Genomic DNA, 57,671 nt, shown 5'->3' with positions numbered 1-57,671 from the left:
AATTGTTTTACAATGGGGGCTTCAAGGCCGGGGAATTGTTATGCGTTCATTTTGGGATGTAAAGCATTTATTAGAAGAAGGTAAATTAGTACAAATTTTGCCAGCCTATACTCAAACAGCAAACATATGGGCTGTATACCCTACCCGATTATCACACTCTGCCAAATTACGTGTTTGTGTCGAGTTTTTAGAAAAACATCTCAAAGGAATTTAAATAATACTAAAGCCGTCATAACAGATGGGTCATGAAAATAGTCTCACAATAATTGTTTTAGCTTGTCATTAGAAAAACCACTTACAACTGAGTATGACCTGAAGAGGTCATTGTTTAGATAATTAGGTAGCTGAAAGCTTTTTTCCGTTCACCTAGAACGGAATAAGTAAAACGAAAGTCTACGTAAAAAAGTAAAATTAAAGCCGACTTGTTTGTATTGAGTTATTTTACGACCCTACCCTGCTATACAGCGACCTTGGTTATGTATCTCCCAATGAAAAAAATATACATCCGAAGACAAACTGAATGTCTACAAAGTTGGGGAGTACTATTATCCGTCAACAGAAAAGCCTTAACATTATTTATAACGAAGGTGAGAAATCAGTTTTGTGCATAAACACCACGTCAATTTTCTTAACTAAATCGCCATTCTTTTTGGATGCATTAAAGGCTTCGACCCAAGCAGGATCAGCAATAAATGTTTTCCATTTATTTTTTGCGTCTTGCTCACTGTTATGTTCAATAATATAAATTAGCGTATTCTCCGAGTCTGGGCTTTGAGTAGGTGTCCAACAGGCTACAACCTTCATACCTAAGCGACCAAATATCTGGTGTGTATGATCTCTGAATCTAGCGTGAAGAGCGTCTAGCTTTCCATCATGGGTATGGTAAGTTCTCATCTCGTAAACTTTGGATACTGTATCTTGGTGTGAATTTTTGTCTGCTGCAAAAAGACTAAACGAATGTAAACTGCATACCAAAAGTAGCATTGCTCTAACAAAAAAACGGCTCATCACTTTCACGTTAATTTCCTGTAAATATAAAGAATAGTTGAACTTCGAATACTACTGTATAGGTAAATAAATACCAGAGCGTGTCAAATTTTGTTGTTTAAAATCTTAGAACGACTGTTCGCAGAACAAAGTTAAATCTGTTTTCATGCCGCGCAATTTTATCCCAATAAAAAAGGAGCCTTTCGGCTCCTTTTTTTATTATTTACTGGTGTTAACCAATAATTTATTCATTACCTTCAGCGGGTGCTTCTGGCGCAGCTGGTTTTTCAGTCAAATCTTTAATACTTAAACGTATGCGGTTCTGACGGTCAATTTCAACAACCTTAACGTCTAGCACTTGGCCTTCTTCTAAGAAGTCAGATACCTTGTTAACACGTTCGTGTGCGATTTGTGAAATATGCACTAGGCCTTCTTTGCCAGGTAGAATTTCAACAAATGCACCAAAATCAACGATACGCGTGACTTTACCAGAGTAAGTTTTACCCGACTCAACTTCAGCAGTCACTTGTTCAATCTTAGCAATAGCAATTTGCGCTTTAGCCAGCTCTGTAGCAAAAATCTTAACAGTACCGTCATCTTCGATTTCGATATTACATTCTGATGCTTCCGTAATAGCGCGGATCATCGCGCCGCCTTTACCAATTACGTCACGGATTTTGTCTTTATCCACTTTCATTTTGTAGATGCGCGGAGCGAACTCAGACATCTCTTCACGGTGACCAGAAATCGCTTGGTCCATCACACCTAGAATATGCAAACGCGCTTCTTTAGCTTGTTTCAAAGCAACCTGCATGATTTCTTGAGTGATACCTTCGATCTTGATATCCATTTGAAGTGCAGTGATACCGCCAGTTGTACCGGCCACTTTAAAGTCCATGTCACCTAAGTGATCTTCATCACCCAAGATGTCAGATAGAACGACAAAGTTTTCGTCATCTTTCACTAAGCCCATAGCGATACCCGCAACAGAAGCTTTAATCGGTACGCCGGCATCCATCAATGCTAAAGACGTACCACAAACAGAGGCCATTGAAGACGAACCATTTGATTCAGTGATTTCAGAAACAACACGTACCACATAGGGGAAATCTTGTTCAGACGGCATAACCGCTTGAATACCACGTTTAGCTAGACGGCCATGGCCGATTTCGCGACGCTTAGGTGAACCCACAAAACCAGTCTCGCCGACACAGTATGGAGGGAAGTTATAATGCAACATGAAACGGCTGTCAGTTTTACCACTAAGGCCATCAATCATCTGTGCATCACGCTCTGTACCTAAAGTAGCAGCAACGATTGCTTGCGTTTCACCACGAGTGAACAATGCAGAACCGTGAGTACGTGGTAACAAACCAGTGGCAACGTTTAGGGCACGTATCATTGCAGGATCACGACCGTCTATGCGAGGCTGACCAGCAAGAATACGTGAACGTACAACGTCACTTTCAAGGGCATGCATCATTTCAGATACTTCTTTCGCATCTTGGTCTGCATCGCCAGCAACAATGGTTTCAACTGTTTGACTAGTCAAAGCGTTGATAGCGTCTTTACGCTCCATTTTGTCAGACACCTGATAGGCCTCTGTCATGCCCGCTTCAGCTAATTCTTTCACTTTGTTTTTAAGCGTAGTATTTTCTTGTTCGCCTTCCCAATTCCACGAAGGTGTATTCACCTCAGCAGCAAATTCAGCGACTGCACCAATAACGGTTTGTAATTGTTCGTGGCCGAACATAACCGCACCAAGCATCACTTCTTCAGATAAAATGTCTGCTTCAGATTCAACCATTAACACTGCATTTTTAGTACCAGCAACCACCAAGTCGAGTTGGCTCGCTTCAAGTTCAGATGTACGGGTATTTAATACATATTGCTCGTCGGTGTAACCCACGCGCGCAGCACCGATAGGACCATTAAAAGGCATACCAGATATAGCAAGCGCGGCAGACGCACCAATAAGAGAGATAATATCAGTTGGGATTTCAGGGTTAGCTGAAACAACAGTGATGATAATTTGCACTTCGTTCATAAACCCATTTGGGAATAAAGGACGGATGGGACGGTCAATTAAACGAGACGTAAGTGTTTCGTATTCTGAAGGACGGCCTTCGCGCTTGAAAAAACCACCTGGAATTTTACCAGCCGCGTAAGTTTTTTCTTGATAGTTGACCGTCAATGGGAAGAAGTCTTGACCAGGCTTAGTATTCTTTTTACCGACAACAGAAACCAATACACAAGTATCATCCATACTTGCCATTACGGCTGCGGTGGCTTGACGAGCAATTACGCCCGTTTCTAGAGTAACAGTATGCTGACCATACTGAAAAGTTTTAGTAATAGGAGTCATTTTTTTCCTTTAAATAATTTTCAAATTGCCCCACTTAGGACAATACTCTTTTGCTTTCTATAGATATCGCTTTCAAATGCGGGGCGTAGTATAGCGGTTCAGTATAGCTAAAAAAAGTGAATAGCCTGAATTAGGAGCAAAAAGTTACATTTAATAGTGAAAACGCTGTATGAACCCAGTAAGCCAATTTATTTGAATGATTACCCGACATAAAAATTGATCATCGCTGACACCTATTCAAATAAACTCAGTAGTGAAACTAGTGCCCAATAAAATTGTAGATGAGTTGTTATGAAAGTAGTTGCTACAATATTGCATTTATGGACATTGATGGCATGACATCAATCATCAATGATATGTAACCTGCAACTAAGTCAGCTGGCTCACACAGATATTTGTCTAAACATTGATATAACATGAACCAAAGCATGCAGCGCTGAGAAGCCGGCGAACCTATGCATCAAGACTCTAGACTCAGAACTTATTTGACAAACCAGCCCATTAGTAACATTGCAGCCTTGCTACTGTGGGAACAAGGCAAGGTTCATATGTTTGATATAAACCTATCAAACATCGAGCAGCCATCAGTGAATATCATATATTCTCATACAGACTGCACTCGATTTCTTAATAAGTTTTAATTCATATCAGCTCGTCACATTGACTTTTAAAGTGCCTCACCAGAGGCACTTTTTATATTATCTCAGTGGTATCATATGGATTATTGTTAAGAGAACTTATCTTCGGGCGCAACATTCATCTTCTAAAGATTGTTCAAGGCCCCATCTAACCAAGTCATTCGTTGTGAGTACCATGTTTTAAGATGAGCCACCTCTTCGGTGTATGTGTCAAATACCACGGGATTTGGCCACACATATTTGCCCAAGGTCTCCCACTTATTGTCATTCTCTTGTTGTGCCAAGTTCAACTTGATGGCAAAGGCATCAATTTTATTCATAATGACATTTTGGTTGTTTTTAAAGTAGGCAAAACGGGTTTTGACTTTTTCTAGAAATGCACTGTCGGTAAATAACCTGGCAAACCATGGGTTATCTTTTACCCAGAAACCCTCAGGTGTTGGGAAGTCATCACCCGCATAATCCACATTGCCAAAAGAGAGATCAAAATCCCATAACGGCCCCATCTTGATTTTTTCACCCGGCACTACATTAAAGAAGATGCTGGAGAAGGATTTAGAATCAACATTTTTGGTAATTTCATTGATTAAATACCAGTCCACAAAACTGTCAACGTCCATATATTTGGCATAACCATTGATAGGGTCTCTAAAATTTGAAGCAAATAACGTAGCTTCAAATGCATTAATGTGGGCCTTAATATAGTTGTATTGGTCATCATCCCAATCAAGACTGGGCTCTTTGATTGCGACTAAAAATTTATCCGTATAAAAATACACATCATCTGGGTTTTGTCTGTTTAACTGATCAATTTCCAGTAAAAAACCATCATCACCAATGTCTACTCGATTACTGCCTTCTTCCACCTTTTCAGTGATATTGTAGGTGCCGTTATATTCATTGTTAACATACACCTCGGCAAAGATACTTTTAGGTGTCCATTCGAGGTTGCTCAAATAACCCATCTCAAAACTCATGGTATTTCTTAACATGGTTTTGTCAGAATATTCAGCCAAAAATAACCATTTCTTTTTAGATGGCATATCTAAAAATATCGATTTTTCATCTAGCTTCATTTGAAAAGGCTTTTTAGGGTGCAGGAACCAGGTCGAATTTCCGCGCCCGCGAATTTTCATAACTGAGGCAGGTGCATCTGCAAAGTTACGCCCACCTTTGATAGTCACAGTGCCCTCAACGTAGTCTTCTTTTGATTCAATGGGACCATTTCCAGATGTTGTTAAATAAATGATGGGCAACCCAGTAAAAGCCACAACATCCACCGAATAACTGAGTTTCCGGCCATCTTCCATCATTACTGTGTAAGTCAGAACATCACTGAAGTCTTGCTCTGATACCGCATTTGTCTGTGCAGTATCATTAACAGTCAATGACGTACCTGTATGTTCAAAAGTAGCAACCATACTTTGCCAATCAGCAGTGGCTGGAAATCTTCCAGTAATGGTATTGCCAGATATTGATAAGTTTAGATTTGATGTAAGACTGGGATTATTTTCTGTTAAAAAAGAGAACCGACTGATACTGGGTTCGACAATCACTACGACGGGTATTTCTTGTTCTGGCGAATCAGACCCACCACAGGACAGTAAAGATAAACTAAAAAAAATAATAATCAAGGGGTGTAAAAACTTATCGAACATCAGCATAACCCTTGTGAATTATGAATTTTTAATATTAATTTTGTATGTTTCATGGTTTGTACCTTTACGAATTTTTTCATTAATTATTAACTACTTAAATTTAATATAAAGTGGATCAATTCAAATTGCTAGAGTTGGATCTAGTTAATTTTATGTGACTAACTGGATTACATGATGAATGAGATCTTGTGGGAATTATTTCTGAGCAGTTACTAAAAATGTAACAGTACGATTGAAAGACATCGCGAACATCAATAAAGGAATGTCACTTTTCACAGATAACCTGTAATGTTTTCATTTCGTTAATTTATAAGTAAAATCATTGCAGCTACGCCAAGCAATATTATCTACATTGCATCAAAAATGAATTAGCTATAAGTCAGATCCATGACCGTTACATATTGGGCTCGATATTTTGATGATTTTATGTGTTTCTTAGGCTTGATACTTTGAATAAAGCGAATGAAATTTTGAGCAATTATCATCATATTAAGCCGTGTATTTATTTATTGGTTTAGGTGTGGATAAACACATCAAATTATCCTGATACTCATGTGAATTATGATCTGAACCGTAAATGTTAAATAATTTGGGGCTTAACAACCAAATAAGTCCTTATAGCTAATAGTTGTGCAAGAAATTTTCTATCTCTAAATTCACTTCATTAGGCAACTCATGTTGCAACCAATGGCTAGCATCAGGAAAACGCTTGATCCGCAAGTCAGGCACATATTTTTCTACCCCGTCTGTATTCTCTTTAACAAAGGCTTGGTCTTGTTCACCCCATAGTAGTAATGTTGGGCAAGTGATACGGATATTAGGGATTTTCATTTGTGTTGCTGCAACGACAGGTCCATTGCCAGCAACTGATACTTTCTCAGAGGGTGCTAACTGAGGCATACTTCGATAGTACTGGAGCATGCCATTTATAGCGCCAGACTGAGCCCATACATCCTCATAAGCCTTGCATTGTGTCTCACTCAATGTGCCTTCGCGCATGCCAACGAATACAGTGTCTTTCAGGTATTGATAATTATTGTCTGATAACTTTTCAACCCCATTAGGCGCTATCAACTCATGGATATATTCACTTTTTTGCCGTTGCTGAGCATTATTAATCATTTCCCGAGTAAAAATACTGGGATGAGCAGCATTGAGTATGATTAATTTATCGATAAGTTGTGGGAAAAATGCTGCAATCGGCCATGCGATGACGCCGCCCCAATCATGAGCCACTAATATTATTTTTTCCTGTGGTGCCACACCTTGGATGAACTTAGCAATAAACTTAATAAGCTTGGGGACTTGATAAAACGATGGGTCCTCAGGTTTATCACTTAAATTATAACCGGGTAAGTCAGGTGCAATCACACGATAGTGATCAGCAAAATAATCAAGTTGTGCATGCCATGTGCCCCAGTATTCAGGAAAACCATGTAAAAAAACAATGGTCTGGCGTGGTAAATTAGTACCGCTACCGCTCCCCGCTTCAACATAATGTATATTTACGTTTTCAATGTCGATTGTATGATGTTTCATGACGCTGTTTACCTAGCAAGTCCAATCCGTTTAATGCAAAAAAAAGCGGACATTTTTATATGCCCGCCTCTTTATATTTCCCTGTCTAGCTTGTTATTATATTTGACTAAAACTTAAACAATGTTGAACTGCTCTTCTTCCATATTCATCAAGTTATCAGCACCCGATTCCATAGCAGAGACTAAAGAACGTGAACGGGTTAATAAACGATCAAAATAAAATTTAGTCGTATGTAACTTCGCTTGATAAAATTCTGGTTCACTGGTGCCTTCATCAAGTTTTTGCTGAGCTACAACGGCCATTCGAAGCCAAAAATAACCCACAACCACGTATCCTGAATACATCAAATAATCAACAGACGCAGCGCCTAATTCAGCAGGATTTTTAGCCGCACGAAGCATAATATCTTCAGTGATCTGATGCCATTCATCTACGTGTGTATCGATACTGTTAGACCAAGCATTAAACTGACTCTTATCTCGAATGCTTTTACAATATTCTTTCACTTCGTTGGTAAATATTGTTAGCAGCTTTCCGTTAGACCCAATCACTTTCCTAGCTAATAAATCAACAGCTTGAATACCTGTTGTGCCTTCGTACATTGTACAAATACGGGTATCTCGTGCGAGTTGTTCCATACCCCATTCTGTAATGAACCCATGTCCACCAAAGACCTGCATACCATAGCTAGTAGTCTCTTGTGCAGTTTCTGTTAGAAATGCTTTGACAATAGGTGTTAACAAGGCAAGCTTCGACTCCGCGAGTTGTTTAGCACCTTCATCTTGATTGGCCTGAGAAATATCGACTAATTTCATGGCGTATACGGCTAATGCTCTATTACCTTCAGCGAAAGCTTTTTGAGTCAACAGCATACGGCGCACATCAGGATGGTTAATAATCGGATCAGCGGGACCGTCAGGATTTTTGACACCTGTCATCGCTCTAAACTGTAAACGGTCTTTAGCATAGGCTAAGGCACCTTGGAACGCGGCTTCAGATGCAGACAAACCTTCTAAACCTGTACCTATTCGTGCAGTATTCATAAATGTAAACATACAATTAAGACCACGATTTTCAGTACCAACCAGGTATCCCTTGGCATCATCAAAATTGATCACGCAAGTTGCCGAGCCCTTGATACCCATTTTGTGCTCAATAGAGCCACAACTCACACCGTTTCTGTCTAACTTTTCACCTTCGGGACCTGCATGAAATTTAGGCACAACAAACAATGAAATACCTTTAGTGCCACTTGGTGCATCTGGCAAACGAGCAATCACGATATGCACGATGTTCTCTGACATATCATGCTCACCTGCTGAAATGAAAATCTTGGTTCCGGTTAAACCGTAGCTACCATCTTCATTCTTAACAGCTTTACATTTGAGCATGCCTAAATCAGAGCCACAATGAGGTTCAGTCAAACACATAGTGCCTGTCCAATGGCCACCAATAAGATTATTCAAAAACATTTTTTGTTGTTCAGCAGTACCATGTTCTTTTAAGGTTTCAATACAACCTTGACTGAGCCCTGGGTACATGGCCCAAGAATGATTCGCCGAAGAAAACCATTCCGCCATCACACTGCCTAAAGAATAAGGTAAATTCTGTCCACCGAGTTCTTCTGGGTGAGTCATACCTGTCCAGCCGCCATCGACGTACTGTTTGTAAGCTTCTTTAAAACCTGCAGGAGTGGTGACATCTCCGTCTTCCCATTTACAGCCTTCTTCATCACCGTTGGCGTTAATTGGCGCTAACACGTTCTCAGCGAATTTAGCGGCTTCTGAAAAAATGGCTTCAACCATATCAGGCGTAGCATCTGTGAATCCCAAATCAGCGTAGTGTTTTTCAAAATCTAATAATTCGTTCATCACGAACAGGGCTTCTTTCTGTGGGGCTTTAAAATATTGCATAACTTACCTCTTAAACTTTTGCGTATATTTTGTCTTTAGCTGCTTTTTTTCGGAGCTAATTTCTATTAATAAACTTCAAACAAACCTGCAGCACCCATACCGCCACCAATACACATAGTACAAACAACAAATTTAGCACCACGGCGTTTACCTTCAATCAAGGCGTGGCCAACCATACGTGCGCCGCTCATTCCGTAAGGGTGACCTACCGAAATAGCCCCACCATTAACATTCAGAATATTGTCATCAATACCTAACTTATCGCGGCAATATAATACTTGCACAGCAAACGCTTCGTTTAGCTCCCACAACCCAATATCGTTCATGGTTAAGCCATGCTGCTTAAGCAGTTTTGGAATAGCGAAAACAGGGCCAATGCCCATTTCATCTGGTTCGCAGCCTGCAACGGCAATACCGCGATAAGCGCCTAATGGGGTGAGGTTTTGTTGTTCAGCTAGTTTACTGCTCATCAAGACACTGGCAGACGCGCCGTCAGATAATTGACTCGCATTACCTGCAGTGATAACGCCACCCTCAATAACAGGCTTTAAATTATTCAGACCTTCTAAGGTGGTTTCAGCACGATTGCCTTCATCTTTAGTTAAAGTTACTTCTTGAAAGCTTTCTACTTTAGTCTCGCGGTCAATGATCACTTTAGTCGCATTTACCGGTACAATTTCATCATCAAATTTACCTGCCACTTGCGCCGCTGCGGTGCGCATTTGGCTGCGATAAGCATATTCATCTTGCACATCACGATTAATACCGTAGCGAGCAGCGACTATTTCAGCTGTTTGTAACATAGGCATGTAGATATTTTTGTGCATTTTAGCCAAGGCTGGATCAACCATTCGGTGAGTATTCATCGATTTGTTTTGCACTAAGCTAATAGAATCCAGTCCACCTGCAACCATTACGGGTACGTTGTCAGTAATAATATGTTTTGCTGCTGTGGCAATCGCGTACATACCTGAGCTACATTGACGGTCTAAGGTCATGCCAGATACAGACGTAGGTAAACCTCCAGCGAGTCCAGCAAGACGACCAATATTCATGCCGCCGCTGCCTTGGGTTAAAGCGCTGCCCATTATCACGTCATCAACACTGGCGGGGTCAATACCAGACTTTCTTACTGCTTCACGGATAGCATGGCCACCTAAACTTGGGGCTTCCAAGTTATTGAATGCGCCTTTATAAGCACGGCCGATCGGAGTTCTCGCGGTTGATACAATGACTGCTTCTTTCATAAGATCCTCTATAAATTACTTAAATTGGTTAGTGGTAAGACACACATCAATGACTATAGGTCAGCGAATCGTTTGCCTTGTTCTGCTAATTTTTTCAATAATGGAGCGGGCTCAAACCAGTTTTCACCATGTTCGCCTAGCTCATCGCGATATTTACACATAGCGTCATATACTGTTTTTAAGCCAATTTCATCGGCATACTGCATAGGTCCACCGCGATAAACAGGGAAGCCATAGCCGTACACATAAATCACATCGATATCGCTAGACTTTGCAGCAATGCCTTCATCCAAGATCAACGCACCTTCGTTTATCATAGGGAAAATAATCCGTTCGATAATTTCTTGATCACTGATGTCACGTTGCGCCACGCCTAAATCTGCAGCTACTTCCTTCGCTAGCTCAAGAACACTTGGATCAGGAATAGGTTTACGGCTACCGGCTTCGTACAAATACACACCTTTACCGGCTTTTAACCCTACCCTGCCCTGTGCGACTAATTTGTCAGATAAGATGCAATAAGTGGGATCATGCTTAATAAATTCGCGGCGTGATTCACGTACAAAAGCACCAATATCCTGCCCCGCCATATCCCCCATAGTGAAAGGTCCCATAGGTAAACCAAAATCGTAAATCACTTTATCGATATGTTCTGGCGTACCACCTTCAAGCATCATACGGCTCGCTTCACGGCCGTATGTTTCAATCATGCGATTACCGACAAACCCAAAACAAACACCCACTAATACAGCAACCTTATTGATCTTCTTTGCCATTTTCATAGTGGTTTTAATCACTTCAGGTGATGTTTGGCTGGTTTTAACGACTTCCAGCAATTTCATTACGTTGGCAGGACTAAAGAAATGCAAACCAATCACATCTTCTGGGCGCTTCGTGGCTTCAGCTATTTCATCAATATCTAACGTAGAGGTATTAGAGGCTAAAATCGCGCCGGGCTTACACACAGCGTCTAAAGCTTTGAATACTTCTTGTTTGACTGACATCTTTTCAAATACAGCTTCAATCACTAGGTCTACATCACTTAAAGCAGCGTATTGTGTTGAACCCGTTAATAATGCCATTCTGTCTTCGACTTGCTCTGCAGTGAGTTTGCCTTTTTTCGCTGAGTTTTCGTAGTTTTTACGAATAAGCGCCAAACCTTTATCTAAGGCGTCTTGTTTAAGCTCAAGCATTGTTACAGGAATACCCGCGTTGGCAAAGTTCATCGCAATACCGCCCCCCATAGTACCTGCGCCAATAATACCGACTTTTTTGATATCTCTTATAGGGGTTTCTTTGTCAAAATCTTTGACATGGGATGCAGCACGTTCAGCGAAGAAGAAATGCTGTTGCGCTCGCGCTTCTTTAGAACGCATACATTCCATAAACAATTCACCTTCACGCACTAAACCTTGTGCAAAAGGTAATGCAATCGATGCTTCAACAGCTTGAATACAACGTTCAGGTGCAAAGAAACCTCTAGCCTTAGTTGCTAGCCCTTTACGGTAATGAGCAAATAATTCTTTTGGGGCTGTACTAACATCAATCTTCAGATCACACGTTTTACGTACTTTACTACCACCAGCAATCACTTCTTCGCAAAACGTTAATGCACTATTAAGCAAGGTTTCTGGACTATCGACGACAACATCAAATACACCAGGTAATTTTTTAGCGGCAACAGGGCGACCAGAAACAATCATGTCTAGCGCTTGTTGAACGCCTGCTAATCGTGGCAAACGTTGTGTTCCGCCGGCTCCTGGCAAAATACCTAAATTCACTTCAGGTAATCCCACTTTATTGGATGCGAACGTCACTCTATAGTGACAAGACAAGGCCACTTCCAAACCCCCACCAAATGCTGGGCCATTTAAGACAGCAACCACTGGTTTGGGTGAATTTTCAATCACATCTAATACTGCAGGTAAATTGGGCTCTAAATCACCACCTGAAAATTCGCTGATATCAGCTCCGCCAGAAAATAAGTTCTGTTTAGACGAGATAACGATCACCTCGACTGACTCATCAGCAACAGCGGCATGTAAATATTCTATAAGTCCAACACGAACGGATTTAGACAATGCATTAACAGGAGGATTTTGCATCCATAACAACGCTATTTTATTTCCAGATGGCGTTTCAATTAGTTCGTAGCTTACCGCGTCACGATTGACTGCTTTGGATTCAACTTGGCTCATGTAGACCTCTTACCAGCTTAATATTTACTGAGGATACTAGGCCACCCTTCCCAATCATTCTAATTTATTGATTTTATACTGCAGAATAAACAGGCTTTATTGGTGTAAGTAACCTATGCACTGCTTCTATTCATTAAATAGATAATCCTGTATTAGTCTGAGCAAGTTGACTTTTCATGGCACTTTTGGTGTTCTACAAACAATTATTTTACAAATTCATTACATTGAGAGATCAGCTTTGCAATTTTTGACAACTCCTGAGCATTGTTTCGAACAAATAAAAGACTTTCGTTACACGCCTCATTACTTGCAAGTGAATGATAATGAAGGGGGGTTGTTAAAACTACACTATGTAGATGAAGGCCCAAGTGATGCCAATGTTGTTCTAATGCTGCATGGTGAACCTAGCTGGGCATATTTATATCGTAAGATGATTGATCCTGTTATCCAAGCTGGTTACAGAGTAATAGCGCCAGATTTAATTGGTTTTGGAAAATCAGATAAACCCACCAAGCGAAGTGATTATACTTATCAGCGACATCTTGATTGGGTACGCCAAGTTATCATTCAACTAAATCTGAGAGATATAACCTTGGTTTGTCAAGATTGGGGCGGATTATTGGGATTACGTTTAGTTGCCGAACACCCTGATTTATTTGCTCGGGTTTTGGCTGCCAACACTATGCTCCCGACTGGCGACCATTCACCCAACGAGGCATTCTTGAATTGGCAAACCTTTTCTCAAGAAGTAAAAGTGTTTCCGGTAGCCGGGATCCTTAAAGGTGGCACTGTTGCCCCCCTCAGTACTGATGTATTGGCTGCTTATAACGCACCTTTTCCTGACGAGACATTTAAAGCGGGAGCCAGGCAGTTTCCTCTTCTCGTACCGACTACCCCAGATAATCCTGCCAGCGATGCCAACAGGTTAGCTTGGCAGACCCTGCAGCAATTTGACAAACCTTTTATGACCGCCTTCAGTGATTCAGATCCTGTTACAGCTGGCGGTGACAAAATCATGCAAAAACTTATTCCTGGCTGCCAAGGTCAAGTGCATACGACCATTGAGAAAGGTGGACATTTTTTGCAAGAGGATCAAGGAAATAAATTAGCTGACGTATTACTAACCTTTATGAATTCTAACCCTATTTGAATTCTAAATAAGAAGAGCAGGAACAATTTAATGGATGAGTTATTAGATTTTACCGGAAAAGTAGCACTGATTACCGGAGCAGGAGGTGGTTTTGGCCGTTTGTTAGCACAAGGGCTAGCTAAACGTGGATGTAAGTTGGTGATAAGTGACATCAATAAACAAAATTTAGATGAGACACTAGCGTCTTTACCAGAACAAAATAACGCAATGTCGATGTTATGTGATGTTTCCAAAGAACAAGACTGTAAAAACATGGTAGATAAAGCCTTGGGGAAATTTGGCCGAGTGGATATTGGCGTCAACAATGCAGGTATTGCTCACGGCCTCATCCCTTTACATAAATTGACTGAAGACACCATGAACAGCCAATTTAACGTCAACGTCAATGGCGTACTATTTGGCATGAAATATCAAATAGAGGCGATGCTGAAACAAGGCGAGGGCCATGTATTGAATATCAGCTCTCTAGCTGGTCTAGGCGGAGCGCCAAAAGGCGGAGCTTATGCAGCAGCCAAACATGCAGTAGTAGGTTTAACCAAAACGGCCGCGGTAGAATATGCCAGAAAAGGTGTCCGCTGCAATGCGATTTGCCCTTTCTACAGCCCCACAGCTATTTTGGGTGAATTTGCTTCAGAAGAAGGACAAGCCCAATTAGCCAGAGGAACACCCATGAAACGTTTATCTAAACCACAAGAAGTGGTCAATGCCATGTTATTGATTTTATCTCCAGGTAATTCTTACATGACGGGACAAACTATCGCCATCGATGGCGGCGTGACAGCTTGGTAAATTACGAAAAAAGATAAGAAAAAATATTAACCACAGACAACACAGAGGTTTCGCTCCATAGAGGAGCAAATTGTTAGAAACTTAATTTTCTTTTCCTCTGTGAATTCAATGCGCGGCACCAGTTGCCCTCTGTGATTTAAACGTTTTGTGCTTTTGTAAGCACCAGTTAATTTAAAGGAAAAAATATGCAAGCCTTGATGATGAATTCCCAGTTAATGATCTCCTCTATACTTAGACATGCAGATAAGAACTTCCCGGATTCGGAGATTGTTTCTGTTACTGCAGATAACCCGAGACACAGGCATACTTATAAAGACTTTGCTAATCGCAGCCGTCAGTTGGCGAATGCCTTAGCCGGGCTAGGTGCTAAATTTGGTGATCGTATCGGCACTTTAGCTTGGAACGATTATCGCCATCTCGAACTTTACTATGGTGTTTCTGGCAGTGGTATGGTGTGTCATACCATCAACCCTAAGTTGTTTCCTGAGCAAGTAAACTACATTATCAATCACGCAGAAGACAAATTTATCTTTGTGGATTTGTTGGTCGTCCCTTTACTTGAAGCCCTAAAAGATCATCTTCCTAAAGTAGAGGGTTACATCATTTTAACTGATGAAGCTCACATGCCTGATACAACGTTACCTAATGTGATGTGTTATGAAACACTTTTAAGCAAGCAGTCTACTTCCTTTAATTGGCCTGAATTTGATGAGAATACTGCCAGCGCTATGTGTTACACCTCAGGCACAACGGGTAATCCCAAAGGTGTGGTGTATAGCCACCGCTCAACCCTTCTACATGCATTGGGTGGCAGTATGCCAGACGTGGTCGCGGCTTCTTACAAAGAAACCACCTTGCCCATAGTGCCAATGTTTCATGTCAATGCATGGGGTGCACCTTATGCTTCATTGATGGCAGGTTCAAAAATGGTCATGCCCGGGCCTAAAATGGCCGATGGTGAATCATTACAAAACCTGATTGAAACCGAAAAAGTCACGTTTAGTTCTGGCGTACCTACCATATGGTTAGCCTTATTGGACTACCTAGAAAAAACAGGTAAAACCATTCCTAGTCTCAAACGCGCCAGCGTGGGTGGTGCTGCTTGTCCTAGAATTATTATCGAAAGGTTTAAATATCAACATGAAGTAGAAGTAATCCAAGGCTGGGGCATGACCGAGACCAGCCCACTTGGCACCATTTACTGCAAAAAATCAGGCATGGAAGAGTTGTCTGAAGAAGAAGTAATCGATTTACAATGTTTACAAGGCCGAGGGGTGTTTGGTATTGAAATGCGCATTGTTGACGACAATAATAATGAGCTACCGTGGGATGGTGTGGCCTTTGGGGCGCTTAAAGTGCGTGGCCCTTGGGTATCCAGCGGTTATTATGGTTTATCTCAAGTGCCTGGCTCAGAAGGTTGTCCAGTGGATGAACTTGGCTGGTTTGATACCGGTGACGTCGCCACTATTAATCCACAAGGTTATCTGCAAATTACAGACCGTACCAAAGATGTGATTAAAACTGGTGGTGAATGGGTAAGTTCAATAGAAATTGAAAATGCAGCAGTGAATCACCCAGACGTAGCCGAAGCAGCAGCGATTGGACGTTACCACCCAAAATGGACAGAACGCCCTCTACTAGTGGTAGTTCGTCAAGCAGGAACAAGCGTAACCACAAAGCAATTGTTAGAGTTTTTGCGTAACAAACTACACAAGATATCTTTACCAGACGATGTGGTGTTTGTTGATGAATTACCCCATACCGCCACTGGTAAATTGAATAAGCTGGCTTTGAGAAAAAGTTTAGCGGATTATCAGTTTCCTATCACAGCTTAAGTACAACTTAGTCCAGATAAAGGCGCATCAGCGCCTTTTTTTGTACACTTTTTTGGCACTCAACTCATCACTAATACACATTTATTAACCATTTCAATCTTGCATTTTTTAATATTGTATCTAGGGTGCTCAGGCTAGAGTCATTTGGACTCATCATAAAACATTTTCAGGAAACTATATGAAGCTTAAACACTTGTGTTTATGGCTTATGCTAAGTATGACTATTTCTGTCAACAGCTATGCCAAAGAAACCGCCTATCGATTATCCACCTTGATCAAACCCAGCTTTCAGCAGATTACGCTAAAAGTTGACCCAGATAGCCCTACATTTAGCGGTGAAACGACCATTATAATAGATGTAACAGAGGCCACTGACATCATTGGTTTTTACCAAAAGGACCTCAACATTCAACAAGCTTACTTGACTAATGGTGACATCCTTATCCCTCTTACTGTTTCATCACATGACTACGATATCCAACAGGCTAAAGCCACCCAGAAAATTGCGGCCAACCGTTACACCTTACATATTGTATTTGATGGAAATTTCAATACCACATCAGATGGCATGTATCTATCAAAGTTTGAGGGGTTAAACTATGTATTTACGCAATTTGAAGATATGTATGCCCGACGAGCTTTTCCTAGTTTTGATGAACCAGGATTTAAAATCCCCTATCAGGTAACTGTGATGTCCCCTGAAAAACACACTGTGTTATCCAATACCTTAGTGAATAAACGCACAGTTAAAGACGGTTGGCAGACAGTCGAATTTAATAAGACCAAACCTATGCCCACTTATTTGGTCGCCCTAGCGGTTGGGGAGTTAGACGCTTATGACATCCCCAATTTAAGTGTGCCAGGCAAAATATACACTCCCAAGGGTCAGTCACAGCGTACTAAGTTTGCGGCCAAAAACACCGCTGGCATATTGCAAAATCTAGAACGTTATTTTGGCTCTGCTTATCCCTATCAAAAGTTGGATTTTGTTGCTGTACCTAATTTTACTTTTGGTGCAATGGAAAATGTTGGCCTAGTGACCTATCGCAGTAGTTTGTTGTTGCTTGATGATGAACCTCGCTTAGCCGAACAAAGCAGTACACTAAACGTGATTGCCCATGAATTAGCGCATATGTGGTACGGCAATCTAGTCACTATGGCATGGTGGGATGATTTATGGCTTAACGAAGCTTTCGCCTCTTGGATGGCCAGTAAAGTGATGATGGACCTATACCCAGAACAAAACTTCAAAGGCCGATTAGTGCAAGAAGGTGCCTTTGGTGCTGACGCCAGCCCAACGGTTAAACCAGTTAAAAAAGTGGTGAAAAGTCAAACGGATGTTATGGATGGTCTAGGCTTAAATTACAGTAAGGGTGAGTCTATTTTGCAGCTAATTGAGTCCATGGTAGGCGAAGAAGCTTTCCAAAAAGGCATTCAGACTTATATGAAAAACAACGCATTTAGCAATGCTCAGGCCGATGACCTATGGAAGGTGTTGTCAACTGTGGCCGATTTCGATGTACCAGCTATGATGAAAACTTACCTAGAACAACCCAGTTATCCATTAGTCAGATTTTCGGCAAATGGCGAGATTAGCCAAACTCGTTATCATGAAAAAGGAGCAGCGGTAAAAGAGCAAACTTGGATCGTACCACTTGCCATTAGTTATAAGAAAAATGGTAAAGTATCTCGCATAAATTTGTTCCTAAATACAGCCAAACAATCGGCCATTGAACTTGCTGAGGCAGACTGGATTTTCCCGAACGAAAACGCCATGGGTTATATGCGCTGGAAAGTATCAGCGGAGCAATTAGCCGCCCTACTAGACGATTTATCAGTATTAAATGTGCGGGAGAAAAAATCCCTACTCTATAATACTGAAGCCCTGTTCTCAGCGGGTGAAATTGAGTTAGGTGAAATGATGACGGTAATGGATGCTTTAGTTGATGACAGTAATTCTATGATTGGCGCAGCTGTAGTGTCTACCATGAGTGACTTTCTGTATTTGGTAGACAAAGATAACGAGGCCATATTTGGTCGATTTATTGCTAAAAAACTTACACCTTGGTTCGAACGTTTAGGTGTCGAAGATAAACCTGGCGATTCAACCGATACCACACGTTTGCGTGGCTCAGTGTACGGTATGATAAGTCGTTATGCCAATACACCTAAAGTAGAAAAAGTCAGTGCACAGCTAGCTAATAAGTATTTGGCAGATCCTACAAGTGTCCCCAGAAACATTGCTACTAGTGCATTAAGGTATATGGCTCGCTTTAATGATCAAGATTGGTTTACAAAACTAAGAGACTTTTATGTTGCCAATACAGATGCAAATATTCGCGGCACAATCAGCCGTGCTATGATTTTTAGCGATGAGCAACAAATCTCAAAAACCTTAGACTTTGCCCTGTCGGATCATGTCAGTCCTGCCAACGCAATGACTAATGTGTATGCTGCGATAAGCGGCTTGGATGATCAAACTATGTTTTATGTTTGGTTAGACAAGAACTTTGATGCTCTATCAAAAAAAATCCCAGCCTATCATATGACTAGAATGCCGGAGTATTTTTCAAGCACGTGTGATGCAGACAACATAATGTTGGCCGAAAAGTTCTATGCAGGTAAAAAGGAAAACGTTGAGGGTATGGCACGCAGCTACGACATAGCCATCTACTCTGCTAAACAATGCCAATGGTTGAAAGACAATAACCAAGCTAATTTTAATCGTTACTTAAAAGCGGCAACAAATATCTAACTAAACATAACACTTTTCTGAATCAAAAATAAAAACCGGCAACTTTGTCGGTTTTTTAATGACTGAATTATGCAATTCTTATTAAGAATCATTTGCATTTAGATTAATATTAAATTATTATCCTACCTATCAAATTCATACTATTTAACGATTTATTCTTAACTGAGATACAGGTAGGTAATTAATGAAAAGAAGCATCCTTGCGTCCACCGTTGCCCTGGTGATATCAGCAAATAGTGCCCTTGCACACTCACCCAAAGCCGCAGTCGAAACGGTGACCATTTTCGGTAGCGCAACAAGTGCGCAAGCCGCCACTGGTGCAGCGCAATATATTGGTGAAGAAGAGTTAGCGAAGTTTGTTTATAGCGATATCCAAAGAGTTATTCGCCAAATTCCAGGTGTGTCTGTGCAAGTCGAAGACGGTTATGGCTTGCGTCCAAACATAAGTATCCGAGGTGTGGCAACAGAGCGCAGTGGCAGGATAACGCTACTTGAGGACAATATTTTGATTGCTCCAGCGCCCTACTCTGCTCCTTCAGCCTATTATTTCCCTACTATGGGCCGTATGAGCGCAGTTGAAGCTGTCAAAGGTCCGGCCGCAATTACTCAAGGCCCTTATACGATAGGTGGCGCATTAAATATGGTGTCTACACAGATCCCAGAAATTCAAGGTGGACAAGTCACCCTAGAAGCGGCTCAAGGTGCCACCTACCGCCTTCATGCCAATTATGGTGATACACGCGATAATGGTTTTGGTTATCTAGTTGAGGCGCACCAATGGCAATCTGATGGATTTCAAGATATTGACCGAAGTGATACCAATACCGGTTTAGATGTTTCAGATTTAACTGTAAAGCTCGCTTATGCACCAATCAACTCTGCTCACAGTGCTGAGCTAAAATTACAAATGACTGACCAAGACTCGAATCAAAGTTATTTGGGATTAACTGATACAGATTTTAGCCTAAACAGTACGAGACGTTATGGCATGTCTGAACTCGATAATATCTCCACCGAACATAGCCAAGTGATTCTCCGTTATGGCTTCAAAATCAACGATGATTTTAATTTCACAGCCACAGCCTACAACAACCAACATGAACGTAATTGGTTTAAAACTGAGGGCATTGATTTTGATGGCAGCGACAATGCCCAAGATTTTTCTAAAACTAGTTGGTCAAACGTTATCTCTGCACTGAATAATAATGAAAGCCTCAATGGCCTCAGCGCAAACCAACTACAAGGTATTTTAGATGGCGGTATCGATACTGCCCAAGGTAGTATTCAAATACGCGCTAATGCCCGTGAATACTTCTCTCGCGGCATTCAATTTGGCCTATACTGGGACAAAACAATTGGTGAAGTTAAACACCAATTGGAAGTGGGCTTAAGAGTACATCAAGACGAAGAAGACCGTTTACAACGTAACAGCACGTACCAGCAACTTAACGGGAAATTGCAACTCAATGACTTGGGTGAATTAGGTAATGCTGGAAATCGTGTACAAGAAGCACAAGCGTTAGCTATGCATATCTATGATCGCATCGAATTGGGTAATTGGGTATTCACACCAGGTTTACGCTTTGAAGATATCGAACAAAAGCGTACACGTTTCAACAATGGTGAAACACGCACGTTTCGCGATGATCGCAAAAACGACACGCAGGTCATTTTGCCAGGTTTAGGGGCACTATATAAAATGAATGACAATTTCACATTAGTAGCCGGTGCGCATAAAGGATTCACTGCCCCAAGCAACTCATCTGGGGTACGAGAAGAAGAAGCGATTAACTATGAATTTGGTTTTCGTTTTGCCAATAATACACTTAATGCAGAAGCCATTTATTTCTTAAGCGACTATGATAATTTATTAGGTGAGTGTACCGCTTCTTCAGGCAGTGACTGTGAAATTGGTGACGCCTTTAATGGTGATGCGGCAACAGTGCAAGGTATTGAATTTGTTCTAAAAACAGAACTGACTGAATTTAATAACATCAGCGTTCCACTTAATATCACCTATACCTATATCGACAGTGCATTTGATACAGACATCGCCGACACTGCTTTTTTTGGTGATGTGAGCGCGGGTGACTCCATCCCTTATATTCCAGAAAACCAAGGTCAAGTATCTCTTGGCTTAGAAGGCAATAATTGGTCTGCTTACGTCAATGGTGTATACGTTGACGCAGTATGTGTAAAAGCGTCTTGCGCAGCGTTTGAGAAAACGGATAGTAGCTTGACTGTGGATATCAGTGCTAACTACCAAGTATCTGATGCGCTGAAACTATTCGCTCGCATCGAAAATTTAACTGACGAACAAAATATAGTCAGTAGACAACCTTATGGGGCTCGCCCTAACAAAACACAGACGTTTTCGGTTGGTGCGCAATATAGTTTTTAACGGTTGCTAATAAAAGCTTCGAGCGTAAAAATAGATGGATCTATATACAACCCAGCAAACGCTGGGTTTTACATTATTACGGTTTTTTTAGTGATGAAATGAACCTAACACTTTGTTTTAAATAGCTTGGGGTAGTGATGAAAATAATCGGCTTGATTGGAAACATGAGTTATGAGTCAATGGCGAGTTATTATCAATTCATTAACCAAAGTATTAAAAAATAGTTAGCTAGATTGCATGCTACAAAACGTGTCATGGTCAGTGTTGACTTCGCAGAAATAGAAGCTTTACAACATCACGTTAATGGGCAAAAACCGTGGATATTTTATCTGCTTTAGCTAAGTCGCCTGAAGCAGCGTGTACTGATTTTTTTTCTAATCTCTACCAATACTGTGCATAAAGTAGCATCACAAGTTTCTGACGTTGTGAATATACCTTTACTGCATATTGCTGATGCTACTGGTGCACAACTTATATCAGATGCTTTGAATACAATCGGGCTGTCTGGTAAAAAGTTCACTGTGCAATAGGGCTTTTACAAGAACAGGTAACTGATATATTTTCGATTAATGTGTTGGTTCCCATTGACGATAAGTAAGAGATTATTCATCGCGTTATATACTAAGCGTTATGCTTGGATATAGTATAGTAGACAAGCAATCCCGCGGACAATATTTAGATATCATACAAAATTTAACCCCGCGAGATGCGCAAGGGATCATTTAAGGCTGTACAGAGATAAGTTTATTACTGGATAAAAGCCATACAAAAAATACACTTTATGACACTACATTTATTCATACACTTGCTGCAGTTGAAAAAGACTTAAAATAAATAATATTTTATTTTGCATAAATTTCAATTGGTTGCAGATTAAAATACAATTAATTTAGACCTTATCGTTGAAAAACAATATGTAATCTACATATATATTATGTTGACGCCGAAAGGGTTGACACAGAAACATAGGACTTGTTTCTTACGTGTAATCTCACATTAGATAACACAGCCCATACTGGGTTTGGTGATAGGAAATCCATACCAAAAACGTCGCCGAATATTCGGGACAAATTAAATTTTATATTGCTTAATTTACGAGGATATACACAATGCGTAACATCGATTTATCTCCACTTTACCGTTCTTTCATTGGTTTTGATCACTTAGCATCAATGATGGACACTGCGTCAAAAAACGAAAAACAATCTACTTACCCTCCCTACAATATTGAATTATTGGCTGAAGATAAATACCGTATTACTATGGCTATTGCTGGATTTGCTAAAGATGAAGTGAGCATAGAAGTGCAAGAAAATACCTTACAGGTCATTGGCATTAAAGTAGCAAAAGACAATAAAGACGCTTCCACTAAGGAAGAACGTAAGTTTCTACACAAAGGCATATCAGAGCGAAGTTTTGAACGTAAATTCCAGCTAGGAGATCACGTTAAAGTATTAGCTGCTGACTTAGAGAATGGCTTATTACATGTTGATTTAGAACGTGTGGTGCCAGAGTCGAAAAAGCCAAGAAAAATAGAGATAGGTAGTAAGCTGATTGAAAATATCAAATAAACTTTAAACAACTCTCCCTGAATTAACTGTTAACAATAACGGCGCCCAGTGAGCGCCGTTTTTTTTACATTGAACAAACGAATAACTTAGCGGTATAAAACTAAAATATTCATGACTGACAATATTATCAATGATGCAAATGTCAGCAACATGCCAGATATCCTTTGCCAACTCGATCCAGAATGTCTACGTAACCCAAATGCATGAAGAAAACGGCCAGATAACAACGCAGTACCCGCCAGATGTAAAATAATGGGGGGACTTAGGTTTACCTCGGCGACAAAAAGCAAGATAAGTACAATGGGTGTATATTCGCTAAAATTGCCATGGGCACGGATAACTTGTTGGAAGTGATGGTCACCTCCATTACCAAGGGGTATCTTTTTACTAAACCGACCTTTAATAACGAGAACGGAAAGATATAAAAATAAGATACCCAATAACCCTGCATAAAAAGCTGTAATGGGGGTATGCATACAATCACTCCAACAAATAAAAAAAAAGCCACAAAAAAGCCCACTATACGCAGGCTTCAATCAAACTAAAATAAAGTTTAATTAACTTAATAATGTCTCTAACTGACTGCTGACAAGTTGAACAGCTTGAGTGCCATCCATCTTATGGTAAGCACAATCGCCCTCAGCAGCTAACTGAGTATAATAATTAACTAATGGTTTAGTTTGCTCGTGATAAATACCAAGACGTTTACGTACAGTCTGTTCTTCATCGTCTGGACGAATAGCTAAGTCATCACCCGTCTGGTCATCTTTTCCTTCAACCATCGGTGGATTATAGCGAAGATGATACACTCTGCCAGAATCAGGGTGAACTCTGCGACCGCTCATACGTTCTACAATTACTTCGTCGCCCACATCAAATTCGATAACATGATCGATTTTTATTCCAGCGTCTTGCATTGCATCAGCTTGTGGAATAGTGCGTGGAAAACCGTCTAGCAAAAAACCTTTTGCACAATCAGCTTGGGTTATACGTTCTTTTACCAAACCAATAATCAATTCGTCAGAAACGAGTTTACCTTCATCCATTACACGTTTTGCAGCTATACCAAGCTCTGAACCAGCCTTTATCGCTGCGCGTAACATGTCGCCAGTTGAAATTTGTGGGATCCCGAACTTACCCATTAAAAATTGGGCTTGGGTACCCTTACCTGCACCAGGAGCACCAAGAAGAATAATGCGCATGCTGTGTCCTCTGATCAATAACTTGATTTAAAAAGTAGGGGCGCAACTTTACACATTCAACTTTAAAGTTACAACAGTATTAAGGCTTTAAATATAAGACATAGGTCGTATAAAACAAACTTTTAAGCCGTTAATACAAAAACGGGCATCTAAGCCCGTTTTTATTATCTTAATGTAAGCCTTAATGGGCCTATTTAGCTAAGCTTAATAGTAGCTTGTTCAAGTTTTGCACAAAGCTAGCTGGGTCCTTCAAACTGCCTTGTTCTGACAATGAAGCTTGATCAAACAACACACCAGTCCATTGAGAAAACTGCTCTTCATCTTGCACATCAGCCAATAATTTAACTAATTGATGTTCAGGATTCATTTCAAAATGGTACTGCGCTTCAGGTACAGGTTGACCTGCAGCCTGCATCAACTTGATCATTTGAGTGGTCATACCTTGTTCATCTGCGACGATACAAGCAGGGGAGTCTGTTAAGCGATGAGTAAATTTAACATCTTTCACTTTGTCGCCTAATGCAGTTTTAACACGTTCAGCTAAACCTTCAACCTGTTTTTCTGCTTCTTCTAAAGCCTTTTTACTGTCTTCGTCATCTAAATCACCCAAATCTAATGCACCATGGGTGATGGATTGAAACGATTTTTCATTGAAGTCAGTTAAGTGAGACATTAACCACTCATCTACGCGATCAGCCATTAACAACACTTCGATACCTTTTTTACGGAAGATTTCGAGATGTGGGCTAGATTTAGCTGCTTTATAGTTATCTGCAGTGATGTAGTATATTTTCTCTTGTTTTTCTTGCATGCGACCAATGTAGTCAGCAAGAGAAACTGTTTGCGCTTCAGAGTCTGTACTCGTTGAAGCAAAACGCATCAAACCAGCCACTTTTTCTTTGTTGGCTTGATCTTCAGCTGGACCTTCTTTTAACGCGTTACCAAACTCAGCCCAAAATGCCTGATACTTTTCAGGATCATTTTTAGCGGTTTTTTCAAGCATCTGTAATACACGTTTCGTGCAACCTTGACGCATTGCTTGGGTGACTTTGTTGTCTTGCAAAATTTCACGAGACACATTCAGCGGCAAATCATTTGAATCCAACAAACCTTTTACAAAACGAAGATAGGTAGGCAACATTTGTTCTGCGTCATCCATAATGAAAACGCGTTGTACATAAAGCTTAAGTCCGTGTTTATGATCACGGTTCCACATATCAAACGGTGCTTTGCTCGGGATATATAACAAGCTAGTGTATTCCGTTTTACCTTCAACTTTATTATGCGACCACGTCATGGGATCACTGAAGTCATGCGATATGTGTTTATAGAATTCTTTGTATTCGTCTTCGCTTACATCAGACTTATCACGGGTCCAAAGAGCAGTCGCTTTGTTTACCGCTTCCCAAAATGCCGGCACAGCAGGAATTTTAGTGTCATCAGGTCCATCACGCTCAGGCTCTTCTTCTTTGAACATTTTGACAGGAATGCTGATGTGGTCAGAGTACTTGCTCACAATTGAACGTAAACGCCAATCGTCCAAAAATTCTTTTTCATCTTCTTTTAAGTGCAGAGTAATTTCTGTACCGCGATCTGCTTTTTTCGATATCGGCAATAGTAAACTCACCTTCACCAGCTGATTGCCATTGCACGCCTTGTGCCGTGTCATCACCAGCAGCACGAGTGCGCACAGTAACGTTATCAGCAACGATGAATGCAGAGTAAAAACCCACACCGAATTGACCAATAAGTTGCGAATCTTTGGCATCGTCACCAGACAATTTACCAAAGAATTCTTTAGTTCCAGACTTAGCGATCGTACCAAGATGTTCAATCACATCGGTTTTATTCATACCAATACCATTATCGGCAATGGTAATAGTGCCAGCGTCTTTATCGATACTGAGCTTCACGTGTAAATCACCATCGCCTTCGTATAAGCTGTCATTAGACAGGGCTTTAAAGCGTAATTTATCTGCAGCATCGGCCGCATTTGAGACTAATTCACGTAAGAATATTTCTTTGTTTGAGTAAAGCGAATGGATCATCAATTGAAGTAATTGTTTTACTTCGGTTTGAAATCCATGAGTTTCTTGATGGGCTGATTCAGCCATAGCCAAGTGTCTCCTGAGTTGTAGTTACTTGAATGATGATTTGTAGATGAGGTCGGTTAGTTAGTTTTCAAGGATAACAACATAATTTGTTTTTATTTGGAGGAAAAACAGGCAGGGTTGATGATGTTTGATTAAACAAGTTCAGACACTGTTATCCCAGAGAGCGTATTGTTGACCACATTGGATGCAACAGATTCACTTGCCAAATAAGTTATTACTCCCAGACACTTAAATGTCTCTGCGCCCAGCGAAAGCATGAGTCAAGGTATTGCCATCAATAAATTCTAACTCACCGCCAACAGGCACTCCATGAGCAATACGGCTAGCTTTAATAGCTTGGTTTTTACACATTTGCGCAATGTAATGTGCAGTAGCTTCACCTTCTACAGTGGGATTGGTTGCCAAAATCACTTCTTTGATATCGTCATTTTCAAATATCTGGGATAACTGTTCTAAGCCGATGTCCGCCGGACCAATACCGTCTATGGGCGATAAGTGCCCCATCAATACAAAATAGCGGCCTTTAAATTCCAGGGTTTGCTCAACAGCCAGCATATCTTGAGGAGATTCCACAATACACAATGTTTGATTTTCTTGTCGCTTGGGGTTGGCACAAATGTCACACAACTTATTTTCACAGAAGGTACGGCACTGCTCACAATGTTTGACGTGTTCCATGGCATTGTGCAATACATGGCTTAGCTGAAGAGCACCTTGGCGATTTCGCTCCAAAAGATGAAACGCCATACGTTGGGCGCTCTTAGGTCCTACTCCTGGTAATATCTTAAAGGCGTCAATCAATTCTTTAATTAAGGGGCTAAACTGCATCCATCACCTACGTTTTTTTGCTTATAGTTAGTATTGCGCAGCTACTGTCTTAAAAAGGCATTTTAAAACCAGGAGGTAAAGGCATTCCACCCGTCACATCAGCCATTTTTTCTTTAGTGGTTTCTTGCACACGTCTTACGCCATCATTAAAAGCTGCAGCGACTAAATCTTCGATCATCTCCTTATCATCTTCCATAAGACTTGAGTCGATATCAACCCGACGTACTGCATGACTGCATGTCATTGTGACTTTAACCAACCCTGCACCAGACTCACCTGTGACTTCCATTTTAGCTAACTCTTCTTGGTTTTTTTGCATGCGCTCTTGCATTTGTTGCGCCTGCTTCATCATGTTACCCATTCCACCTTTCATCATAATCTGTCTCTCTTTGTGTAAAATAAATATTTAATTTTGGCCGTCTATCTAGCTTGAATACTTTGTTTGTCTATCTTGGCAGCAAACTGTTTTTGTAACAATTGAATGCCGGGATCACTTTTCACCACTTCTCGGGCATATTCATTACGCACTTGATTCACTTTTAATTGCAAGGCATATGGGGAGTTAATGGGTTTTCCAAGCTCAATTTCAAGTTCAATAGGCTCATTAAGTGCTAAACAAAGGGCATCTTTGAGCTGTTGCTGAGCTGTATCTGAAATAAGATGTGCCTTTGTTTCTAAAAGTATCAATCTAACGGTGTTACCTTGTTTATTAAAAGTAGAGTGTAAAGCTAATTGTTTTGTCAATGCGGTCACTTGCATATCTTCAATCAACCTACTCCATCCATCAATTTGTAACGCTTTTTGGACTTTTTGTTTGTTAGGCAAAAAAGCTGATACCTCTAAGGTGACATCGCCAACATTATCTTCATCTAAATGAGCATAAGAATCGAAATACTCAGTTTCTTGTAACGTTTTTTCTGCTGAAAAAGGACTGTTCATGGGTGTTAGCAAAGTTGGAGCAGAAGGGGTAACTAAGGGGGTAACCGCTGCTGAAACTGGTGACTCGTTTTCAACTGACCATGGCGGTAAATCATCTGTTTCATGGTCTACACTGGAAGATGAAATTTGTGGTTCCGAAATAGATGCTGATGGGGGAATATCCTGACCTGGCTTTTTATCATTGGCCACATCAGCTTTAATTTCAGCTTCTTGGTTTTGATTACGGATCGAAGCTAAATTGAATGGTGTAAAACTTTCAGACTTTTTTACCTGTTCAGCCCCTTCCCCCGCTTCACGTTGGCTTTGTTTAAGCTTATTACGAAGTGCTATTAAATCAGCGGTAGAGGTATTTGGTTTTGTATCAGTTTGCTGATGAGGATGTGCCTGAGGGATCTGTGTTTGTATTGCATCATTTTTATAACCCGATGTGTGATGTTCAATGTCAAAACCTCCATGGCGTTGTTCTTCCAACGAAACGGGTTGATATTGGTCATAATCTATTGGTTGATGACCAAAATTTTCTGCCTGTTCCATAATATCTTCCTGCTGAGCAAATAATTCAGCGTCCGAAGATTTTCCTTGTCCATCCTGTAATCTACTTTGATCTTGATTTGGTTCAGATGAAAGCTCGGGTGAAAGCTCGAGTGAAAGCTCGGGTGAAAGCTCGGGTGAAAGCTCGGGTAAAAGTTCAGATGAAGGCTCAGCACTTAACGTTTCATCAAGCACAGGATTATTTTCAGCTATGACTTCACCTGGTTCGCTTTGTTGACCCGAAGATTCAACACCAGATTCAACTAGTGTAGCGCTTTGGTTTTTCATCTCATCAGAGTTATGTGTTGTGAGATCAGTAGATAACGTTCCTAATGTGACATTGTCTATTATTTGACTGGTGGGTTGTTTAAAACCCCCTTCAACATCTTGAGTTAAGGCAACGATGTCTAGTGCGTCTAACTTTACATTATTCGGACAAAAAGCCAGCATGCGCAACAATGTCATTTCCAGCCCTGTCCTGGCATCGGCAGCATGGGGTAAGTCTTTTTTACCTGTCAGGGCAATTTGATAGAGTAATTGAACTTGTTCAGCAGGTACAGATTTGGCCAATTGGAAAATAGCTCTGGCAGAAATCGTTTCTAATTTACATGCATCGGGCACAAATTGTGTCAGAGCAATTTGGTGCAGCAGGCTCATAATTTCAGCCAAGACCAACCCATAGTCGGGAGCCTGGTTAGCCATCAATTCGACTTGCTGCATGACTTTGCCGCTGTCTTTTTTCACCAAGGAATGAACCAGTTTGAGCACTTGGTTTTTATCCATTAGCCCCAGCATATCGGTGACTGTTTGTATCCCAACTACACCATTACCTTGAGCGATGGCTTGATCTGTCAAACTTAACGCATCGCGCATACTACCTTGGGCAGCTCTCGCAAGCTGGTTGAGCGCGTCTTTGTCAAATACAATGCCTTCTTCGCCAAGTACAAAGCTTAACTGCTGGCAAATTTGTGAACGAGACAGGGCTTTAAGATTAAATTGTAAACAACGGGATAAAATCGTAACGGGTAGTTTTTGTGGATCAGTGGTCGCCAACAAAAATTTAACGTGAGGCGGCGGCTCTTCGAGGGTTTTCAGCAAAGCATTAAAACTATGCTTCGACAACATGTGCACTTCATCTATTAAATAGACTTTATAACGTCCACGACTGGGTTTATATTGAACGTTATCTAACAACTCTCGAGTGTCTTCCACTTTTGTACGAGACGCAGCATCTATTTCAAGTAAATCAATAAAATTGCCGTTTTCGATTTCTTTACAAGTACTGCATTGACCACAAGGTTTAGCACTTAGACCTTGTTCACAGTTTAAACTTTTTGAAAAAATCCGAGCAATGGTGGTTTTACCTACACCCCGCGTACCAGTAAACAGATAAGCATGGTGCAGTCTATTATTATCAAGTGCATTAGAAATGGCAGTAACGACATGTTCTTGCCCTACTAATTCGCCAAAACGATTAGGTCGCCATTTTCTAGCTAAAACTTGATAACTCATTTACTTAGTTACTCACCGTCGAATTCACAAATAGAAAAACTGGTAACACCATAATCGATAAGTTTTTGATTACCACCAAGTTCTGGTAATGAAATAACAAAACCAGCGTGTTCAACCACACCGCCCAAGCGCCTGATCAAATTAGCCGTAGCGATCATAGTACCGCCAGTTGCCAACAAATCATCCATCATCAATACTTTCTCGCCGGGTTTTACTGCATCCCTATGGATTTCTAGACAATCAGTACCGTATTCAAGTTCATAACTTTCACTTATCACTTCGCGAGGCAGTTTATTTGGCTTACGCACCGGAATAAATCCGATCCCTAATTCAATGGCTAAAGGCGCACCAAACAAAAATCCACGAGCTTCAGTACCCGCAACTTTATCAAAACCCATTGGCGCATAATGCTTCAATAATATTTCAATACTGGCTGAGTAGGCTTTATGATCTTCTAAAACCGAGGTAACATCACGAAACATGATCCCAGGTTTAGGATAATCAGGAACGGTTTTAATAACCGATTTTATATATTCGGCGGGCACGAATTTCCCCATAAATTAATAAGGTTAAAAAGAGTAGTTGCGGATATTATAGGTAAAAAACGAACCAACCCAGTATGACATGCATTAATGGTAATGCTAACAGAACGCCTAAGGCGGCAAACAAATAGCCCCAATTAAATGGGTCGTGTGGACTGTTACTATCTTGCATTACTGCACTCCAGACTCAAAGGGGAAACACCCTTAAAAACAACTAAATTTGAATCCAGATATTAATCCATAGCTTAATAAATTGATAGCCCTAAAAAGCTATGCCCGTGATAACTATCCAAAAATTCTGGAGCTGTATGGCGCTAACAGGGAAATATATTGCTGCAATTTAAAACGTTAAGTGCGAAGCTTGCTATCCTTATTATCGAATAAATTCAGTCAACAAAGATATCAGGTAAAGATGTAAGATTTATTCGTCTACCGGAAATAATATTTCTTGTTTTAATAACTGCTTTAGCACTTGTTGAAGTGACTCGGTGATTTGTTGAACGTCAAGTTGCGGCATGGCGGCAATCATCGTTTTACTAAGGAAGTCAATGCTGGCCACTCCTTGTTGCGCAATTATACTTAACAAGTGCGCAGATACAGCATTAACGAGTGTGAAATTCACATCGTCTGTGGCATCTCGATAAATCACTAGATACACCACTTCATTAGTCTGTGTAGGTTTAAAATCAGAACTTATTTGATGAACCGGATATTGGTAACTGACCAAGCTTGCTAAGTCTGACATCTGAACTTGGATTACCTGTGAATGCCCGTCCCAAACATTAGCTATTTGACTCGATTGGCGCACACTAACGTCTAACTCCAGCCATTCGTAATGTGCTAATTCGAGCATAAAGACCGGATCACTCTCGGTTAATGCATATTCACTGCTTAGGTATTCGACAAATTCCTTACTGATATCAATAAAGTAAGGAGAGCGGCATGTATGTTCAATAAAAAACTTTCGCGCCAATACTTGCCATTGTTGTTCTGAATATAAACTCTCTAAGACAGGAAATCCTGAACTGAGAAAACCCAAAATATTGTTAAAAAATAAATCTCGATATATTTTTAAACGGCGGTCTTCGATCTCTCCATCAAATGGATGGGCTTGAGGGTTTTTTATATGCTGAATAAAAGCACGTTGTGTTTTTATCAGTGACGTCATTAGGCGCTAAATTGTTTCGGGTGCTGGGCAGATACTTGCTGCTGAATAGTTCTGATTTTTTCCATTTCTAATAACAATTCATGAATGGGTGGTATATTAAAGTCTCTTTCTAACAAAGTCGGAAAAACACCATGGATCTCATAGGCCTTTTTAAGTAATTGCCAAACAGGTTCAATCACATCTGCACCGTGGGTATCAATTTTTAAATCATCAGCTTCATCATAGTGCCCTGCAATATGCCCATATACAATTTTACCGCTGGGCATAGCGGCCAAGAAAGCTTCGGCATCGTAGCCGTGGTTAATAGAATTAACATAAATATTATTCACATCTAATAACATCAAACAACCCGATTCATTCAATACCGATAGTGTGAATTCTTCTTCGCTCATCTCTTGTCCAGGTGCGGCATAATAAGACACATTTTCTAATAGCAACGGCCGCTCAATAATATCTTGTACTTGTTTAACCCGCTCAACTACATGTTTAACTGCTTCTTCGGTAAAAGGAATAGGCATCAAATCATACAGGTGACCTTGACCCGAACAGTAACTTAAATGTTCACTGTAATATAAAATATGATGTCTATCTAAGAATGCTTTAACCTTTTTTACAAAATTGATATCAAGAGTATCAGGGCCGCCAATAGACAATGATAAACCGTGGCTAACAAAATTACAGGCAGAGGTAAATTGGTTGAGGTTTTTCTGATACTTTCCCCCAAGAGGGATCCAATTTTCCGGCGCCACTTCCCAAAAATCGACAGAGCTAGGAATATCAGGTAAAAGCTCATTGAGCATTTCTCGGCGTAAACCTAAGCCTACCCCTGAAAGATGTTTATTGATCATTAGATGTGTCACCTGAATTTTTCTAAAATAAAGGCCGACATGAGCCGGCCTTTATCATTTAACTAAACCTAAGTTATTAAGCTTGGCCGCCACATTTACCTTCACCACATTTACCTTCTTTCATGGTTTTGGCTGCTTTTTCGGCTTTATCACCGCCACATTTACCTTCACCGCATTTGCCTTCTTTCATGGTTTTGGCAGCTTTTTCGGCTTTATCACCGCCACATTTGCCTTCACCACATTTACCTTCCTTCATGGTTTTGGCTGCTTTTTCGGCTTTATCACCGCCACATTTACCTTCACCACATTTGCCTTCTTTCATGGTTTTGGTTGCTTTTTCGGCTTTATCTCCGCCACATTTACCTTCACCACATTTGCCTTCTTCAGCAATGAGCATATAGCCAGAATCTAAAGATTGAACGCTAAACGGGCTAGTGTTAGCTTGAACACTAATAGAAGCAAGTGAGCCGATAACAACTGCGCCAAGTGCTGTGGCAATGGCTGTTTTTTTAATTTGTTGCATATTGAGTTTCCTTTAAAGTTATGAGCCAATCAAAAACGATTATTAAACATTATAGTCTGGTTTCAGTACACTAGACCTAAGCGCATTAATTATTATTTCAGTTTTTCCCTAAACACAAATTGTACCGATGAAACACTTGTTTTTCAGCTGAACAACCTGTTTGATTTAAACAGCGCTTTCTAGTATCAAACAGCCTCTTCGTTTTCTTCACCTGTACGAATACGGATCACCCGCTCTACGTCAGATACAAATATCTTGCCATCGCCTATTTTTCCAGTTTGTGCTGTTTTCATAATAGCTTCAATACCACGTTCTAATTGTTCATTTGTCACTATTAATTCGATTTTAACTTTTGGTAAAAAATCAACATTATACTCCGCACCACGATACAATTCTGTATGACCTTTTTGCCGACCAAAACCTTTAACCTCTGTGACAGTCATGCCACTTACACCAACTTCTGACAATGCCTCGCGAACATCATCTAATTTAAACGGTTTAATTATCGCTTCAATTTTTTTCATTTTATGTCTCAATTAGTGGGGCTTATTAATTTAAAAATCATTCATCATATATAGTTGGAATGGGGACACGTTTATGTTGTGTTTTTTCAAAAATAGCAACTAGTTTTTCAGCAATATTATCTGCCACGACTTTACCCTCTAAAAAATCATCAATTTGATCGTAACTCATTCCTAGAGCCTGCTCATCAGATTTCTGTGGCACTAAGGTTTCTAAATCAGCGGTTGGTGCTTTATAGATAATATTTCGTGGAGCCCCTAAAAATTCAGCAACCTGCCTTACTTGGCGTTTATTTAGACCAAATAGAGGTGCAAGATCGCATGCGCCATCACCATACTTGGTATAAAAACCGGTGATATTTTCTGCTGAATGGTCTGTACCCAAAACTAAACCATCGAGTAAACCGGCGACTTGATATTGCGTCACCATGCGGGTACGTGCTTTAACATTACCCTTGACAAAATCACACTTACTTTCATTACCAGTAAGCAACCCAGCAGCATCAAGAGCTAAACGTGTTTGTTGGTCAATCGCATCTACACCGGGCTGTATATTCACAGCAATATGCTGACTTGGCTGAATAAAATCTATTGAGGCTTGGGCATCGGCCTCATCAGCTTGCACGTTGTATGGCAATCTAACTGCAATAAATTGATAATGTTTTTGGTATTCTTGATTTAATTGGTTTACCGCAAGTTGAGACAGTCGTCCTAAAGTACAAGAATCGACTCCCCCACTGATACCTAACACTAAAACTGTCATCCCGCTACTAATAAGCTGAGATTTTATAAAATTGACCCGACGCTCAACTTCATAATTAACATCTATTTTAGGTAAAACCCGCATTTGTTCTATCACAGTACTCGTTTGCATTTTTCACCTCAATAATGTCATGCCAGTAAAAAGTTCAGCTAGGCTGGAAATTTCGCCATTATTACCTTCAAGCATTCACAACTTAAAACGTAGCTACAACCTAATATTATCAACATGTGTATGTTATATCTAACCTTTGATAACTATTTCATACCCTAAAAGTTCAAATATAGTTTATCTTAAGTTTACAAACATTGGAGTGAATAACGTGAAACAGCAAAAAGGTGTGACACTGGTTGAATTAATGATCACTGTTTCCATCGTTGCAATAATACTGACACTAGTCGGCCCCAGTATTCAAAGCATCTTAATAAAAAATAGTATTGTCGCAGAAATCAACGAGGCTAGTTCGCTGATCCAGTATGCTAGGCACCATGCAATAGACGAGCAAGCAGAAGTAGTAGTATGTCCATCTAAAGATTACTCTGTATGCTCAAACGATTGGAATGATCCTAAAATAGTCTTTATTGATAAAGACGATAACGCTATTCGAGGTGTCACAGAAGAATTATTGGTTACAAGTGGTTCATCATCTTTGACTAGTTTAATGACCAACACAAGCGATATCATTAAGTTTACCGGAACCGGCGAAGCAAATGAAACGACTGAAATTTTACTTTGTCATAAAGATGGAAAGTCAGAATATGCTCGCTCGCTGTCAGTTACCTTGCAAGGAAGGGTTAAAATGAGTAGCGACAGTGACAGAAATGGCATTAACGAAAATGCATCTGGCACCGAACTTTCTTGTTAATTGTTATAGCTAACTTAATTGATATTTATTGATTCAAATTATGTTTAGCTAACCACTCATGACAACTTTATCAAACCTCTTTTTTACCTGACGAAATCCAATGCTTTGAATGTTCTTCTTCATGGCGAACAAGTTAATTCGTAACTAAAGGATCAATAAAACTGCATTCTTGTCATATTTTGTTTCTATTACTGCCCTACTATGCTGTGATCCTGAGACGACAAACACCAACAACTACCACTCAAATCAAAAAAGGTATCAATATGCGTTTACTACACACCATGCTGCGGGTTGGCGACCTTCAAAACTCAATTGATTTTTACACCAACTTGATGGGTATGAAACTGCTTAAGAAAAGTGAGAATAAAGAGTACCAATATACTTTGGCATTTATTGGGTATGGTGAAGAGTCTGATACAACCGTATTAGAGCTAACGTATAACTGGGGCGAAAAACACTACAATATGGGTGATGCATTTGGTCATATCGCTATCGGAGTAGATGATATTTATGCCATATGTGAGTTTATTGAACAACAAGGTGGGGATGTATACCGAAAGCCTGGTCCAGTAAAAGGCGGCAAATCAGTGATCGCTTTTGTGCGAGATCCCGACGGTTATGCTATCGAATTAATTGAACGCAAATAAAGTGAATATTATGAAATACTACTTTTTAGGAATACTAATTTTAGTTTCTTCTTGTCAGATGATCCCCCCAAAACCTTTAATCATTGCCGATAAACCTTTAGTCATTGCTCACAGAGGTGCTTCAGGTTACTTACCTGAACATACACTTGAGTCGGTTACTTTAGCCTACGCGTTAGGCGCTGACTTTATTGAACAAGATTTAGTCGTGACCAAAGATTCCAAATTAATAGTGTTGCACGGTATTCAACTTGAAGCGGTGACGGATGTAGAGCAAGTATTTCCCAGCAGAAAGCGTGAAGACGGTCATTATTATGTCTTAGACTTTACATTGTCTGAATTGAAGACTCTTAGCGTACATGAACGGCAAGATGCAAAAGGCAAACAAGTTTTTCCGAATCGTTACCAAGGCAATGACACATTTCACATTGCCACTTTTGAAGAACAAATTGAATTGATCCAGCAACTTAATCGCCAGTTTAACAAAACTACCGGCCTCTATCCCGAGATAAAATCTCCCGCTTGGCATAAGGATCAAGGAGTGGATATCAGCCAACTAGTTTTGGCTGTTTTGCGAAAACATAAGCTAGATGATGCGGATAAAGCGGTATATTTGCAGTGTTTTGATTTTGCTGAAATTCAGCGATTACGAAATGACCTAGACGCGAAAGTCAAACTCATACAACTAATTGGTGAAAACGATTGGCTAGAGTCACCTAGCAATTATGACTTCCTAAAAACACCTGAGGGATTAAAGGCAATAGCTAAAGTTACCCAAGGCATTGGCCCTTGGATACCTCAGCTTATGGATTTAAAAACGATGCAGCCTTCAGGTTTTGTCAAACAAGCGCATATTGCTGGCTTAAAAGTCCATCCTTACACTTTTCGTAATGATGCGTTACCAGACAATCTAGATACACAACAAACACTACAACTGTTGTTTAAAGACTTAAAAGTGGATGGTTTATTTACAGATTTCACTGATACAGTGGTTAACTATTTGAGCAACACTGAACTGCAATAGAACGACTTATGAACTTAAGTTAAATTTGCCAATCAGCGTTTTTTGCCCATTAATGCTCACTTCGACCTTATGTAATCCCGCATATAAAGTTCGAGTAGACATAGGTTTTAATGACACTTTTTTAGAAAACGCGTACGACTGCTTTGATGCTAACTCTATGGCTTTCAGCTTGAATACCTTGGGGTTGGCTTTACCATTGGCTTTAATAAAGTGAATAGCAAAATCGACCATCAAAGCAGCATTTTTAGTGGCTTGATTAATCAATTCAAAATTAATTTGAACGCTGGAGCCCACTTTAGCAATTTGGGGTGTTATGGCCATATGGACAATTTTAACATCAGCAACATCACCGTATCCCAAAGCCTCCAGTGCACCTTGCTCGCCGCGTTTAATGGCACTACGCAGTGCATGTTTGACTAACCACACTCTGTCTTTGGAAGCACCTTTTAGCCACTTTTTGGCAACCTCAGCTTACAGCTCTGGGTGATCTTTGCCAATGTCGTTCAGGTTATTAGCCACTGAGCGTCTAACATACAACTCTGAATCATCTTTAAGTAGCTCTAATAACTCAATAACAGCAGACGGATCTTGAATAAATTCCGGTAAACGAGATGCCCAAGGCAAACGAGGACGAGTGCCTTCGGATACCAACCGCCTTACATGTAGGTTCGCGTCTGTGGCCCACAGTGTTAATAACGCTAAACACTTATCTGGGTAACGTTGAATAAAACGTCGAATGGCAAATTCAGAAGTAAACCTTTGAGTGAGTTGATAATGGGCTTGCATAGATGTCTCAAAATCATCAATTCCATTTTCAGTGACATAAATTGTATGGGGCAAAAAAATAAATGAAGTGATGCTGTTATTTTCGTCATACACCACAGGAGAGTCCAACGACGCCAATAAAATAGCCACCGCTTTGTTAAAATCATCAGGTAAATAAACCTTTAAACCCGTGGCAATTTTCCTGCCTCGCTCCATCAGTTCTAGATTGTCATAACCTGGCTGCACATGGGCAATAAATCCATCACTGTCAAAATGGGGATCTTCATGTTGCAGCATATGGGCAATCTTAATAACAATACCGATTCCATAGTGGTTTTTTAGTGGGTCTGCCAAAATTTAGTTAACCATTAGTTATTTAGTGGTGACCTTTTAGCGTATCCAATTTCGCTGAATAAAGCTTTTCATCTATCTTGGTATAAGCCAACCCTGATGCTTTTTGCATAGCGTTATTGGCCTCAGCCTTATCCGCTAGTTGATAATAAGTCTTTGCTTGACCAAAAAATCCTCATGTAAATAGGGCGCCATGTCTGCGGATTTTTTGTAAAGGTATAGAGCCTTCCAATAGTTTTCTCTTTCATAGGCATGATAAGCTAAATCATGCCAGTTAAATGGGTTGTCATCTTCAATTTCCAAATACTTGTCTTCGTAAAACGCAGCTTCTACATGTCTGTTACTTTCGTTAAGCAAAATTACGTAGTGACTTAAAATACTCACCGAGCCTTTTGTATGTTGAAGCGTGTGTCTATATATGGATTCAGCTACATCTGGCTTTCCAGATTTTTTATGCAAAACAGCCAAGGTATTGAGTGTTTCAATATTAATTGGTGATATCTGCAGAGCGGCAGATAACAAATATTATGCCCTATCTAAGTCATCAATTACTAATGCCTTGGCGGCCAAGTTTTGATAATACATAAACACAAAATCTTCATCACTTACCTTCCCCCCCTTTACTCCTCTGGATGCTGGGAAAGTATCTATGATGATCTTTGAAAAGTATATATCTAGCTTTTTATTATCGAGTTGGGCTGGTGCATGAACATGTGTTTGAACATGAGAAGACATAGTCATTATGCCATTTTATCGAGAATAAACAGGCTCAGAATTAACTTTGCGATGTTCAACTTTAAGACCCACTAAAGAAGCATAAGCCTTAGTTAAAATAGCAAGTGATAGGCAATTACCGGCTTGCTTAATAGCAGCTAAGTCAGCATTATAAGTATCGCCTCGGTAAGTGAAACCACTGAGAAAGTCTCCTAAGTATTCAGCCAAACGTTCATGACCTTTAATATCTTGATTTTCCCGAGCATGGTATTACGATAAAAAATGTTGTGCGCTATCATCATTAAGATATCTTCTATATGAGGGACTTCGATTAGATTGTAGTCATCACTTTGCCAATTGAGGTGAGGAGCTATTCGAGCAGAATGGGTATCTATGGAGCTAGATAAGTCGTCGTGACTTGCACATCCCATAATCAAAAACAGTAAAAACAATGTAGTAAATCATACCATCCATTTCATTTGACACTCCACAATCTGCGTTAAGATCTATTATCAATAAAAAGATATCGGGCTTAACACAAACTGTATACTCAAATCACCTGAAACAGCGGATTCAACGGGAATTAAAACGGGCTAAGACAGGGGGTAATTAGTATAGAACTTCTGTCAAAAATCAAGCTCGCAAGCTAAATCACATTGGCAATGCTCGAAAAGACTACGCCTCAGTTATGCTAAAACACATAAATAGAGGCGATATGTTAAAGATAAAAATCGATGGTTTTCTTTAGCCAAATCGATAAATTTTATTGGTATTGTTGCTTAATTAAATCAGCGCAACGTTCTGCAATCATGATTGTTGGAGCATTGGTGTTTCCACCAACAAGTGTGGGCATAACAGATGCATCCACTACCCTTAAGCCTTTCATACCTTTTACTTTAAGTTCTGGATCTACCACTGTCATCATCTCTTCAACATCCCCCATTTTACAGGTACCTACTGGGTGATAAATGGTTTCGGCTTTTTTGCGAATAAAATCCAATATTTGTTCATCTGTTTGTGCTTCAGGGCCAGGTCCTATTTCCCAGGATTGGTATTTTTCAAAAGACGGTGCAGCCAAAATCTTCCTAGCGCGCCTTACACCATCAATCATCACTTTTTGATCATCAGGGTGTTCGAGGTAATTCGGGTTAATGCTAGCCAAATCACTAGGGATATTTGAGCGTAACTTTATCTCTCCTCGACTTTTGGGGTAAAGGCAACATACATGCACCCCATAACCATAACCAAATGCAGTAGTGCGCCCATGATTAAGCAAAATCGCCGGTAAAAAGTGATATTGAATATCAGGAATATCTCCTGCACTGCCCGTTCTATCGAATCCCCCTGCCTCAGCAACATTGCTGGTGAAAAGACCTTGGCGATTAAACATATAGTTAAACGCGGCTTTAACATAACGTGGAATAAGCGCAAATGAAATGGAATAACTATCACGGTTTTTGCAACGATGTTGCACTATGGCGTCAAGGTGATCTTGTAAGTTTTGTCCAACCCCAGGTAAATCTGCTTTTACTTCAATACCTTTTTCACTCAGATGCTCTTTTGGCCCAATACCAGACAACATCAATACTTGGGGTGAATTGATCGCACCAGCAGATAACAACACCTCTTTATTGGCATGAAGTTCAATTGATTCGCCATCAATTTGCAGTATTACACCTGTCGCCACGCCATCTTCAATTTGAATTTTCTCAACTAGCGCATGGGTTAATACAGTTAAATTAGACCGCGTTAAAGCGGGCGTTAAATAACCTTTAGCTGTAGAACAACGTTGGCCATTTTCCTGGGTTACCTGATAAAAGCCTAATCCTTCGCGTTCAGCACTATTAAAGTCTGTGACTTTAGACAAACCAATTTCTTCAGCTGCATCAACAAATGAATGTGAAAGAGGATTAGTGTGGCGTAAATCACTGACGCTCAGATAACCGTCAGCACCGTGGAACTTGCTTTCACCATGTTGTTGTTTTTCCGACTTTTTAAAATAAGGTAAAACCGTTTGCCAATCCCACCCTTTAGCGCCCATATCACTCCATCGGTCATAATCTTCAGGCACACCACGTATATAACACATTGCATTGAGAGAGCTTGAACCACCTAATACTTTGCCACGGGGCCAAAAAAGTTGGCGATTATTTAATTCAGGTTGCGGCTCGGTATCATATTCCCAACCTAAGTTGGTCAGTCGAGTAAGAAAGGCCAAACCAAATGGAATATGAATAAAAGCACTTTTATCTTTACCACCTGCCTCAATTAAACACACGCTAAATTGGCTATTTTCAGTTAAGCGCGCCGCTAAAGTGGCACCAGCTGAGCCTGCGCCTATGATGATAAAATCGAATTGTGTCTGAGAAATTTTTTGCATAAAATCGGTTACTTATTTGAACTGAAAATATTAGGGCTTGTTGCTCTTCAATATGCCGTTGAAACAGGGTTGCCAGCGACCATAACATGAACAACACTCATCTGATGTCATACCAGTAAGTGTAACAAAAAAGATAACTCAGTGTTACTTTCCTGTAAACTTGGAGCTCTCGTGCGGAATAAAATTATACAATAAAATTCAATTAGTTATAAAATATAGGTTGGATTAAGCATTATCACAATTATCTATGGAGAAGCATTAGTTTGGATTCAAAATCTTTTAAAACGGCATTTCGCTTACTCCTAGCTAAGTGCCTTATCCGCTTTAAACGACTTAAGCACGTGGATTATTCAGTAGATGATATCAGTCGATTAATTAAGCCTCACCTACCACTTTCATTGCCTATTGCTGTCCCAAAAGGGGAAGGTCGCTTTACGCTCTCAAAAGTGAATATCTCGATGCCCTTCAAATCATCTTATATTCAAGCCGAAGTGTTAGGCGCAATTGAAGTCACCTATTTTGCCAACCCCATTTACCGTGCTCATGTTGTATTAGTTGTTCAAGCCACCCCAAAATACAATCAAACCACAAAAAACGTCATGTTAACTGAACTACGCATTACCGATATTAATACCTTAAACGATGAATATTCGATTTTCAAAGATACATCTAGCCTAATTAATCAGTTTGTTCCAAGTCCTTTACTGTCTATGGTAACGGGAACAATGAAAACTGCACTCAGTATTATGACAGGTACCACGGCTTCCGAGGCTAATAGTTATTTGCAAATGTATTTAAGTGGCAGTAAACAAAAAATACTGGATTACCATAAACCACAGATAGAAAATATCATTGTTGAATTGGCGGCCAGTGAAAATATGCAATATAGTTTGGATATAAATGACTTTGAAGAAAACCTTTTCATTCAATATGGTAAAGAGGTAGCAGTTGAAGAGAGACATTTGAGATTTAAATTCTGAGTAATTCATCACCTCAATAGCGCTGGCTTAACACTTCAGCCAAAGCTGTATGATTAACATATGCAGGGGCAAACCCATCTTTCACCTTAAAGCGTCGCATTGTGGGTTGAAAAGCGCTTTTTTGCGTCATTATTTTGCGTGTATCAGCCTAATACTTGTGGGCATAATCATTTTAATCCCATGCCTACTGGCCATAAGCAACATAGCCACTCAAGCACTCAGTTTTTCACCAATATCATCCACATTAATACTGGGATCATCGAGACATTTTTCCAACATATCAAACGCCTCGATACTATAACGCGCCAATGGCTCTAAACTATCAATATTATTATTACAGCAAACGAGTCCAATATTGGCCTGACCATTGTAAGTCACCATTGTAATGTTCACTCCACCTCCGGGAGTGATAGTTGAAATAGGGTATGCAGCCAGCATTTGACTATCTTTAAAATACATTATGTCAGAAGGCCCTGGCATATTTGACACCAAAATATTGGCGATAGGTTTGACCCAATTCGATAAGCCTAACATTTCAAAGATCAAGGCATAGGTCTGTATTAACAAAGTGTAATAGCTAAATGATGCAGGATGAGAAGACATTGCTGCTCTTTTGACTTTTCGGTGATTTTCAATTATCTCTCTTAGCCTAAGATAAGGATCAGTGTGTCCATGAGCTAGCTCAACTGGCACTATAGCTATTTTGATTACCATTGGTTGTCCTCACCGGGTTTGCGTAAGTTAATGGGCATATTAGTGAACAATGCTTTTTCAAATGTCTGCCCATAGTCAGCAAGTTGCCTATGAACGGCGATATCAAACACACATAACATGACTTCATTGGCTGTGGCTCTTAAACGTTTGCTGAGCACCTTAACGCGGGGCAAAGTCGAATTCTAAGGTAGCAACTGCTCGGCCTTTTTTCACCTGCCCTGTCAGCACCGTTTTTGTGCCTGTAAAAGGCAATGGCATATAATCTTTATTTATCCTAAGTAACTTTATCAATAACCTAAACCAAATCCAAATTGAATCCTTAACGGCTATAAAGAAACCCCACAGGCTCCCAAAAACGGCTTTAAAACCATGGTGTTTTGTGGCGTATTTTTTGGGTTCTGTTTATTGCCCAAACAGGTACAAAGCCTTCATTAATTGGGCTCTGGTTATAACCTGCCTGAAACCAACGTATTAAAGTGCTGCCATCTCCACACATATGATGGATTTTGATATACAAAGCGAACTGCTCAGTATTGATGTCTTTAATAAAATGGAATTGCCAAAGTGGCTTATCTCTGTCTAGCCAAGTTTCATGTAAACTCGCAACAAATATATTTAAGGCAGGCTTATCGTTCAAATCATCGATATTATGCACTTTAACGTGATACAGCATGTCTAACTGCTCAACAGGTACAAATTTAATCGGGTACCCCCATCACAGTCCTGACTCGACAGTTAAAGGGTGCCGTAGCTTTATCAAACGTGCGCATTTCTGCCAACAACTTATCTACATAATCATTTGCCGCATCAGCGGGTATTTTCAGCAGTTGTAAGACTGCGACATGTTTGGGGTTAGCCTCAGTTTCAGTGACTCCAAAATGTCTTATCGAGAAATGTTAGTTTTTTTACTCAAAACGTTATCCTTTTATGCTGATACACAACACGTTTTAATTCATTATCCTTGATTGGAGAATTCGTGATTGACTATAGCTTCTTGCAAATGATGTAACTCACCTGGCGCGATGTTAATGTAAGGTAACAACGCGAACAAAATTGCTGACAAACTTTTATATAGATACTCATCACCATTGATATCCATGACCTTTTAAAGCGTAATAATTTCCCGCCTGACTAAATACTAATCCGATGATTTCGACCATTTGATTACACTGACCAGCAGAGGCCGTAATGGTACCTTGTATCACAAACTGGGCTAAAAGCTCAGTAACACACCGTTCTTGAGCAGCCATCAACTTGATAAATCCTTTGGCCACAACAGGGTATTTATCAGTTAAATCGGTAGGGTTTCGATATAAAAAAACGAAATAAATGGTTTTTTTCAATGATCAGGTAAAGATAATAAAAAAACTCTTCAATACTCAGAGAAATATCTGTTTGATTGCCTGGGGCATCAATAATCCCCCCGCAATTGATGTTGATAAATATCAAACAAGGCAGCTACTATGACTTCTTTCCCTTTAAAATGATAATACAAATTGCCAGGACTGATATCTAATTCCATTGCAATCTCGACACTGCTAACGTTGTTTTTCTCCTTTTTGATTAAAAATATCAAGGGAAGTTATTAATATACGTTCAGCCGTTTTCATTTTATTATTACCAATAAATGTGATGAGACATGTCAATACAGCTGATAGATTGACATACTGTTTATAGAGAGCGCAAGTATATGGAAATAAGCTTTTGTTAATTTATAGTATGACAAAATTGCAGTATTAATCGAGATAGAAAATGATAAGAGCGTTATTCAACAAAAAAGGTGGTGTGGGTAAGTCAAGCTTGGCAGTCAACCTTGCTGCCATTTCTGCTAGTCAGGGATACCGAACCTTACTGATTGACTTAGATACACAATGCAATAGTACAGCCTATCTGAATGTGACTGACCTGGGCAATGAATCCAGCATAGCGGATTTATTTGAACAAACGATTACTTTTCATCTGCATCGTCGCCCTGCCAGTGACTTTTGTCATCCAACACAAGTGGACAATCTGGATATTATTGCGGGCTCAGAACGGTTAACAGAGATGGAAAGCGAGTTAGACAGCAGGCACAAAATTTATAAACTGCGAGAAGCCTTAGACTCATTGAAAGATACCTATCAACACATTTTTATCGATACTGCACCCGCCCTGAACTTTTACAGCATGTCGGCATTAATCGCTGCACAACGATGTTTAATACCCATTGATTGCGACGACTTCGCTCGGCAAGGCTTATATAGCCTGCAAAAAAAAATTGCAGAGATAAAAGAAGATCATAATGAAAATTTGGAAATAGAAGGGATCATTGCTAATCAATATATGACCAACGCAAACCTGCCAAAACAAATCGTTAATGAGTTGATAGCAGAAGGTTTTCCCGTGTTGTCAGAGTATATCGGTCAGTCAGTAAAAATGCGCGAGTCACATCAAGCTAAAAAGCCACTCATAATCCTTGCCCCGAAACATAAACTAACCCAGTCTCTGATAGGTATTTTTAATTTACTGAATAAAGATTAATTAATATTTACAGGTTTTAGAATTTTGTTATTGACCGATATTTTTTATTGCTATTTGAAACGAGCCAGGTTGTTTATCCGCAAGCATAAAGCCTATTTGCCTGACATCAGAAAATGACAAACTTGGTGCGCGACTCACAATTTGACCACGGAATTGCGCCACAAAATCTTCTTCATTAAAAACCAAGGTTTGCCATGTATCATTGCTACTAGAAAATGTTGCCACATATGCCACACCGTCAAACCCTTTATTGGTTCTAAGACGCAACTGATAGCTTCGCCCATCACCTTTAATCTCTATCAAAATCGGTGCAGTGCCACTTTCGAGTGCCACTGGCCCAACTCGCCTAACAGAGGCAAACCCGCCATTATTTTTTAAAGAAAGTTGTCCTTCGAAATAGGCAACTTTATCCGTCACACGAAGATTCGACTGTGATAGTCCTCCCATAACACTGTCGTTAACGCGATACCAATAACTGAGTTCTTCAGGAGTTGAAAAATCAACTTTCCACTGGGCTGATACAGATGTGAATTTCATGATAAGTAAAACAAATAATATAGTTTTCATAATGGCTAATACGGCAAAAGTAAGGAATTAGATTAATTTACAAACGTTGCCTTTTGGCATGTTGATACTTTGTTACATAAAGACCAAATACAACTGCATAAAGCCAGCTCCCATGCCCAATAATGCACCGGTTAAAATCAACTTCCATTCATCAGCCTCGTAAGCGGGACGCAGAACACCTTCAAATTCTTCAGGCGACAAAGCCTCCATACGCTCGCACAGGTCATCCGCAATTCTCAGCGCTTTATTGGTATATTCGTAGGCATAAGACAAGTATTTTTCTGAGTCATTAAAAATGCGCTGCGAAGCAAGTTCTTTCATTTTGTAATAAGACTCTGAGCCTACCCCTAAGGCAAAGTAAGGCTGTGCAATAGCGACATATCGTTCAATTGCATCATTCACGTGCAGTTCAATTAATTCCAACAATTGCCCTGCTCCTGATCCATGAACCGCAATCTCCATGATATTTTTGGATGTCATGAGTTTAGACTCAATGATGTCTGAATACACACGAGACACTTCTTTCTGTCGTTTTAAAAACATGCCTTGAATGGTAAACCCCATAAACTTGATTGGATTTTTAGGCTCAAAAATGATCTTTAACGCAATCCAATTTGTGGCATAACCTACTATTAAGCCCCCCACTGGCAAAACCCACCAAGAAGGATAAAACATCCAAACAACCATAGTCGGCAAACCAAATAAAAAGCCAAAATATAAACCTGACTTTTCTATAAAAGGAAATTCCTTCTCACCAGATTTCAAGAAAATTTCGTTGATAAGTTCAGGGGCGTTAACCAATTGACCAACTACGAGCTCTTTTATATCGACTATCTCTTCAATGTTGTACTTGAAGTCGTTCACCATATTGATCACAACATTTGGAATATCAGCCTCTACCCTTGCATACACAAGATTTTTTCCATGCACCGGCAAGGAAGCCCACAACTGGGGTGCAGACTCTTTCATCACATCGTTGATGATGGTCCGAATGGTTTGCTTGAGACGCCTTTCAATGGCTTTAGTCAGTTCAATGGGGTCAATGCGGTCTGCCAATTCTTTCACACTGAGCAATTTTCCCAGTACCAATTCAACTTCAATCTCTGCCATTTCTCGACGCTTGGCAGGTATCAAACCTTGCCAGCCTAAAAAAGGTTTGAAACCGATAAATTCAATAGGATAAAACATCATTTTGACTGCTAAAAAATTAGTAGACCATCCCACTATGGCACTAATCATAGGTATAGATAGCAAGGGTAGATGAGTGATGAGTTGCTCAATTAATTGCATAAAAACAGCTGCGCCTAGTCAATATTATTATTTAGTATATACACATTCCATTTTAACCTAACTATTGTAATTAGAATGGTCAAACTAAAATACCATAGGTTGAAAATTATCCATATAAAACTCTACTTAAACACAGTGAGTTATCTCTCATGATGGATATATGATGGCGTCTGTAGCCAACTGTCTTTCAATTTGGGTAGCCTTTTCTAATTATTTACGGTTATATTGATTCAAGTAAACAAATTGAGGCATGTGTATGGCGAATAAAACCCTTTCTGGATTACAAGATATCATGACACATGCTGCGTCTTATGAAGAATACCAAGAGGCGGCAAAAGCCCATGACGAGTTGTCTGGCTCCCAAGAATGGAAAGCCAAAGATACCTGTAAGGACTACGACTATCGGCTTATTCGTAAACGTGTACAACGTATCAAACAAGCTAGATTAAGCGGTGACACTGATGGTTTAATGTACATATTGCACGAAGGTTTACATGGCAACTTAGGCAATATCGCTTCGCCTGCACTGAAACAACACGCAAAATTTGGCACTAAACACCTGATTGAAGAATTCATCCAAGAAGTCTGCAGCGCATTAGATTTTATCTATCAAGCCGATGAAAACGAAATAGACTTCTACGAAAAATTGTCTTTCTTTGAAGAAACAGCACAGGCATTTGGTCGCAGTTACTTGATGTTAAGTGGGGGCGCGGGTCTTGGGTTTTTTCATTGTGGGGTAATCAAGTCTTTGGTAGAACATGATTTACTTCCAAAAGTCATATCAGGAGCCAGTGCAGGGTCAATCATAGCGGCCTTGGTAGGAACGCGCACCGATGAAGAACTATTAAAGGACATTCAACCAGAGGTGATACAACAAAAATTTAAACAGTGGCGGCTATGGCAAGGTTTTGGTGGTGACAGTCTACTCGATAGTCGTAACTTAGAAAATGCCTTAATCGAGCTATTTGATTTAACCACCTTTGAAGAAGCCTTCAAAAAAACCGGCCGTCATATGACCATCACAGTGTCTCCGGCTGATTTACATCAACATTCACGTTTGTTAAATGCGAAAACCTCACCCAACGCTATTATTACCCAAGCAGTCAGAGCCTCAACTGCAATCCCACTATTATTTAAGCCGGTGCAACTAAAAGCTAAAAATAGAGCCGGTGATATAGTGCCTTATATTCCTAATCGGCGTTTTGCAGACGGCTCTATTATGGCCGACTTACCCTTCGACCGTTTAGCCCGCTTATATGGAGTGAATCATAGTATTGTCAGTCAAACCAATTTAATTGCAGTGCCCTTCTTAGCCCGAGACAAAAGAGATACCACTGGCCTAATAAATTTAACATGGCGCTATGCAGCAAAAATCGCCAAAGTAAACAGCATCTATGCCTTCGATATACTTGAAAACCTGATCCACCACCGTGCTGCTAGGTTAGGTATTCACAAATTGCGTTCTGTTATTGATCAGCAGTATGTGGGCGATATCAATATTTTACCTAGCGCCAGTTTATCTAACCTTAAACATATAATGTCGAACCCTAGCTTAAAAAGCATCCGAGAAGTGATAAAACACGGAGAACGCGCCACTTGGCCGCAGTTAGATTTAATTAAGCGAAATACTTTGATCAGCAAAACAATCAGAGATTATTTAACCCAATTAAAACAACGGGAAGCCAGATTACTAAGTGATCACAATGGGTTAAGAATAGTCAGTAAACAGGCATAATCTCAGTGATTATGCCCAAACTGCTTGACGGGATCAGCACACTTTCATTCAACTGTTACTTGATAAAAGGCAGCTTAATCAGCCTTATCGGTCACAGCGCCTGTAGAGGCAGAACTGACTGTTCTGGCATATTTTGCAAGTAACCCTCTAGTGTATTTAGGTGCCGGCTGTTGCCAGTTAAGTTTCCTCTGTGCCATTTCCTCATTACTTATATTCAGTGTCATCTGGCGACTTTGTGCGTCTATGGTAATGCTATCACCATTTTCTACCAGTGCAATGGCCCCTCCCTCATATGCTTCAGGCGTAATATGTCCCACTACAAATCCCCTACTGCCGCCTGAGAAGCGACCGTCGGTAATAAGTGCCACATCATTGCCTAAGCCTTTGCCCATAATAGCTGAAGTGGGACTTAACATTTCACGCATACCGGGCCCACCTTTTGGACCTTCATAACGGATAACCACCACGTCACCCGCTACCACTTGACCATCAATGATAGCAGCAAAACCTTGTTCTTCTGAGTCATACACCTTAGCCGAACCCGTAAAACTCAACCCTTCTTTACCTGTAATTTTTGAAACCGCGCCTTCAGGCGCTAAATTACCGTTTAAAATAACCAAGTGGCTATCTTTTTTGATGGGCTTATCAAAAGGTAAAATAATCTTCTGACCTTCTGGGTAATCTTCTACATCAGCTAAATTTTCGGCCATAGTTTTACCTGTGACAGTCATACAATCACCGTGCAACATGCCCGCATCCAACAAACGTTTCATCAGAGGTTGAATACCACCAATTTCAATTAATTCAGACATTAAGTATTGACCACTTGGACGCAAGTCAGCAATCACTGGCGTTTTTTCACCCATGCGCACAAAATCATCCAGTGTCACTTCTACGCCTATGGCGTCAGCCATTGCAATTAAATGCAGCACTGCATTGGTAGAGCCACCTAAAGTAATGGTTAGCGCAATGGCATTGTCAAAGGCCTTTTTGGTCATAATGTCAGAAGGCTTGATATCATGTTCAAGCAAATAAACAATCGCTTTTCCTGCATCAATACAGTCTTGCTTTTTATTATCTGAAACCGCATTTTGAGCAGAGCTATTAGGCATACTCATGCCCAAAGCTTCAATTGCCGAGGCTAAGGTATTTGCCGTATACATGCCACCGCAAGAGCCCGCGCCCGGTATCGCCGTTTTTTCAATATGTTCTAATTGCGTGATAGGAATATCGCCCGCAGCGTAACTACCAACAGCTTCAAATACCGATACGATATCCGTATGATTTTCACCCGGCAAAATCGTACCACCGTAGACAAAAATTGAAGGACGGTTCAAACGGGCTAAGCCCATCAAACAACCCGGCATGTTTTTATCACAACCACCAATGGCAATAATGCCGTCGTGGCCCATACCAGCGGATACGGCTTCTATGGAATCGCAAATAACTTCCCGTGAGACCAAAGAATACTTCATACCTTCGGTGCCCATAGATATACCGTCAGATACAGTAATAGTGTTATAAATCACACTTTTAGCACCCGCGCTATCGACACCTTTACCTACCTCTTCTGCCAGAGTGTTAATGTGCATATTACACGGGGTCACCATTGACCACGTAGAGGCAATGCCCACCTGAGATTTTTTAAAATCCTCGTCGCCAAAGCCTACAGCCCTTAACATAGAGCGACTAGGTGCTTGAGCTGCACCGTCTACGATTTTTTGTGAATATTTACGTGGTTTATCTGTATTCATTTCTTTATCTACATTTTCAAAAACAATGAACGCACTATAGAATTGTATAAACAAATTGACAATCTAAGCTCATGAATTAATTGGTCTTATTTAGATTGTTTTTGTACAAGGATCGCCATCTGAGCATTTAGAAAATGTAAAGCCCAATGAATCATCAAACCTTAGGGGCTAAGAGTAGATGCAGCATGGAATCAGTGTTTTTGCGTTTTATGAAATTCACCATCCTACAAAAGTGAATGGGTGTGATCCCCAGGGGAAATGGTTGATTTCATTAATCAGCAACGTTGTTGTAAACAGCATACCCGCCAGTTACGAAACCTGACAGGCAGCTCAGTTCCTAAAAGCGAACAGACGAGCGTTAAGCCTAACGGTGAAGTATGTGCCAGGAGCGGTAGCTCGAAAAACGGGTTTTGACGCTATTGTTTGCCATAAGGAGTCATACAGTCAATTTCATCGACCGTCTGCTTTCTGCCCATTCTTACCCGTTCCTCGAGTGTCATACCTACGCAGGCCATTGACATGCCAATGTCTTTATCCACTGTAAAATAAGTCCGTTGTAAATGCTGATGTCTTGATAAATTTTCGTCGACGCAGTCATACTATTCTAGAGAATTTTAGTCGGTGTGCTCAGTGCCTTTTTCAGCGGCTCTAAGTGTGACTCATAATGACGCCATTGCTCAAGACCACTTTGATAAATGGGTTGGCGAACCTGCTCAGAGCTGGGTGTGCGAACAGCGCGTTTATTGCTGTGAAAATCAATACAAGCTTGCTCAAAAGGAAGACCGCAATAGTCTAAAATGCGCCGCACCTGCGTCTCTAAATCCGCCACCACATCCTCATACTGTACTCGTAAAATTTTGCCCGGCAATGCTTTGTCCCAATGGTCCATGATCTCAACATAACTGCGATAATAGTGTCCAATATCGGCAAGATCATAAGAAAATTGCTGGCCCTCACCGAATAGCTGTTTAAAACCGCTAAAACAACAGGAGATAGCGTCGCGTCTCGCATCGATGATTTTGGCGTTAGGCAACATAAGGTGGATAAGGGCAATATGTCGGAAATTGTTCGGCATTTTGTCAATGAAAAACATGGCTTCCTGGCGGTGATGTTGAGTCTCTTCAATATACAGCTCGCCCATTTTAGTCAGATCATCAGCCGATATCTTGTTTAGGATGTCAGGGTAACGAGGGGTATCTTGCACAACTTGCCGTCCATTTAAGTGGTGCGCTAGACCAATGACATTCGCCAATTCCATGGTCCCGTCGACCTGTGAGTGTGAAGAGAGGATTTGTTCTAAAAGTGTTGAGCCCGCTCTCGGTAGCCCTACTATAAATATAGGGTCTTGGGCAGGGCAACCCGCCTTTTCATTGCGTTTAAAAAATGCTGCATCAAAATTATTTTTCTGAATATCAAAGGATATATCCAAGGGTTTACTGTCATACCGGTCCTGCTCGTTTTTTAAGGTGTTGCCGCGATGGTAAAAAGAGAAGGCTTCGTCAAAATATTCGCTGTCCTCTAGATCTTTGCCAAGAGCTAAGCAGAAGTGAATTTTATCGTTTATCGCTATGGCAGAACTCGCTTCTTGATCCCGCATTTGCTGACGTTCTTCTGATGAAAATCGATACGTTTTGAGATTGGCAAGACTCCAGAATGCATCCCCAAAATCGGGTTTGATGCGATAGCTGTTCTGATACGCTTGAATAGCGTCATCAACACGACCCATTGTTTTTAAAGCATGGCCGAGTGTCAGCTGTATTGAATAATTGTCTGGGTTGCTTTGCAACACACTTTCAAAGGTCTTGATAGCCGCTGTAAAATCTCCGGTCGCTTGTTGGGCATTGCCAAGTCCAATTTTTAAATTTGAATTATTGGGGTCAGAATCTAGCAGAATTTGTGCTTGTACCAGTGCCTTGTTATATTTTTGGCGCTTATGTAAAACATGCACATAATCCAGACGGGCCCTTTTATAGTTGGGTTCAAATTCAAGGCAGCTGGCTAATAAAAACTCTGCGTCATCAAGAATTTGAAACTTGTTACCTCACTCAGCCAATAAACGCATCGCTTCTGGTTGATGAGGATGGTCTTTGAGAAAGTGCCGGCATAGCCGTTCTGCGCGGTGCAATTGTTTTTGATATATGAGGCTTGAAACCGAGACTAACGCCGGGGGCAGACTAGAAAGCCAATCAACATGTTTCTTAGCTTCCTGATGGTTAGAATAGTCAAGTTCATCAGCCAACACACGCCAACTTCCAAATAATGCCGGGTTCAAGGCGACCGCTTTTTCAAATGCCGTTATGGCTTTAAAAGTCTCTCCTAAAGCTTTGTGTATAAAACCTTGCTCTTGATGAGCTCTGCCGTGATCGGGTGCTTTTACCAAAACTTGGTTAAGGTTTGCCATGGATTCGGCATATTTTTGCTGTTTACGCTGGCAAACTGCAAGACAATAGATACCTTCAATATGTCCCGGGTTTTGGGCAAGCATATTTTCAAGATTTTCAGATGCTTGGCTTAAATGGCCTTTATTAATCAATAATTGACACTGTTTAATAATCTGTTCAACTTGGGTGTTTTTTACTTGCTCTGGCAAAATCATATCTCGATAAATATCAGGGTATACTTAATATTGTATATAGCGTAACAAAAATAAAAAAGGGTCGACGTAATTAAACGTCGACCCTTTCATGCTTTAAAATGATTAAACATCACTTACAAACAAACACTGACTTAAAATACTAATAATCAAAGCTCACTCTAACACCAACAGTACGAGGTCGTGTTGGAGAAACTCTGAAAACATTATCGGCCGAACCCGCTGCGACTTGCCCAAGAGAATCGGTTGCATTGTCAATAAATAACGTTGCTCTCCAGTCATCTTTTGAAATACTGGCCGACAAGTTAAGTTGATTATAAGACGGCAACTCAACACGACCAGCAGCGGCTAGGCTATTAAACCGTGAATCCACCCACTTGTATACGCCTTGGTAAACAGCTGAATAATCACCAATCTCTTGGTAGAAACGTGCCCCAATGACTGTTTCCAGCTCTGGTGCATAGGGAAGACTTGATCCTACAGGTGCTATATTCACAAGCGTCTGTGGAATTTCTGTCAATTCTGAATCGATATAGCTAAATGAGCCGAAAAGATCTAAATAATCATTCGCAGTCCATTCAAGTTAAAATTCAACACCATTGATTTTGGCCGTTCCAACATTGTCAAAAAATGACGTATTGGCGATAGAAAAATCTAGGATCCCTTGCTGAAGATCGCTAAAGTCAGCATTATATATGGCACCATTAAATCGCAAAGAATTATCAAGCCAAGTTGTTTTCCAGCCAAATTCAAGACTGACCACATCATCAGTATCAAAGGTCGCAGGAATACCACCAATGCCAGCTGCACGGTTGAATCCGCCGCCTCGGAAACCTTCAGAATAGGTCCCATAAAACATTGCGTCAGCATTCATTTTCCAGCGGATATTTCCTTTAAAAATAGTGCCTGACAACGTAGCGGGGCTTAAACCTTCGAGTCTTGCATCCACATTTGATCCACCATTGGCTTCAGGGACGGCAGCCCTTTGTCCAAATGACGATTGCCCCATCAAACCTATATCAATTTCGTAGCGACGTGCACCAACGGTGACAGTCACATCCTCAGTTATATCGTAAGCTAATTCTCCAAATATCGAGATCTCTTCACGATCTGATTGAAAATCATTGACGAATGTGACGCCTGGTGGGCGAGCACTGCCATCAGTATTAGTAAACGCGCCGGGTATTGGAAAGTTGGGTGAAAATCCCGCTTTAATTGCCCCTGCATAGGTAAAATCGGTTAAAAAGTTAAGTTGCTGATCATCATAGAACACCCCACCAATGGCACGGAAACGGTCATCAGCATTGGTTGCGAAGCGAATTTCGTGATCACTACGTTCAGTTGAGAATTGTTCAGATGTGGTCATGACTGGGCTAAAACATTCATCGTAAGCTGGATAGGTACATATATAGTAAGGAACGTAGGGGCCGACATTAACATAACCGGTATAGTCGCTCTGTCCTTGAAACGTTCGGTCTGTGAACGAGCCGTTGTAAATCACTTCAAGCCCACTAAGCATACCATTGACAGTCCATTGGGTGAGGCTGACCTTATCATCACCTTTAGTGAGTGAAAAGGTCGCGACATTTAAGTCGTCATCGTCACTAATATCCGGGTCATATTCAAAAGAACCTTCAGTGTCAAGCTGTTGACTTGTATGCTGTAATAACACATCCCAATCGTCATTGATTTGCCACAATGCGCTGAATCTCATGCCGCGATATGTTGCTTCATTATAATCATCTTCCACAAACGTGGAGTTACTGACTTCCTGTCGAATCGCTGGAACGCGCCCTCCCACCCCCGGATTAGTCAGCGGCAAGCTATTCGTGGCAAGCACATTATCTATAAAGCCGCCATCAGTAGAACTATAACCGGCGAGACGTATGGCAAAGGTATCCTCTGCAATTGGTATATTGATAAAACCTTCAGATTTATTACTGATGCCGCCGTTTTTGGTGGATGACATTCCGAACTCACCACCCGCGCCGAAGTTACTCAAATCTGGTTTATTGGTGATAAGACGAACAGTACCTGCTTGCGAACTGGCCCCAAACAATGTGCCTTGAGGACCTTTCAACACTTCAACCCTTTGCAAGTCAACGGCATATAAATCGATATTACGACCGGGAGTGGTGATGGGTGCTTCATCAAGATAAAAGGCGACACTTGGCTCACCGCCTATTCCAGAAATTCTCACCGCGGCACGACCAGCTGATACTCCTCGGATATAGGTTTACTGTTTACCGGGTCCTTGGCCATCAGAGGTAACACCAGGTAACAATGCAATGTAATCATCAAAACTGTCGATGCCTAACTGTTGAAGCTTTTCACCACTTATGGCCTGTACCGCAATTGGTACAACTTGTTGGTTCTCTGATCGGCGAGTTGAAGTAATCACTATTTTCTCGAGCTGGCGTTCGCTCTTAGCTTCTTTCTCATCGAGTTGACTTTTTTCTTGAGCTTGAACAGCGCCATTGCTCAATGCGAGAGCGATGGCCATGGTGAGTGCTGTTTTAACGGGTCGGTTTATTTGATTCATGTGTGTTCTTTTTTATTATGTTCCTTCAACTTAGTCAGTTGAACTGATCCTAGGTGAATTAATATATCAGTTCTGAAGCTAGGCGCTTATCAACAGAGTATCTTTGCCCCTCAGAGACAAACCTTAAAATGTGGCTCGGATACGCAGAGGCCTAGAAATTATCTGTTGTATAACTTCATCCCATAATATTCCAAAAAAATTTGGCGCCATATGATACTACACATCGTAAAAGATTGCCGAAGGCTGGCAGAACAAAACCAGTATTAAGCAATCAAGGTACCTTTCACAGCATAATTTTGGGGCATTTCTGGTCATTACATCACGTCGATCTTAGAAAAAAAATTTGGGGATTAGATTAACTAATCTACATTTATTATCGACGATAGTACGCATAAAAACATGTAACCAGACGATTTCGATAATCACCAATAAGTATCTTCCTATTAGGTTGATGCTTTTTTTGTTCATAAAGCTGCGTCAATTGATGTATGTGGTTTTGTATAATTCGTATTGAAGCCAAGCGGCAAAAAAGGCTCACCACAGCGTTCACGTAATAAATAATGGGGAGAGTGTTTAGGTTTAGGTAATTGTGTTTCGCGGAAGCCTGTATGACCTCGGTTGTGTATTCTATTTTTCTAGTCAAAGGCTGATGCATAGGGAAAGTTAGATCGATTCTTACATAACTATGGGTAGACTGTATCAAGTGTGGCTGGGGTGAAAATGTCGTTTACGTTGAGCATGATTTGAGCGTAGCCCGACGCCTGTTTTTAGCATCAATGGCCTATTTTCGTATTTGAACGCTAAAATCAGATGTGTAGTGTTGCCCATAATGCGATAAGAATCATCATTCTGTGAGTCTTGTACTATTCACTCGCAACTCACAACTGCCTTTTTACTTATTGATAACCATCGATATGGATATTGTTTTACTTACCCAGTCCGCATCAGGATCTGATTCCCATCCGATTTTATAGTCCAAACGGTTAATGCCAAAATTTGCGTTTAACCTGTCTTGATTGTCTATCAACATGAAGCTCACTGGTTGAGCTATATTCTTGATCGTTAAATCACCCAATACATGATATCCCTCTTCAGTTATTTCAACCTTATTACTCACAAATGAACCTAGAGGGTGATTTTCCACATCAAACCAGTCAAATTCAGGTAATGTGCTGTCGTAAATACTGTCTCCTGTTTTTGCTGAGCTCATGTAAAAAGTGGCAATGATATTAGGCTTGCTTTGAGGTGGCAGGTTGAGTGTGGCCTGCCAGCGCTCAAATTTTCCTTCGAAATTCATACCTGCATGCTGACCAGAAAAAGACACAGTGCCTGATTGATGACTACTTTTAATTTCTGCTTGGACAACTGTTGTAATCAAACTTAAATATAGTGTAATAGAAAATGACAACAGCATTCCTATCGAAAACGTTCTGTTTAAAAACGTACTGTTTATAAGAGTCTTCATTTTTTAAACCACCACATTCGGCTAATTAAATTTATATCATGCTTTTTATTGTGCCACACAACCGCACTTACATGACCGGCAATCAAAGCGCCGAGCACAGTTGCTGTTATCCAGTGCACATTATTGGCTAACGTCTCAATAGACTTATTTCTGGCCACACCCGGGATATGTGGCCAGTTGATCCAGTCAACAAACACAAAAGTGGGTAAACCGAACGGACTGGCCGACACCATT

At 40.5% G+C, this 57,671-nt stretch carries 51 protein-coding genes and 2 pseudogenes (1 of these 53 running past the window's edge); 13 read left to right on the top strand and 40 right to left on the bottom strand.

Annotated features, from left to right (window positions below; genetic code table 11):
* Positions 1–214, top strand: the end of a protein-coding gene (locus Q0Y52_RS06270) for a LysR substrate-binding domain-containing protein (RefSeq protein WP_297819488.1). It extends 704 nt beyond the left edge of the window; the window shows 214 of its 918 coding nt (coding positions 705–918); its start codon lies beyond the left edge, outside the window; its stop codon occupies positions 212–214.
* 362 nt (positions 215–576) lie between these two features.
* Here Q0Y52_RS06270 and Q0Y52_RS06265 read toward each other — a convergent pair whose 3' ends face one another.
* The 7 genes from Q0Y52_RS06265 to Q0Y52_RS06235 all read right to left on the bottom strand — a co-directional run bounded on the left by Q0Y52_RS06265 (position 577) and on the right by Q0Y52_RS06235 (position 12,545).
* A complete protein-coding gene (locus Q0Y52_RS06265; protein ID WP_297819515.1) occupies positions 577–1,008 on the bottom strand; it encodes an NIPSNAP family protein in 432 nt (143 codons plus the stop codon).
* A gap of 223 nt (positions 1,009–1,231) precedes the next feature.
* Positions 1,232–3,352 carry a polyribonucleotide nucleotidyltransferase gene (pnp, locus tag Q0Y52_RS06260; protein WP_297819486.1) on the bottom strand — a complete coding sequence of 707 codons (2,121 nt, stop codon included), beginning with the start codon at positions 3,350–3,352 and terminating at the stop codon, positions 1,232–1,234.
* A gap of 763 nt (positions 3,353–4,115) precedes the next feature.
* A complete protein-coding gene (locus Q0Y52_RS06255) occupies positions 4,116–5,648 on the bottom strand; it encodes a CotH kinase family protein (RefSeq protein ID WP_297819482.1) in 1,533 nt (510 codons plus the stop codon).
* A 621-nt stretch (positions 5,649–6,269) separates the two neighbouring features.
* A complete protein-coding gene (locus Q0Y52_RS06250) occupies positions 6,270–7,187 on the bottom strand; it encodes an alpha/beta hydrolase (RefSeq protein WP_297819479.1) in 918 nt (305 codons plus the stop codon).
* Positions 7,188–7,300: 113 nt separating this feature from the next.
* On the bottom strand, positions 7,301–9,100 hold the full coding sequence (locus Q0Y52_RS06245) for an acyl-CoA dehydrogenase C-terminal domain-containing protein (protein ID WP_297819476.1): 1,800 nt from the start codon (positions 9,098–9,100) through the stop codon (positions 7,301–7,303).
* Between the two features lie 65 nt (positions 9,101–9,165).
* Positions 9,166–10,347, bottom strand: a complete 1,182-nt coding sequence (locus Q0Y52_RS06240) for an acetyl-CoA C-acyltransferase (protein ID WP_297819473.1) — start codon at positions 10,345–10,347, stop codon at positions 9,166–9,168.
* 53 nt (positions 10,348–10,400) lie between these two features.
* Entirely contained in the window at positions 10,401–12,545 is a 2,145-nt protein-coding gene (locus tag Q0Y52_RS06235; protein WP_297819470.1) for a 3-hydroxyacyl-CoA dehydrogenase NAD-binding domain-containing protein, read from the bottom strand.
* 238 nt (positions 12,546–12,783) lie between these two features.
* On the opposite strand from Q0Y52_RS06235, the gene Q0Y52_RS06230 reads away from it, so the two are divergent.
* The 6 genes from Q0Y52_RS06230 to Q0Y52_RS06205 all read left to right on the top strand — a co-directional run bounded on the left by Q0Y52_RS06230 (position 12,784) and on the right by Q0Y52_RS06205 (position 23,046).
* On the top strand, positions 12,784–13,695 hold the full coding sequence (locus Q0Y52_RS06230; RefSeq protein ID WP_297819467.1) for a haloalkane dehalogenase: 912 nt from the start codon (positions 12,784–12,786) through the stop codon (positions 13,693–13,695).
* A gap of 30 nt (positions 13,696–13,725) precedes the next feature.
* The gene (locus tag Q0Y52_RS06225) at positions 13,726–14,484 is read left to right on the top strand and encodes an SDR family oxidoreductase (protein ID WP_297819464.1); all 759 of its coding nucleotides are present in this window, start codon (positions 13,726–13,728) and stop codon (positions 14,482–14,484) included.
* A 185-nt stretch (positions 14,485–14,669) separates the two neighbouring features.
* The gene (locus tag Q0Y52_RS06220) at positions 14,670–16,319 is read left to right on the top strand and encodes a long-chain-fatty-acid--CoA ligase (protein WP_297819461.1); all 1,650 of its coding nucleotides are present in this window, start codon (positions 14,670–14,672) and stop codon (positions 16,317–16,319) included.
* 178 nt (positions 16,320–16,497) lie between these two features.
* Entirely contained in the window at positions 16,498–19,074 is a 2,577-nt protein-coding gene (locus Q0Y52_RS06215; protein ID WP_297819458.1) for a M1 family metallopeptidase, read from the top strand.
* Positions 19,075–19,258: 184 nt separating this feature from the next.
* Entirely contained in the window at positions 19,259–21,475 is a 2,217-nt protein-coding gene (locus Q0Y52_RS06210) for a TonB-dependent receptor (RefSeq protein ID WP_297819455.1), read from the top strand.
* A gap of 1,109 nt (positions 21,476–22,584) precedes the next feature.
* Entirely contained in the window at positions 22,585–23,046 is a 462-nt protein-coding gene (locus tag Q0Y52_RS06205) for an Hsp20 family protein (protein ID WP_297819452.1), read from the top strand.
* A gap of 86 nt (positions 23,047–23,132) precedes the next feature.
* On the opposite strand, the gene Q0Y52_RS06200 is transcribed toward Q0Y52_RS06205, so the two are convergent.
* The 12 genes and pseudogenes from Q0Y52_RS06200 to nadE all read right to left on the bottom strand — a co-directional run bounded on the left by Q0Y52_RS06200 (position 23,133) and on the right by nadE (position 34,648).
* Positions 23,133–23,522 (bottom strand): MAPEG family protein, encoded by a 390-nt coding sequence (locus Q0Y52_RS06200; protein WP_297819449.1) that lies wholly within the window; start codon positions 23,520–23,522, stop codon positions 23,133–23,135.
* 81 nt (positions 23,523–23,603) lie between these two features.
* Positions 23,604–24,248, bottom strand: a complete 645-nt coding sequence (adk, locus tag Q0Y52_RS06195) for an adenylate kinase (protein WP_297819445.1) — start codon at positions 24,246–24,248, stop codon at positions 23,604–23,606.
* A gap of 190 nt (positions 24,249–24,438) precedes the next feature.
* Positions 24,439–26,362, bottom strand: a pseudogene (gene htpG / locus Q0Y52_RS06190) (molecular chaperone HtpG).
* Between the two features lie 228 nt (positions 26,363–26,590).
* On the bottom strand, positions 26,591–27,190 hold the full coding sequence (recR, locus tag Q0Y52_RS06185) for a recombination mediator RecR (protein ID WP_297819442.1): 600 nt from the start codon (positions 27,188–27,190) through the stop codon (positions 26,591–26,593).
* Between the two features lie 49 nt (positions 27,191–27,239).
* Positions 27,240–27,569 carry a YbaB/EbfC family nucleoid-associated protein gene (locus tag Q0Y52_RS06180; RefSeq protein WP_297819512.1) on the bottom strand — a complete coding sequence of 110 codons (330 nt, stop codon included), beginning with the start codon at positions 27,567–27,569 and terminating at the stop codon, positions 27,240–27,242.
* 41 nt (positions 27,570–27,610) lie between these two features.
* Positions 27,611–30,172 carry a DNA polymerase III subunit gamma/tau gene (gene dnaX, locus Q0Y52_RS06175; protein WP_297819439.1) on the bottom strand — a complete coding sequence of 854 codons (2,562 nt, stop codon included), beginning with the start codon at positions 30,170–30,172 and terminating at the stop codon, positions 27,611–27,613.
* Between the two features lie 8 nt (positions 30,173–30,180).
* Entirely contained in the window at positions 30,181–30,717 is a 537-nt protein-coding gene (gene apt, locus Q0Y52_RS06170) for an adenine phosphoribosyltransferase (RefSeq protein ID WP_297819436.1), read from the bottom strand.
* Positions 30,718–31,135: 418 nt separating this feature from the next.
* On the bottom strand, positions 31,136–31,882 hold the full coding sequence (locus Q0Y52_RS06165; protein WP_297819433.1) for a putative DNA-binding domain-containing protein: 747 nt from the start codon (positions 31,880–31,882) through the stop codon (positions 31,136–31,138).
* Complete coding sequence (locus tag Q0Y52_RS06160; RefSeq protein WP_297819430.1) at positions 31,882–32,730, bottom strand: DUF692 domain-containing protein; 849 nt, start codon at positions 32,728–32,730, stop codon at positions 31,882–31,884. Before Q0Y52_RS06160 ends, Q0Y52_RS06165 begins: the two co-directional genes overlap by 1 nt.
* Positions 32,731–32,806: 76 nt before the next feature.
* The gene (locus Q0Y52_RS06155) at positions 32,807–33,253 is read right to left on the bottom strand and encodes a hypothetical protein (protein ID WP_297819427.1); all 447 of its coding nucleotides are present in this window, start codon (positions 33,251–33,253) and stop codon (positions 32,807–32,809) included.
* A 185-nt stretch (positions 33,254–33,438) separates the two neighbouring features.
* Positions 33,439–33,777: a P-II family nitrogen regulator gene (locus Q0Y52_RS06150; RefSeq protein WP_297819424.1), complete on the bottom strand. Its 339-nt coding sequence runs from the start codon at positions 33,775–33,777 to the stop codon at positions 33,439–33,441.
* Between the two features lie 37 nt (positions 33,778–33,814).
* On the bottom strand, positions 33,815–34,648 hold the full coding sequence (nadE, locus tag Q0Y52_RS06145) for an ammonia-dependent NAD(+) synthetase (protein WP_297819421.1): 834 nt from the start codon (positions 34,646–34,648) through the stop codon (positions 33,815–33,817).
* A 208-nt stretch (positions 34,649–34,856) separates the two neighbouring features.
* On the opposite strand from nadE, the gene Q0Y52_RS06140 reads away from it, so the two are divergent.
* From Q0Y52_RS06140 to glpQ, 3 genes are all read left to right on the top strand, one after another.
* Complete coding sequence (locus Q0Y52_RS06140) at positions 34,857–35,399, top strand: GspH/FimT family pseudopilin (RefSeq protein WP_297819419.1); 543 nt, start codon at positions 34,857–34,859, stop codon at positions 35,397–35,399.
* A gap of 263 nt (positions 35,400–35,662) precedes the next feature.
* On the top strand, positions 35,663–36,046 hold the full coding sequence (gene gloA / locus Q0Y52_RS06135) for a lactoylglutathione lyase (protein ID WP_297819415.1): 384 nt from the start codon (positions 35,663–35,665) through the stop codon (positions 36,044–36,046).
* Between the two features lie 10 nt (positions 36,047–36,056).
* Positions 36,057–37,067: a glycerophosphodiester phosphodiesterase gene (glpQ, locus tag Q0Y52_RS06130; RefSeq protein WP_297819412.1), complete on the top strand. Its 1,011-nt coding sequence runs from the start codon at positions 36,057–36,059 to the stop codon at positions 37,065–37,067.
* Between the two features lie 6 nt (positions 37,068–37,073).
* Here the strand turns inward: glpQ and Q0Y52_RS06125 are convergent, their stop codons facing one another.
* From Q0Y52_RS06125 to Q0Y52_RS06100, 6 genes are all read right to left on the bottom strand, one after another.
* The gene (locus Q0Y52_RS06125) at positions 37,074–37,493 is read right to left on the bottom strand and encodes a hypothetical protein (RefSeq protein ID WP_297819409.1); all 420 of its coding nucleotides are present in this window, start codon (positions 37,491–37,493) and stop codon (positions 37,074–37,076) included.
* A 45-nt stretch (positions 37,494–37,538) separates the two neighbouring features.
* Positions 37,539–38,186 (bottom strand): DNA alkylation repair protein, encoded by a 648-nt coding sequence (locus Q0Y52_RS06120; RefSeq protein ID WP_297819406.1) that lies wholly within the window; start codon positions 38,184–38,186, stop codon positions 37,539–37,541.
* Between the two features lie 135 nt (positions 38,187–38,321).
* Complete coding sequence (locus Q0Y52_RS06115) at positions 38,322–38,705, bottom strand: hypothetical protein (protein ID WP_297819403.1); 384 nt, start codon at positions 38,703–38,705, stop codon at positions 38,322–38,324.
* A 3-nt stretch (positions 38,706–38,708) separates the two neighbouring features.
* On the bottom strand, positions 38,709–38,918 hold the full coding sequence (locus Q0Y52_RS06110) for a hypothetical protein (protein WP_297819400.1): 210 nt from the start codon (positions 38,916–38,918) through the stop codon (positions 38,709–38,711).
* Positions 38,919–38,933: 15 nt separating this feature from the next.
* Positions 38,934–39,125, bottom strand: a complete 192-nt coding sequence (locus Q0Y52_RS06105) for a hypothetical protein (RefSeq protein ID WP_297819397.1) — start codon at positions 39,123–39,125, stop codon at positions 38,934–38,936.
* 535 nt (positions 39,126–39,660) lie between these two features.
* On the bottom strand, positions 39,661–41,277 hold the full coding sequence (locus Q0Y52_RS06100; protein ID WP_297819394.1) for a choline dehydrogenase: 1,617 nt from the start codon (positions 41,275–41,277) through the stop codon (positions 39,661–39,663).
* Between the two features lie 263 nt (positions 41,278–41,540).
* Between Q0Y52_RS06100 and Q0Y52_RS06095 the strand changes: the two genes are divergently transcribed.
* A complete protein-coding gene (locus tag Q0Y52_RS06095) occupies positions 41,541–42,257 on the top strand; it encodes a hypothetical protein (protein WP_297819391.1) in 717 nt (238 codons plus the stop codon).
* 210 nt (positions 42,258–42,467) lie between these two features.
* Here the strand turns inward: Q0Y52_RS06095 and Q0Y52_RS06090 are convergent, their stop codons facing one another.
* The 5 genes from Q0Y52_RS06090 to Q0Y52_RS06070 all read right to left on the bottom strand — a co-directional run bounded on the left by Q0Y52_RS06090 (position 42,468) and on the right by Q0Y52_RS06070 (position 44,493).
* Positions 42,468–42,971 carry a WS/DGAT domain-containing protein gene (locus tag Q0Y52_RS06090; RefSeq protein ID WP_297819388.1) on the bottom strand — a complete coding sequence of 168 codons (504 nt, stop codon included), beginning with the start codon at positions 42,969–42,971 and terminating at the stop codon, positions 42,468–42,470.
* Complete coding sequence (locus Q0Y52_RS06085) at positions 42,965–43,144, bottom strand: hypothetical protein (RefSeq protein WP_297819385.1); 180 nt, start codon at positions 43,142–43,144, stop codon at positions 42,965–42,967. The genes Q0Y52_RS06090 and Q0Y52_RS06085 overlap by 7 nt, the downstream gene beginning before the upstream one ends.
* A 188-nt stretch (positions 43,145–43,332) precedes the next feature.
* Positions 43,333–43,644, bottom strand: a complete 312-nt coding sequence (locus Q0Y52_RS06080; RefSeq protein ID WP_297819382.1) for a wax ester/triacylglycerol synthase domain-containing protein — start codon at positions 43,642–43,644, stop codon at positions 43,333–43,335.
* 409 nt (positions 43,645–44,053) lie between these two features.
* The gene (locus Q0Y52_RS06075) at positions 44,054–44,314 is read right to left on the bottom strand and encodes a TetR/AcrR family transcriptional regulator (protein ID WP_297819379.1); all 261 of its coding nucleotides are present in this window, start codon (positions 44,312–44,314) and stop codon (positions 44,054–44,056) included.
* A 68-nt stretch (positions 44,315–44,382) separates the two neighbouring features.
* Complete coding sequence (locus Q0Y52_RS06070) at positions 44,383–44,493, bottom strand: TetR/AcrR family transcriptional regulator (protein ID WP_297819509.1); 111 nt, start codon at positions 44,491–44,493, stop codon at positions 44,383–44,385.
* Positions 44,494–44,723: 230 nt separating this feature from the next.
* On the opposite strand from Q0Y52_RS06070, the gene Q0Y52_RS06065 reads away from it, so the two are divergent.
* Positions 44,724–45,491, top strand: coding sequence for a ParA family protein (locus tag Q0Y52_RS06065; protein WP_297819376.1), 768 nt, complete (start codon positions 44,724–44,726; stop codon positions 45,489–45,491).
* A gap of 27 nt (positions 45,492–45,518) precedes the next feature.
* Here Q0Y52_RS06065 and Q0Y52_RS06060 read toward each other — a convergent pair whose 3' ends face one another.
* Both Q0Y52_RS06060 and Q0Y52_RS06055 read right to left on the bottom strand, forming a co-directional pair.
* Positions 45,519–46,058 carry a CIA30 family protein gene (locus tag Q0Y52_RS06060; RefSeq protein WP_297819373.1) on the bottom strand — a complete coding sequence of 180 codons (540 nt, stop codon included), beginning with the start codon at positions 46,056–46,058 and terminating at the stop codon, positions 45,519–45,521.
* Positions 46,059–46,130: 72 nt separating this feature from the next.
* Positions 46,131–47,348, bottom strand: a complete 1,218-nt coding sequence (locus tag Q0Y52_RS06055) for a DUF445 domain-containing protein (RefSeq protein WP_297819370.1) — start codon at positions 47,346–47,348, stop codon at positions 46,131–46,133.
* A gap of 256 nt (positions 47,349–47,604) precedes the next feature.
* On the opposite strand from Q0Y52_RS06055, the gene Q0Y52_RS06050 reads away from it, so the two are divergent.
* Entirely contained in the window at positions 47,605–49,083 is a 1,479-nt protein-coding gene (locus Q0Y52_RS06050; protein ID WP_297819368.1) for a DUF3336 domain-containing protein, read from the top strand.
* 74 nt (positions 49,084–49,157) lie between these two features.
* Here the strand turns inward: Q0Y52_RS06050 and ilvD are convergent, their stop codons facing one another.
* The 8 genes and pseudogenes from ilvD to Q0Y52_RS06010 form a co-directional block, all read right to left on the bottom strand.
* On the bottom strand, positions 49,158–50,837 hold the full coding sequence (gene ilvD, locus Q0Y52_RS06045; RefSeq protein WP_297819365.1) for a dihydroxy-acid dehydratase: 1,680 nt from the start codon (positions 50,835–50,837) through the stop codon (positions 49,158–49,160).
* Between the two features lie 416 nt (positions 50,838–51,253).
* Entirely contained in the window at positions 51,254–51,376 is a 123-nt protein-coding gene (locus tag Q0Y52_RS06040) for a hypothetical protein (protein ID WP_297819362.1), read from the bottom strand.
* Between the two features lie 65 nt (positions 51,377–51,441).
* Complete coding sequence (locus Q0Y52_RS06035; RefSeq protein ID WP_297819360.1) at positions 51,442–52,785, bottom strand: sulfotransferase; 1,344 nt, start codon at positions 52,783–52,785, stop codon at positions 51,442–51,444.
* Between the two features lie 93 nt (positions 52,786–52,878).
* Positions 52,879–53,427: a tetratricopeptide repeat protein gene (locus Q0Y52_RS06030; protein ID WP_297819357.1), complete on the bottom strand. Its 549-nt coding sequence runs from the start codon at positions 53,425–53,427 to the stop codon at positions 52,879–52,881.
* Positions 53,428–53,572: 145 nt separating this feature from the next.
* Positions 53,573–55,660 (bottom strand): annotated as a pseudogene (locus Q0Y52_RS06025) (TonB-dependent receptor).
* A 6-nt stretch (positions 55,661–55,666) separates the two neighbouring features.
* Positions 55,667–55,972, bottom strand: a complete 306-nt coding sequence (locus Q0Y52_RS06020) for a hypothetical protein (protein ID WP_297819355.1) — start codon at positions 55,970–55,972, stop codon at positions 55,667–55,669.
* 892 nt (positions 55,973–56,864) lie between these two features.
* On the bottom strand, positions 56,865–57,386 hold the full coding sequence (locus Q0Y52_RS06015; protein ID WP_297819506.1) for a YceI family protein: 522 nt from the start codon (positions 57,384–57,386) through the stop codon (positions 56,865–56,867).
* 47 nt (positions 57,387–57,433) lie between these two features.
* Positions 57,434–57,671 (bottom strand): cytochrome b/b6 domain-containing protein (locus Q0Y52_RS06010; protein ID WP_366939254.1); only part of this gene is annotated, 238 nt, incomplete at its 5' end.

The organism is uncultured Paraglaciecola sp. (genome assembly GCF_943787955.1).
Taxonomy (GTDB): domain Bacteria; phylum Pseudomonadota; class Gammaproteobacteria; order Enterobacterales; family Alteromonadaceae; genus Paraglaciecola.
This window is presented reverse-complemented; position numbering and strand designations above follow the sequence as displayed.

What these genes read in the sequence shown, in the direction of transcription:
- Q0Y52_RS06265 (WP_297819515.1), bottom strand. Translation starts at nt 1,008, where the DNA reads ATGAGCCGTTTTTTTGTTAGAGCAATGCTACTTTTGGTATGCAGTTTA.
- pnp (WP_297819486.1), bottom strand. Translation starts at nt 3,352, where the DNA reads ATGACTCCTATTACTAAAACTTTTCAGTATGGTCAGCATACTGTTACT.
- Q0Y52_RS06255 (WP_297819482.1), bottom strand. Translation starts at nt 5,648, where the DNA reads ATGTTCGATAAGTTTTTACACCCCTTGATTATTATTTTTTTTAGTTTA.
- Q0Y52_RS06250 (WP_297819479.1), bottom strand. Translation starts at nt 7,187, where the DNA reads ATGAAACATCATACAATCGACATTGAAAACGTAAATATACATTATGTT.
- Q0Y52_RS06245 (WP_297819476.1), bottom strand. Translation starts at nt 9,100, where the DNA reads ATGCAATATTTTAAAGCCCCACAGAAAGAAGCCCTGTTCGTGATGAAC.
- Q0Y52_RS06240 (WP_297819473.1), bottom strand. Translation starts at nt 10,347, where the DNA reads ATGAAAGAAGCAGTCATTGTATCAACCGCGAGAACTCCGATCGGCCGT.
- Q0Y52_RS06235 (WP_297819470.1), bottom strand. Translation starts at nt 12,545, where the DNA reads ATGAGCCAAGTTGAATCCAAAGCAGTCAATCGTGACGCGGTAAGCTAC.
- Q0Y52_RS06225 (WP_297819464.1), top strand. Translation starts at nt 13,726, where the DNA reads ATGGATGAGTTATTAGATTTTACCGGAAAAGTAGCACTGATTACCGGA.
- Q0Y52_RS06220 (WP_297819461.1), top strand. Translation starts at nt 14,670, where the DNA reads ATGCAAGCCTTGATGATGAATTCCCAGTTAATGATCTCCTCTATACTT.
- Q0Y52_RS06215 (WP_297819458.1), top strand. Translation starts at nt 16,498, where the DNA reads ATGAAGCTTAAACACTTGTGTTTATGGCTTATGCTAAGTATGACTATT.
- Q0Y52_RS06210 (WP_297819455.1), top strand. Translation starts at nt 19,259, where the DNA reads ATGAAAAGAAGCATCCTTGCGTCCACCGTTGCCCTGGTGATATCAGCA.
- Q0Y52_RS06205 (WP_297819452.1), top strand. Translation starts at nt 22,585, where the DNA reads ATGCGTAACATCGATTTATCTCCACTTTACCGTTCTTTCATTGGTTTT.
- Q0Y52_RS06200 (WP_297819449.1), bottom strand. Translation starts at nt 23,522, where the DNA reads ATGCATACCCCCATTACAGCTTTTTATGCAGGGTTATTGGGTATCTTA.
- adk (WP_297819445.1), bottom strand. Translation starts at nt 24,248, where the DNA reads ATGCGCATTATTCTTCTTGGTGCTCCTGGTGCAGGTAAGGGTACCCAA.
- recR (WP_297819442.1), bottom strand. Translation starts at nt 27,190, where the DNA reads ATGCAGTTTAGCCCCTTAATTAAAGAATTGATTGACGCCTTTAAGATA.
- dnaX (WP_297819439.1), bottom strand. Translation starts at nt 30,172, where the DNA reads ATGAGTTATCAAGTTTTAGCTAGAAAATGGCGACCTAATCGTTTTGGC.
- Q0Y52_RS06165 (WP_297819433.1), bottom strand. Translation starts at nt 31,882, where the DNA reads ATGACGTCACTGATAAAAACACAACGTGCTTTTATTCAGCATATAAAA.
- Q0Y52_RS06160 (WP_297819430.1), bottom strand. Translation starts at nt 32,730, where the DNA reads ATGATCAATAAACATCTTTCAGGGGTAGGCTTAGGTTTACGCCGAGAA.
- Q0Y52_RS06155 (WP_297819427.1), bottom strand. Translation starts at nt 33,253, where the DNA reads ATGCAACAAATTAAAAAAACAGCCATTGCCACAGCACTTGGCGCAGTT.
- Q0Y52_RS06150 (WP_297819424.1), bottom strand. Translation starts at nt 33,777, where the DNA reads ATGAAAAAAATTGAAGCGATAATTAAACCGTTTAAATTAGATGATGTT.
- nadE (WP_297819421.1), bottom strand. Translation starts at nt 34,648, where the DNA reads ATGCAAACGAGTACTGTGATAGAACAAATGCGGGTTTTACCTAAAATA.
- gloA (WP_297819415.1), top strand. Translation starts at nt 35,663, where the DNA reads ATGCGTTTACTACACACCATGCTGCGGGTTGGCGACCTTCAAAACTCA.
- glpQ (WP_297819412.1), top strand. Translation starts at nt 36,057, where the DNA reads ATGAAATACTACTTTTTAGGAATACTAATTTTAGTTTCTTCTTGTCAG.
- Q0Y52_RS06110 (WP_297819400.1), bottom strand. Translation starts at nt 38,918, where the DNA reads ATGTCTTCTCATGTTCAAACACATGTTCATGCACCAGCCCAACTCGAT.
- Q0Y52_RS06100 (WP_297819394.1), bottom strand. Translation starts at nt 41,277, where the DNA reads ATGCAAAAAATTTCTCAGACACAATTCGATTTTATCATCATAGGCGCA.
- Q0Y52_RS06090 (WP_297819388.1), bottom strand. Translation starts at nt 42,971, where the DNA reads ATGGTAATCAAAATAGCTATAGTGCCAGTTGAGCTAGCTCATGGACAC.
- Q0Y52_RS06080 (WP_297819382.1), bottom strand. Translation starts at nt 43,644, where the DNA reads ATGCTGTATCACGTTAAAGTGCATAATATCGATGATTTGAACGATAAG.
- Q0Y52_RS06070 (WP_297819509.1), bottom strand. Translation starts at nt 44,493, where the DNA reads ATGGAATTAGATATCAGTCCTGGCAATTTGTATTATCATTTTAAAGGG.
- Q0Y52_RS06065 (WP_297819376.1), top strand. Translation starts at nt 44,724, where the DNA reads ATGATAAGAGCGTTATTCAACAAAAAAGGTGGTGTGGGTAAGTCAAGC.
- Q0Y52_RS06060 (WP_297819373.1), bottom strand. Translation starts at nt 46,058, where the DNA reads ATGAAAACTATATTATTTGTTTTACTTATCATGAAATTCACATCTGTA.
- Q0Y52_RS06055 (WP_297819370.1), bottom strand. Translation starts at nt 47,348, where the DNA reads ATGCAATTAATTGAGCAACTCATCACTCATCTACCCTTGCTATCTATA.
- Q0Y52_RS06050 (WP_297819368.1), top strand. Translation starts at nt 47,605, where the DNA reads ATGGCGAATAAAACCCTTTCTGGATTACAAGATATCATGACACATGCT.
- ilvD (WP_297819365.1), bottom strand. Translation starts at nt 50,837, where the DNA reads ATGAATACAGATAAACCACGTAAATATTCACAAAAAATCGTAGACGGT.
- Q0Y52_RS06020 (WP_297819355.1), bottom strand. Translation starts at nt 55,972, where the DNA reads ATGAATCAAATAAACCGACCCGTTAAAACAGCACTCACCATGGCCATC.
- Q0Y52_RS06015 (WP_297819506.1), bottom strand. Translation starts at nt 57,386, where the DNA reads ATGCTGTTGTCATTTTCTATTACACTATATTTAAGTTTGATTACAACA.